The organism is Rhizobium sp. BK619, from assembly GCF_014195245.1.
In the GTDB taxonomy this organism is placed as follows: Bacteria; Pseudomonadota; Alphaproteobacteria; order Rhizobiales; family Rhizobiaceae; genus Rhizobium; species Rhizobium acidisoli.
Genome location: NZ_JACIBH010000001.1, coordinates 169979 through 226303, shown reverse-complemented (window position 1 = coordinate 226303; position 56325 = coordinate 169979). Strand labels below are relative to the sequence as shown.

General features: G+C 62.8%; 54 protein-coding genes and 1 pseudogene (2 of these 55 only partly in view). 18 read left to right on the top strand and 37 right to left on the bottom strand.

Going from position 1 to position 56325, the window contains the following annotated elements; translation table 11 throughout:
• The 6 genes and pseudogenes from FHX14_RS01035 to FHX14_RS01015 all read left to right on the top strand — a co-directional run.
• Positions 1-205 carry the 3' portion of a nuclear transport factor 2 family protein gene (locus FHX14_RS01035; protein ID WP_184375529.1) on the top strand. Its footprint begins 203 nt before the window's first position, so 205 of the gene's 408 nt are visible here — the last part of the coding sequence; the start codon falls outside the window, past its left edge; it ends in the stop codon at positions 203-205.
• A 224-nt stretch (positions 206-429) separates the two neighbouring features.
• Entirely contained in the window at positions 430-2199 is a 1770-nt protein-coding gene (locus FHX14_RS01030; RefSeq protein ID WP_184375528.1) for an adenylate/guanylate cyclase domain-containing protein, read from the top strand.
• Positions 2199-2408, top strand: a pseudogene (locus FHX14_RS33425) (tautomerase family protein); the annotation flags it as partial. The gene FHX14_RS01030 and the pseudogene FHX14_RS33425, both read left to right, overlap by 1 nt.
• A gap of 72 nt (positions 2409-2480) precedes the next feature.
• A complete protein-coding gene (locus FHX14_RS01025) occupies positions 2481-2795 on the top strand; it encodes a metalloregulator ArsR/SmtB family transcription factor (RefSeq protein ID WP_012555415.1) in 315 nt (104 codons plus the stop codon).
• Positions 2792-3151 carry an SRPBCC domain-containing protein gene (locus FHX14_RS01020; protein ID WP_184375527.1) on the top strand — a complete coding sequence of 120 codons (360 nt, stop codon included), beginning with the start codon at positions 2792-2794 and terminating at the stop codon, positions 3149-3151. Before FHX14_RS01025 ends, FHX14_RS01020 begins: the two co-directional genes overlap by 4 nt.
• Positions 3152-3196: 45 nt before the next feature.
• The gene (locus tag FHX14_RS01015) at positions 3197-3808 is read left to right on the top strand and encodes an ATP-dependent Clp protease proteolytic subunit (RefSeq protein ID WP_184375526.1); all 612 of its coding nucleotides are present in this window, start codon (positions 3197-3199) and stop codon (positions 3806-3808) included.
• 19 nt (positions 3809-3827) lie between these two features.
• Here FHX14_RS01015 and FHX14_RS01010 read toward each other — a convergent pair whose 3' ends face one another.
• Complete coding sequence (locus FHX14_RS01010; RefSeq protein ID WP_184375525.1) at positions 3828-4361, bottom strand: alpha/beta hydrolase; 534 nt, start codon at positions 4359-4361, stop codon at positions 3828-3830.
• A gap of 104 nt (positions 4362-4465) precedes the next feature.
• On the opposite strand from FHX14_RS01010, the gene FHX14_RS01005 reads away from it, so the two are divergent.
• Positions 4466-4942, top strand: coding sequence for an Lrp/AsnC family transcriptional regulator (locus FHX14_RS01005; RefSeq protein ID WP_184375523.1), 477 nt, complete (start codon positions 4466-4468; stop codon positions 4940-4942).
• Positions 4943-4995: 53 nt separating this feature from the next.
• Here FHX14_RS01005 and FHX14_RS32855 read toward each other — a convergent pair whose 3' ends face one another.
• The 10 genes from FHX14_RS32855 to FHX14_RS00960 form a co-directional block, all read right to left on the bottom strand.
• The gene (locus FHX14_RS32855) at positions 4996-5193 is read right to left on the bottom strand and encodes a pentapeptide repeat-containing protein (RefSeq protein ID WP_348649225.1); all 198 of its coding nucleotides are present in this window, start codon (positions 5191-5193) and stop codon (positions 4996-4998) included.
• 20 nt (positions 5194-5213) lie between these two features.
• Positions 5214-5372, bottom strand: a complete 159-nt coding sequence (locus FHX14_RS32850; protein WP_246713333.1) for a pentapeptide repeat-containing protein — start codon at positions 5370-5372, stop codon at positions 5214-5216.
• 71 nt (positions 5373-5443) lie between these two features.
• Positions 5444-5755 carry a DUF982 domain-containing protein gene (locus FHX14_RS00995; RefSeq protein ID WP_184375521.1) on the bottom strand — a complete coding sequence of 104 codons (312 nt, stop codon included), beginning with the start codon at positions 5753-5755 and terminating at the stop codon, positions 5444-5446.
• A 225-nt stretch (positions 5756-5980) separates the two neighbouring features.
• Positions 5981-8386 carry a serine/threonine protein kinase gene (locus tag FHX14_RS00990; RefSeq protein WP_184375520.1) on the bottom strand — a complete coding sequence of 802 codons (2406 nt, stop codon included), beginning with the start codon at positions 8384-8386 and terminating at the stop codon, positions 5981-5983.
• 44 nt (positions 8387-8430) lie between these two features.
• On the bottom strand, positions 8431-9612 hold the full coding sequence (locus FHX14_RS00985; RefSeq protein ID WP_003594939.1) for a serpin family protein: 1182 nt from the start codon (positions 9610-9612) through the stop codon (positions 8431-8433).
• Positions 9613-9626: 14 nt separating this feature from the next.
• Complete coding sequence (locus FHX14_RS00980; RefSeq protein WP_184375518.1) at positions 9627-12158, bottom strand: trypsin-like serine protease; 2532 nt, start codon at positions 12156-12158, stop codon at positions 9627-9629.
• Positions 12155-13771, bottom strand: coding sequence for a caspase family protein (locus FHX14_RS00975; protein ID WP_184375516.1), 1617 nt, complete (start codon positions 13769-13771; stop codon positions 12155-12157). Before FHX14_RS00975 ends, FHX14_RS00980 begins: the two co-directional genes overlap by 4 nt.
• 22 nt (positions 13772-13793) lie before the next feature.
• On the bottom strand, positions 13794-15725 hold the full coding sequence (locus FHX14_RS00970) for a DUF4384 domain-containing protein (RefSeq protein WP_184375514.1): 1932 nt from the start codon (positions 15723-15725) through the stop codon (positions 13794-13796).
• A gap of 211 nt (positions 15726-15936) precedes the next feature.
• The gene (locus tag FHX14_RS00965; RefSeq protein ID WP_184375512.1) at positions 15937-16314 is read right to left on the bottom strand and encodes a hypothetical protein; all 378 of its coding nucleotides are present in this window, start codon (positions 16312-16314) and stop codon (positions 15937-15939) included.
• A gap of 177 nt (positions 16315-16491) precedes the next feature.
• Positions 16492-17082 carry a hypothetical protein gene (locus FHX14_RS00960; protein ID WP_184375510.1) on the bottom strand — a complete coding sequence of 197 codons (591 nt, stop codon included), beginning with the start codon at positions 17080-17082 and terminating at the stop codon, positions 16492-16494.
• Between the two features lie 180 nt (positions 17083-17262).
• On the opposite strand from FHX14_RS00960, the gene FHX14_RS00955 reads away from it, so the two are divergent.
• Entirely contained in the window at positions 17263-18867 is a 1605-nt protein-coding gene (locus FHX14_RS00955; protein ID WP_184375508.1) for a hypothetical protein, read from the top strand.
• A gap of 270 nt (positions 18868-19137) precedes the next feature.
• On the opposite strand, the gene FHX14_RS00950 is transcribed toward FHX14_RS00955, so the two are convergent.
• The 5 genes from FHX14_RS00950 to FHX14_RS00930 form a co-directional block, all read right to left on the bottom strand.
• A complete protein-coding gene (locus FHX14_RS00950) occupies positions 19138-20355 on the bottom strand; it encodes an isoprenylcysteine carboxylmethyltransferase family protein (protein WP_184375506.1) in 1218 nt (405 codons plus the stop codon).
• 14 nt (positions 20356-20369) lie between these two features.
• Positions 20370-20711 carry a hypothetical protein gene (locus FHX14_RS00945; protein ID WP_184375505.1) on the bottom strand — a complete coding sequence of 114 codons (342 nt, stop codon included), beginning with the start codon at positions 20709-20711 and terminating at the stop codon, positions 20370-20372.
• Between the two features lie 24 nt (positions 20712-20735).
• Positions 20736-23318 (bottom strand): caspase family protein, encoded by a 2583-nt coding sequence (locus FHX14_RS00940; RefSeq protein ID WP_184375503.1) that lies wholly within the window; start codon positions 23316-23318, stop codon positions 20736-20738.
• Between the two features lie 246 nt (positions 23319-23564).
• On the bottom strand, positions 23565-24842 hold the full coding sequence (locus FHX14_RS00935; protein WP_184375500.1) for an L-fuconate dehydratase: 1278 nt from the start codon (positions 24840-24842) through the stop codon (positions 23565-23567).
• An 86-nt stretch (positions 24843-24928) separates the two neighbouring features.
• Positions 24929-25663, bottom strand: a complete 735-nt coding sequence (locus tag FHX14_RS00930) for an SDR family oxidoreductase (RefSeq protein WP_184375498.1) — start codon at positions 25661-25663, stop codon at positions 24929-24931.
• 304 nt (positions 25664-25967) lie between these two features.
• On the opposite strand from FHX14_RS00930, the gene FHX14_RS00925 reads away from it, so the two are divergent.
• Entirely contained in the window at positions 25968-26753 is a 786-nt protein-coding gene (locus tag FHX14_RS00925) for an IclR family transcriptional regulator (RefSeq protein ID WP_184375495.1), read from the top strand.
• A gap of 76 nt (positions 26754-26829) precedes the next feature.
• A complete protein-coding gene (locus tag FHX14_RS00920) occupies positions 26830-27666 on the top strand; it encodes an amidohydrolase (protein WP_184375493.1) in 837 nt (278 codons plus the stop codon).
• A gap of 47 nt (positions 27667-27713) precedes the next feature.
• Here the strand turns inward: FHX14_RS00920 and FHX14_RS00915 are convergent, their stop codons facing one another.
• Positions 27714-29267, bottom strand: a complete 1554-nt coding sequence (locus FHX14_RS00915; RefSeq protein WP_184375491.1) for a winged helix-turn-helix domain-containing protein — start codon at positions 29265-29267, stop codon at positions 27714-27716.
• A gap of 126 nt (positions 29268-29393) precedes the next feature.
• Here FHX14_RS00915 and FHX14_RS00910 point away from each other — a divergent pair, with 126 nt between their 5' ends.
• Both FHX14_RS00910 and FHX14_RS00905 read left to right on the top strand, forming a co-directional pair.
• The gene (locus FHX14_RS00910) at positions 29394-29855 is read left to right on the top strand and encodes a cupin domain-containing protein (RefSeq protein ID WP_184375484.1); all 462 of its coding nucleotides are present in this window, start codon (positions 29394-29396) and stop codon (positions 29853-29855) included.
• A gap of 420 nt (positions 29856-30275) precedes the next feature.
• Positions 30276-30680 carry a helix-turn-helix transcriptional regulator gene (locus tag FHX14_RS00905; protein ID WP_184375481.1) on the top strand — a complete coding sequence of 135 codons (405 nt, stop codon included), beginning with the start codon at positions 30276-30278 and terminating at the stop codon, positions 30678-30680.
• A gap of 31 nt (positions 30681-30711) precedes the next feature.
• Here FHX14_RS00905 and FHX14_RS00900 read toward each other — a convergent pair whose 3' ends face one another.
• From FHX14_RS00900 to FHX14_RS00840, 13 genes are all read right to left on the bottom strand, one after another.
• Positions 30712-30978: a hypothetical protein gene (locus FHX14_RS00900; RefSeq protein WP_003594963.1), complete on the bottom strand. Its 267-nt coding sequence runs from the start codon at positions 30976-30978 to the stop codon at positions 30712-30714.
• A 65-nt stretch (positions 30979-31043) separates the two neighbouring features.
• Positions 31044-31787 (bottom strand): TfuA-like protein, encoded by a 744-nt coding sequence (locus FHX14_RS00895; protein ID WP_184375479.1) that lies wholly within the window; start codon positions 31785-31787, stop codon positions 31044-31046.
• Positions 31784-33046, bottom strand: coding sequence for a YcaO-like family protein (locus FHX14_RS00890; protein WP_184375477.1), 1263 nt, complete (start codon positions 33044-33046; stop codon positions 31784-31786). The genes FHX14_RS00895 and FHX14_RS00890 overlap by 4 nt, the downstream gene beginning before the upstream one ends.
• 13 nt (positions 33047-33059) lie before the next feature.
• Complete coding sequence (locus tag FHX14_RS00885) at positions 33060-33203, bottom strand: hypothetical protein (RefSeq protein ID WP_164918697.1); 144 nt, start codon at positions 33201-33203, stop codon at positions 33060-33062.
• 104 nt (positions 33204-33307) lie between these two features.
• Positions 33308-35260 (bottom strand): BTAD domain-containing putative transcriptional regulator, encoded by a 1953-nt coding sequence (locus FHX14_RS00880; protein ID WP_184375475.1) that lies wholly within the window; start codon positions 35258-35260, stop codon positions 33308-33310.
• A 246-nt stretch (positions 35261-35506) separates the two neighbouring features.
• Positions 35507-36403: a carboxylating nicotinate-nucleotide diphosphorylase gene (gene nadC, locus FHX14_RS00875; protein WP_184375473.1), complete on the bottom strand. Its 897-nt coding sequence runs from the start codon at positions 36401-36403 to the stop codon at positions 35507-35509.
• A gap of 1 nt (position 36404) precedes the next feature.
• Positions 36405-37964 carry an L-aspartate oxidase gene (locus FHX14_RS00870; protein ID WP_184375471.1) on the bottom strand — a complete coding sequence of 520 codons (1560 nt, stop codon included), beginning with the start codon at positions 37962-37964 and terminating at the stop codon, positions 36405-36407.
• The gene (nadA, locus tag FHX14_RS00865; RefSeq protein ID WP_184375469.1) at positions 37961-38932 is read right to left on the bottom strand and encodes a quinolinate synthase NadA; all 972 of its coding nucleotides are present in this window, start codon (positions 38930-38932) and stop codon (positions 37961-37963) included. Before nadA ends, FHX14_RS00870 begins: the two co-directional genes overlap by 4 nt.
• Before the next feature lie 69 nt (positions 38933-39001).
• A complete protein-coding gene (locus FHX14_RS00860) occupies positions 39002-39898 on the bottom strand; it encodes a hypothetical protein (protein ID WP_184375467.1) in 897 nt (298 codons plus the stop codon).
• Between the two features lie 401 nt (positions 39899-40299).
• Positions 40300-41112, bottom strand: a complete 813-nt coding sequence (locus FHX14_RS00855) for a 3-methyl-2-oxobutanoate hydroxymethyltransferase (protein ID WP_184375465.1) — start codon at positions 41110-41112, stop codon at positions 40300-40302.
• A 42-nt stretch (positions 41113-41154) separates the two neighbouring features.
• On the bottom strand, positions 41155-42381 hold the full coding sequence (locus tag FHX14_RS00850) for an FAD-dependent oxidoreductase (protein WP_184375463.1): 1227 nt from the start codon (positions 42379-42381) through the stop codon (positions 41155-41157).
• A gap of 11 nt (positions 42382-42392) precedes the next feature.
• The gene (locus FHX14_RS00845) at positions 42393-42707 is read right to left on the bottom strand and encodes a MocE family 2Fe-2S type ferredoxin (protein WP_003594985.1); all 315 of its coding nucleotides are present in this window, start codon (positions 42705-42707) and stop codon (positions 42393-42395) included.
• 21 nt (positions 42708-42728) lie between these two features.
• On the bottom strand, positions 42729-43817 hold the full coding sequence (locus tag FHX14_RS00840; RefSeq protein ID WP_184375461.1) for a fatty acid desaturase family protein: 1089 nt from the start codon (positions 43815-43817) through the stop codon (positions 42729-42731).
• 131 nt (positions 43818-43948) lie between these two features.
• Here FHX14_RS00840 and FHX14_RS00835 point away from each other — a divergent pair, with 131 nt between their 5' ends.
• Positions 43949-44977 (top strand): LacI family DNA-binding transcriptional regulator, encoded by a 1029-nt coding sequence (locus FHX14_RS00835; protein WP_184376224.1) that lies wholly within the window; start codon positions 43949-43951, stop codon positions 44975-44977.
• Positions 44978-45140: 163 nt separating this feature from the next.
• Positions 45141-45953, top strand: a complete 813-nt coding sequence (locus FHX14_RS00830; protein WP_184375459.1) for a TIM barrel protein — start codon at positions 45141-45143, stop codon at positions 45951-45953.
• A gap of 47 nt (positions 45954-46000) precedes the next feature.
• Here the strand turns inward: FHX14_RS00830 and cobM are convergent, their stop codons facing one another.
• Complete coding sequence (cobM, locus tag FHX14_RS00825; RefSeq protein WP_184375457.1) at positions 46001-46759, bottom strand: precorrin-4 C(11)-methyltransferase; 759 nt, start codon at positions 46757-46759, stop codon at positions 46001-46003.
• Positions 46760-46763: 4 nt separating this feature from the next.
• Complete coding sequence (gene cbiE, locus FHX14_RS00820; RefSeq protein WP_184375455.1) at positions 46764-47996, bottom strand: precorrin-6y C5,15-methyltransferase (decarboxylating) subunit CbiE; 1233 nt, start codon at positions 47994-47996, stop codon at positions 46764-46766.
• Here cbiE and FHX14_RS00815 point away from each other — a divergent pair.
• Positions 47995-48765 (top strand): cobalt-precorrin-6A reductase, encoded by a 771-nt coding sequence (locus tag FHX14_RS00815; RefSeq protein WP_184375454.1) that lies wholly within the window; start codon positions 47995-47997, stop codon positions 48763-48765. The genes cbiE and FHX14_RS00815 overlap by 2 nt on opposite strands.
• Here the strand turns inward: FHX14_RS00815 and FHX14_RS00810 are convergent.
• The 5 genes from FHX14_RS00810 to cobF form a co-directional block, all read right to left on the bottom strand.
• Positions 48729-49493: a precorrin-3B C(17)-methyltransferase gene (locus FHX14_RS00810; RefSeq protein ID WP_054184011.1), complete on the bottom strand. Its 765-nt coding sequence runs from the start codon at positions 49491-49493 to the stop codon at positions 48729-48731. The genes FHX14_RS00815 and FHX14_RS00810 overlap by 37 nt on opposite strands.
• Positions 49490-50221, bottom strand: a complete 732-nt coding sequence (locus FHX14_RS00805; RefSeq protein WP_054184012.1) for a precorrin-2 C(20)-methyltransferase — start codon at positions 50219-50221, stop codon at positions 49490-49492. Before FHX14_RS00805 ends, FHX14_RS00810 begins: the two co-directional genes overlap by 4 nt.
• Positions 50218-50850, bottom strand: a complete 633-nt coding sequence (locus FHX14_RS00800) for a precorrin-8X methylmutase (protein ID WP_012555378.1) — start codon at positions 50848-50850, stop codon at positions 50218-50220. The genes FHX14_RS00805 and FHX14_RS00800 overlap by 4 nt, the downstream gene beginning before the upstream one ends.
• A gap of 2 nt (positions 50851-50852) precedes the next feature.
• Complete coding sequence (gene cobG, locus FHX14_RS00795) at positions 50853-52235, bottom strand: precorrin-3B synthase (RefSeq protein ID WP_184375452.1); 1383 nt, start codon at positions 52233-52235, stop codon at positions 50853-50855.
• A gap of 70 nt (positions 52236-52305) precedes the next feature.
• Complete coding sequence (cobF, locus tag FHX14_RS00790) at positions 52306-53070, bottom strand: precorrin-6A synthase (deacetylating) (protein ID WP_184375450.1); 765 nt, start codon at positions 53068-53070, stop codon at positions 52306-52308.
• Between the two features lie 201 nt (positions 53071-53271).
• Between cobF and repA the strand changes: the two genes are divergently transcribed.
• From repA to repC, 3 genes are all read left to right on the top strand, one after another.
• Positions 53272-54468, top strand: a complete 1197-nt coding sequence (repA, locus tag FHX14_RS00785; RefSeq protein WP_003594998.1) for a plasmid partitioning protein RepA — start codon at positions 53272-53274, stop codon at positions 54466-54468.
• Positions 54465-55460, top strand: coding sequence for a plasmid partitioning protein RepB (repB, locus tag FHX14_RS00780; RefSeq protein WP_184375448.1), 996 nt, complete (start codon positions 54465-54467; stop codon positions 55458-55460). The genes repA and repB overlap by 4 nt, the downstream gene beginning before the upstream one ends.
• Positions 55461-55614: 154 nt before the next feature.
• Positions 55615-56325: the 5' portion of a plasmid replication protein RepC gene (repC, locus tag FHX14_RS00775; protein WP_184375446.1), read on the top strand. 504 nt of this gene lie beyond the right edge of the window; the window shows 711 of its 1215 coding nt (coding positions 1-711); it begins with the start codon at positions 55615-55617; its stop codon lies off the right edge, out of view.

The following is a 56325-nucleotide window of genomic DNA, read 5'->3' as shown; positions in this document are numbered from 1 at the left end:
GGAGCCCGGCGAAATCGCTGTCCGGCTTTATGGTTGTGCGGCAGTGATTCGTTACCGAGCTCGTCTCGAAGTCATCTTCAACGGGCATCCCGTGCCGCCGGCACAGTATTGGCACACTGATGCATACGAGCGCCGGGACGGCCGCTGGCTCGTTGTCTGGTCGCAGGCAACAGCCATAGGCATGCAATCACCGAAAGATTATTGAGCGCAACGCAACGCGCGGCAGCCGGACGACGGCGGCTCCGCGTTGCAAATGTCTCTTTCTGTCAGACGGGATGGCACGTCCGCAATGGGCCGAAAGCAGACATCGTCGACAAACACGCTGTAGGTCGCAAATGCACCAGAGAACTTGATCTTAGCCGAGATCGCTCTGGGCAGAAGTTCCCCTGTCTCTGTCTTCCTGCTATCGTAGAGACGGGGGACGGCTCTATGAGCGAGAATCGCAAGCTGGCCGCAATTCTGGCCGCGGACGTAGTCGGATACAGCCGGCTCGCCAGCGAGGACGAAGATCGCACCCTGGCAAGGTTGCGGGCACTGCGCAGCGACCTGATCGATCCAACCATCGCAGTGCACAACGGCCGTGTCATCAAGCGCACTGGTGACGGAGCGCTGGTCGAATTCCGCAGCGTTGTCGATGCCGTGCGCTGCGCCATCGAGGTGCAGAACGGTATGGTCGAGCGCAATGCCGGCGTTCAGCTGGATCGGCGCATCGAGTTCCGGATCGGCATCCATCTGGGGGACGTAGTAGAGGAATTCGATGGCGACCTGATGGGCGACGGCGTCAACATCGCCTCGCGTCTCGAGGGTATCGCGGCCCCCGGCGCTATTTGCCTGTCCGAGGACGCCTATCGCCAGGTCAGGGCGAGACTCGATCTCTCCGTCAGCGATCTCGGCAACACGCAACTCAAGAACATTGCCGAGCCGATCCGGATCTATTCGCTCCAGGTCGGCACCGCCGCGGAGTTAAAGCCAGGAGTGACCGCCGCCGTTGCTCGTGCGCCGGCCGCATTGCCGTTGGACCTCTCGATTGCCGTGCTGCCATTCGTCAATATGAGCGGCGATGCCGAGCAGGAGTACTTCGCTGACGGCATCTCCGAAGATATCATCACAGCTCTATCGAAGCTGTCGCAGCTGTTTGTCATCGCTCGCAACTCGTCGTTTACCTTCAAGGGCCGGAACGTGAACGTGCAGGAAGTGGGCGACAGCCTCAAAGTGCGCTACGTGCTGGAAGGAAGCGTTCGCAAATCAGGCAACAAGGTGAGGATCACCGCGCAGCTAATTGATGCAACCACCGGCGGGCATCAATGGGCGGAGCGTTTCGATCGCGACCTGACCGATATCTTCGCAGTGCAGGATGACGTCACGCAGCAGATCGTCGGCGCTCTGGAACTCAAGCTGACGGCCGGGGACCAGCAGCGGCTCGCGACGGAGCAGACTCAAAATCTGGAAGCCTATGACTGCTTCCTGCGAGGCCGTGAACACATGTGGCAGCTGACGAAAGAGCAAAACATTCAGGGCCGGCAATTGCTGCAGCGCGCCATCGATCTGGACCCAAAATTCGCGCCGGCGCACGCGTTCCTCGCCGTCACGCACGGGCTGGCCTACGTTAACCAGTGGAGCCGATCACCGTCGAAATCGCTGGAACAGGCGACCGAGGCTGCGACGCTGGCGGTGGCGCTCGACGATCGGTATCCGTACGCACATTGGGCGCTTGCCGTCGTCAACCTGTACCTGCGACGACTTGACGTGGCCATCCGCGAGGCTGAACGCGCGATCGCGCTTGCTCCCAATCTTGTCGAGGGCCACGAAAGCCTCGGAAACGCGCTGCACTATGCGGGCAGGTCCGACGAGGCCCTCGTCTGCTTCGAGCGGGCGATGGCCCTGAATCCATATTATCCAGACATTTTTCTGCACTTCCACGCGCAGGCGATGTTCCAGTTGGGCAGGTACAAGGAGGCCGTTGTACTTCTGAAGCGACGAATAGTCCGCAATCCAGCCACCGACATCTCACGTGTGTTGCTGGCGGCGAGCTATGGTCACTTGGGCTGCGTGGCGGAGGCGCGCGGGCAGTGGGAGGAAGTGTTCCGGATCAATCCCGATTATTCCCTGGAGCACAGGCGCAAAGTGCTGCCCTACAAGAACCCTGCCGATTTCGGGCGCATTGTGGACGGACTGCGCAACGCTGGCCTCATCGAGTGATGCGATTCCATCGCCGGCGTCGTCCCACTGCTTCCGTACGGCCTCACAAAAGCACGCCGCCTTGTATCTGGTTCGCCTCAGATTGTGCGAACGAACATCGAGAAACCATGCCTATTCTTCACCTGCAGATGCATCCCGGCCGAACCGGCGATCAGAAACGCGCCTTCGCCCGCGAAGCGACCAAGGCCGCCGCCGAAACGCTGGCATGCCCGCCAGCGACAGCAGAAAATCGGCTCGAAAACAGGCTTGCGAAAGAGATAAGTCTGTGCTTATGTGTTGGCATGATCGAGAATGATTTTTTCCGGGCTTTGGCAGATCCGACCCGCCGTGCGATCTTTGAGAAGCTGGCGGCGGGGAGCATGAACGCCAGCGCCTTGCGCAACGGCATGGAGATCAGCCAGCCGGCAATGTCGCAACACCTTGCGGTTCTGCGAAGTGCAAAGCTCGTGAGGGAACAACGGCAGGGGCGTTTCGTGAACTACGAAGTCGATCCGGAGGGGCTGGCTCTCATCGCTCAATGGCTGGCGAAGTATCGCGCCTATTGGCCCGACCGCATCGCAGCTCTCAAGGTCTTGCTGAAGGACATGGATCAATGAACGAACAAAAGATCGAGGAGCAGGATAGCGGCGTCGAGCTGGAATATGATTTGGACGATCCGCCGCAAAAGGTCTGGCGCGCTATCAGTATGCCCGAATTTCGGGAAAGGTGGTTGCCAAAGGAGGCATTGGCCGATCCCGATGCGATCGCCGTCACTCCCGGCCAGGAACTCCGCTACAGGCTGCGCGACGACAGCCCACCATTCCTTGAAAGTACCGTGACGTTCAGGATCACACCGAACGCGACGGGCGGCACCTGCCTTCGGATCGTCCACGAACTGACGGACGTAAGGCTCGACCGGATGGCGAGGGCGGCCGCAAACAGCAACAGCCCGCTCCTCATGCTCGCCGCCTGACGCGGCGAGCCTCACCCTAAAACTCTGGAAGTTTGGAGGTCGCCGATGCGCGAAGCGATGCAACTCGTCCCTATGGTCGTAGAACAGTCCAGCCGGGGAGAACGATCATTCGATATTTATTCCCGGCTTCTGCGAGAGCGGATTGTCTTCCTCAATGGCGAGGTGAACGACACCGTTTCGGCCCTCGTCTGCGCACAGCTCCTGTTTCTGGAAGCAGAAAACCCCAAAAAGCCCATCCACCTTTATATCAATTCGCCGGGCGGCGTCGTGACCAGCGGCCTCGCCATGTATGACACGATGCGCTACATCCGCGCGCCGGTTCACACGCTCTGCATGGGCACGGCCCGCTCTATGGGATCGTTTCTGCTGATGGCGGGCGAGCCGGGCGAGCGGGCCGCCCTGCCAAATGCAAGCATCCTGATCCACCAGCCGTCAGGCGGCTTTCAGGGGCAGGCAACCGATATGCAAATCCACGCCGAGGAAATCCTGAAAACAAAGCAGCGTATGACCCGGCTCTACGCGGAACATTGCGGGCGCTCCTATGAGGATTTTGAACGCGCCATGGACCGCGACCGCTTCATGACGTCGCAAGAAGCACTGGAATGGGGCTTGATCGACAAGATCATGCAACTCCGCGACGTCCCGGCCGATCAGTAAGGGATGGCCGCCGCACGGCCTACACGCGGCTCGCGAAGTCCCTCAGATGCGCCAGACCCTCTGACCAATCACCCAGTTTGCTTTGACCGTTGATGTGGCCGGCCGCGCCGATCGTTTTTAACTCGCTGCCCCATTGCTCCGCTCGCATTTGGGCATACGGCAACGAACCATAGGGATCATCGGTACTTGCCACGATGAGAGAAGGAAATCGGAATTTCTTCTCGGGTGGACGTGCAAAACTTGATGCCTGAGCGGGGAAAGCCGGAGCCGCCGGATCAGGAACAGCGACCAACATTGCACCCTTGATCGGCAAGTCGGACATCTGGTGCCAATGCGCCACGAGCAGGCAGGCCAGGCTATGAGCCACCAGAACCGGTGGCGTTTGCGTGGATTGCACGGCCTGCTCCAGCGCTGCGATCCAGTCGGATAGGTCTGGCTCGTCCCAACTCGCAGGAGCAAAACGGCGTATCGACGGATCGGCATCCTCCCAACGGCTGTGCCAATGGAGATCGCCGGAATTGCCGATACCCGGCAGATGAATAATTTCAGTCACGCTTCACCTCTTGGTCGTTCTCCGCCAAGGATGATCGTTTACCCAGGCCGAATAAATTGGCATTCATCGGAAAAGGCGCCCCTATTCCGATGGATTTAAAGTCAATGGCGAAACAATTCGATACTCATGCTGCGTTCGATCCGACCGACATCTCCATGATCGAAATCTTGCAGGATGATGGTCGCATCAGCGTTTCCGAACTGGGGAGAAGAATCGGCCTCTCTCAACCCGCAACGTCAGAACGTCTGAAGCGGCTCGAAGAACGTGGGGTCATCAGCGGTTACCGGGCTCTTATCGCTCCTGCTGCGGTGGGGCTCGGAATGATGGCGATTGTTCGACTGCGCACCACGCACGAATACATCAAAACTTGCCTCAAGCAGTTTTCAGAGATGCCGCAGGTTATCGAGGTCCTCAGGCTGACGGGAGAAGACTGCTTCCATCTGAAAGTGATCGTGCCGTCGCCGGCAGAGCTGGAAAGCATCGTGGATGCAGTTGCGCGCTACGGCTCGGTCACCACGGCGATCGTGTTACGCAGCGAGCCCACCAAACGTATCGGACGTGAGCTCATGATGAAGGGATAGTTTTTGCGACGGGTTCTTCCAATGCTTTTACAAAGGCGGGAGTGCTGCACAAGTCAGATTTTCGCCTTTTCACAGGCCATGAGTAGATCGGTTACGAGAACGCCATTGATCCGCATCCCAGTCAAATCGGCATCTTTGATGTCTGAATCTGCTAACGTGACGCCGCTTATGGTCAATCGCGATAGATTTGCATTGGTGATGGCGGCTCCAGACAGATTGACGTTATTAAAGCGCGCATCCGCAAGGCTGATATCGTCAAAAACCGCTTCAGTTAAATTGCTGTTGTTTTTGCCTTAGTCAAAAAAGCGTAAAACTGGGCGTCTGCGAGGTTTACGCCATCGAAATTAGCACCTGACATATCGGCCCGCTCGTAATGCATTCCCTGCATCTGAGCGCCATCAAATGGGTTGTGTTCCTGGTGATCGCTCATTGTCGTTTCCTCCGCGATGCCGGCAATGATCGCTTGTGGCGCAAACCCGCGTTGGCTTCTCGAAATTGGGACTATCTTTGCGCCTTCGACGGCAGGTCCGGTCGTCGCGCTGCCACGCCCTGCGGGACGAGACAGAGAGCGGCGATGCCCGCCTCTTCGGCCGCACGCAGAAGTGCTTCCCGGAATTGTTCCGGGGCAATTTTCCCGCTGATTGCGTCGACGCAGGCTTTCACGGCCGCCACATATTCCTCGCCGTCATCGCAAGGCCAATCGCTCATCAGGAGACGCGCCGCATCTCCAAGCGTCCATACGATCTTGCGAGACGCCGGACCTCGCAAAGCAAAACCGACCGGCGTGAATGCTGCTGATGTGTTCCAGCACATTATCCTCGACCCCTCAAGGCGGGAATACTGCAATCCCCACTTTTAATATACGCGCATTTTATGAAAGTTGGAATTGAAATTTCGTGAAGCGTACCGCTTGAGCGCGAGGCTGCCAAATGAAGAAAAAAGGCGGTCTGCGCCCTCATTTTCAAGCGCTGCGTCGACAAATGTTGCGCTTGAGGCATGCAGGATTTCTTCCTTTTCGATCTCAACCCTTCTGTTCATTCACCGCAATTCCGCAGTCACCCGGAAAATACCGCCGGCCGAAGCATCCGAGCAGACGACGAAGGTCGAGCCTTCCTGCGCCATGAAGGCGACGTTGCCGCCGGCTTCACAGGGGGTGGCGCTCCATTGCAGGAGGATGTCGCCATTGTCGGGCAGTTTTTCCGTCGCGATCTTGGTGGCACTTGCCATCCATTCGGTTGCTGACGGCAGGTGGACGGGGGCGTTCAGCTGTTTCGACAGCCAGGCGGTATAGTTCTGCGCCACAGCGAGCGGCACATCGTCGGCCGGCTGCTGTGGGTTGTCGCTGTAGGCCTGGGCGCTAGCGGGGTCGGAGTTGGCGGTGTAATAGGCCGCCATCTCGGCGCGAGTGACGGCTTTTGCCTGCATGCAGAAGGATTTCTCGACCTTCACCGCGCCATTGGCAACGCCGAGCATGCCGCCGAGCTCCTTCATCGAGGCGGTCATCAGCCGGACATTCTCCAGCGAATAACTGCCCGCCGGCACTTGCTCGAAGGCAAGGGTCGGCGAAACCGGGCAGAAGCCGCGCGCCGACAGCGCCTCGAGATCGGTAAGGATCGGCTTGTAGGCTGCGAGCGCGAGTTTATAGGCCTCGGCGCTGTAACGGCCGTCGGCCTCGCCGATCTTCGGCGCGAGTGCGGCAAGCGTCGGATCGGCCGCGCCGGCGCGCGTCGTGATCGAGGCGTTGAGATCGGCGACCTTCTGCTTCAGCGCCGTCGCCTCGTCCTTTGCCGCCATGACGTCGGCGATGAGGGCGTCGAAAAGTTTGGCGGCGTCGCCATAGGCCGATGTCGCCGCCGGCATCTGCCATTGCTCGGCCTTGGCCTTGGCATCGGTCATCAGGCTACTCGCCTTGGCAACGTCGGGGCTATCGCCGGCGCCGATACGGTTGACGGTCTCGCGCTTTGCCATTGCATTCTTTTCGGCCGCCGCCAGCGCGGTCAGCGCCTTGGCGAGATCATCGAAAGCGGTTTTCGACGCGTCGTAATTGTCGATGGCGCCGTGCATCTGTTTGGCGGCGGCGCTGTCGGCGGCGGTCTTCATCTTGGCGTCGGCCTCGGCAAAAGCCGGCGCCTTGTCGCCGCCGGCGGCAGAAGCGGCGGCTTTCGCCTTTTCGGCATTCTCCTTTGATATGGCGATCAGCGCATTGCCCAGATTGATGGCAGCAGACTGGTAGCCCGGAAGGGCCTTGTCGTAGTCTTCGTCCTTCAGCAGTGCATCGGCAGAGGTCAGCGCCGCTGCACCGGTGTCATAGGCGAGTTTCGCCTGGTCACCGGAGGGGCGCTCTGGCGCCTTGGCGGCGATCGCCTTCTGTTTGCGGCTTTCGGCCTCCTTCTTCCAGGTGCCGACATCGGCGACGAGCTTCGGATCCGGACGCAGCAGTTTCGGGATGGTGATGGCGCCGACACCGATGCAGATCAACAGCAGGGCTGCGATCATGGAGATTTTGATTGGCGTCCACTTTTTCGGTTTCGGCGCCTCCTGTTGCTGCGGAATGCCGCCGCGCGGATCCCAGGACATCGGCTGGATGCCTGTCGTCACCCTTATGTATTCGCCGAGCGCATCGGCGCCGGTGCGCGGGCGCTGAGCCGGGTCGCGGCTCAGCATCCTTTCGATCAGGCTTGCAAGACCTTCGGGAAAGCCGGGGATCAGCACGTCGAGGCGGGGAAAGATGTTGGAGGGATCGAGATGGATGTTCTTCCAGCTCTGCTCGCGCTGGTGCTCGTCTTCCCAGACCATGACGCTGTCGAAGACGCTGTTATAGGTCTGGCGCGGCAGGAAGAGCTTGTAGGCGATCATGCCCATTGCGTAGATGTCGAGGGCTGATGAGGCCGAGAAGGTGCCGCTCGCATAGATCTCCGGCGCCCCGAACTCCGGCACATAGGGCGGGATGATGTGTTCGCCGATCTTCGAGATCAGGTGCAGGTTGCCGATTCGGACCGACAGGCCGGAATAATCCTCGGAGACATAGATGCACTGGTCCGTCAGGGCGTTATGGGCGTAACCGGCGCCGTGCAGCGTCGCCAGGCCCTCGAGGATGTGGCGGCCGATTTCGGCGGCGCGCTCATAGGCCACCATTTCGGTTTCGTCGAGATACTGATGCAGCGTCTTCGACGGCCGCTTCTCGACGATGTAGAAATTGTCGTCTTCAGGCGATGGCGGGATCAGGTCCTCGATTTCGACGAAGCGCCGTGCGGTCAGCGATTTCGCCTCGTTGATCGAGGTCCAGACCCGCTCGAAACGCGCCTTGTCCAGTTTCAACGCCACATCGGGGGCGACGATGAAGACCGCATGGTCCATCCGCTTGTCCTGAGCGGGATAGACGATGAACTCGTTCTCATAGACCGGCTCGCCGATCGTATAGCGGGCGATCAGATCACTTCTCATGCACGTGTCCCCCTGCAATCATTGGCATTCCATGAAACCGCATTCTATTCGCCTGCCAGAAGTGGATCGCCGATCAGCCCTGCGGCGAGCAGCAGGCCTGTCCTGGTATCCCTCAGCGCAAAGGCAAAACGGGCATCGGCGACGACGCGAACGAGCTTCGGATCGATGCTACGTTCGGTGATCGCTGCTGTGGCTGCCGCTGCCTCCGTGCCGTTTTCGTCGAGCTTGATCATCGTCTTCTGAAGAACGCGCGACAAGCGAATGTTTTCCTTGGTGAAACCCGGGAAAGCCGCATCCTTGGCCTTCTCCGCCGCCAAGCCCATCTGATTGAGCACCGGCATCAAATCACGCCCGTCGCTCAGGGAAAAGCGGGGCAGGAAGATTTCACCCTTGGCAGGCTCGAATTTTTCCCCCTGCAGCCAGGAGGTCAAGGCCTTCAGGTCGGCGCCGCCGACACCCTTGCCGGAGCGCGCCGCCACCACGACCATGCTGTAGCTTTCGCCGGCATAGGCAAGATCGACGGCGGTGAATTTCTCGTCGAAGCGGAATTTCTGCCCATCGCCGGTGAGATGCATCATCGGCACCGAAATCGTCGAACCATCAGGCCGCTGAAAGGCGGCCGAAGGGCTTTCTTTCTCGAAGGAGGTCTTCCAGCGCGCCTTGAAGGAGAGCGCGCCCAGGCTGACGAAGCCGCCGCCGGGCGGCGCGTCGAGCATGACGGGAATGGCGCCCCGCGTCGTCTGCTTGACCCAGCCGTTGATATGCTCGACCGAGGCCGGTCCATCGAGATCTTCGATCGATGGTTTGATCCGGTGGGTGGCGAGCATGGACAGCGCGTCGGGGGCGAGCACCAGCTTGTCGTCGAAGACGATGGCAACCGCCGTCGCCAGAGGCGCATCCGCGGCTGCCGGCTTCTCCGGGGTCATCGCACCAAGCACCGTCTCCGGCCCCTTCACCTCGCTGGCGAAGCCGAGGCTCTTGGCGATCGCGGCCTTGCCTTCGGCGGAGGCGCCGAGGCTGGCAAGGCCGAGGGCTGCGGCAAGGCTTGCTGGCGACACCATGATATTGGAAGCCCCCTCCTTTGCCAGCGTGCGCTCGATGAGCTCGGCGGCAAGCCCGGCCTGGGCGGCGAGCATCGCCTTGCCGTCGCCGGAACTGTCGGCATGGGCTGGGGCAAGCGTCAGCAGCGAAGCGGCAAGACCCGCCAGCAGAGTGGATTTCGGCATGGGTTCCCTCCTCTTCAGCGGATGCGATAGAATTTGGAATCGAACGACCATTTGCCCTGGGCGCCGGTCTCGTCGTCGCCGACGATCCTCAAAGTTCGGGCGAGATCGTAGACATAGTTGAAGGCGGCGCGCTGGCCGACCAGCGGCGTCGGCACATCCGGCAGGTCGAGCACCTCGATCGGCTTGTCACTGAGGATAGCGACGACCATGCCGACGCCTGAGGGTCCCTCCACCACATATTCGAAGCCGGTATAGGGATTGCGCGCATCCGGCACGACGACAGGACGGGCCGGATCGAGACGGTTGTCGCCGCTCTTGGCGGTCGGCTTCAGGCCCATCGAGCGCTTGTTCGGGTAAAGCTGCGTCAGCTTGCCGGAGGCGTCGATATCGACGAGGATTAGGTAGCCGGACTTCTTGGTCGAAACCCGCATCGCCACCTTGTCGCCGATGCCGACCGAGGTGCCGGGCAGCACATCGACGGCAACACCCGCCTCATTGTCCGTCTTCAGCGTATTCTCGACGGCGGCGACTGGGGTTTTCGCCTCCTCGCCGGTGATGACGTCGCGGCCGAGCGCATCCGGCTGGCCATAAAATTGCGGCACCGGGGTGAAGCGGCAATCCTCGGCATGCGTCCGGCAATATTCGTCGGATTTGCGCCGGACATAATCGAGCAGGGCGGCGTTGCTGACATTCGGCTTGTCGGCGGCGCGCGCCACGCCATCTTCGACACCTTCGATGAAGCGGCGGGTAAAGACGCCGACCGGCGGCTTGGCCTCGCGGTCGACCAGCGCCCATTGGCCTGAATTGACCGCCGACCAGACCATGGCGTTTTCACCGCCGAAGGAGAATTTCGCTTCCTTGCCCGATTTGTTCGGCGGTTCGAGCTCTGCCAGCGCCGGGCCGAGGCAGCGCACCGAGCCGGCGGGGGCGGCCACCGCGCTGCGGCTGCCGGGCCCGACATGGCAGGCGTCGATCAGCAGCGTGACGCGGCGGTCCTTGAGGCTGTTCAGCCGGGCGGCGATTTCCGTTTCGCGGATCTGGTTGGTGACCGTTACCTTGCCGGCCTCGCGGACCAGCTTGGCATCGGCTGCAACGAGTGTCGGGCTGGTCGTCGCTTCGGCGCCCATTTCCTCCGATCCCTGACCGCTGAAATAGAGGAAGACCCGGCTTCCAGGCGTCGACTGGCGCACCAGCCAGTCGTCGATTTCGGCAAGGATCGCCTCGCGGGTGGCCTTGCGGTTGGTCAGCGTGTGGATCTGTTCCGGGCGGTAGGCGAGCGTCTTCACCAGGAAGAGCTGCATTGCCTTCACGTCGGTGGCGGAGCCGGTCAGTTTCGCCTCGCGCATCTCGTAATCGTCGATGCCGATCAGCAGCACGCGGTCGCCGGGAGAGCCTTGGATCCCGGGTGTTTGGAGAGCAGGCGTCTCGGCAACCGGTGGCTGGACGGCGGGTTCCTCGGCGGCAGGCTTGGCAGCGGGCGCGGTATTGTCGGCAGGCGTTTCGGTCGTGGCGGCAGGGGCGGTGTCGCCGGCGGGCGGGGTGGTGATGGCGAGGTTGGCCAGTTTCTGGCCGGACTGCCTTGGCTTGGTCCCGGTTCCGGTGGTGGTCGAGGCGACCTGATCGCCTGAACTGGGCGCTTCGACATCGGGCACGTCGCCCTCGGTCTTGGCGGCGATCCAGCCGCGGAAGGCGGCGACGCGGGTATAGACGCCGTAGTGCTCGGCCTCGGCGCAGCCAGCGCCCCAGCTGACGATGCCGAGCTGGATCCAGCTCTTGTCCGGGCGCTGGGCCACCAGCGGCCCGCCGCTGTCGCCCTGGCAGGCGTCCTTGCCGCCTTCGGCATAACCGGCGCAGACATTGCGCTCATCGATCGGGTTCATCCGCATCGAGCTGTCGCGATAGGCGGCGCGGCAATCCTCGCGCGGGACGATCGGTAGTTCGACTTCCTGCAGCTCGGTCGGCAGGTATTTGTCGTCCCAGCCGTGATCGGCCTTGGTGTAGCCCCAGCCGGTGACGACGGCCTTGTGGCCGGCCGCCTCCACCGCGTCATCCCCCGCCGAGGCGAGGACAGCCGGCTTCGAGACGGCGGGTTCGGCAAGTTTGATCAGGGCGATATCGTTGGCGAAGACCTTGCGGTCGAAATCCTCGTGGATGACGACGTCTTCGACGGCAAGGCCGGGTTTATCCGGCCCGTCGACGGAAATGACCTTGTCGATCTTCGACTTGCCCTCGACGATCAACAGGTCACGGGCGAAGAGATCCTGCTTGCCGGAGCGGCCGCTGGTGACGCAATGGGCGGCGGTCAGGATCCATCGCGGCGCAATCAGCGAGCCGCCGCAATGGCCCCCGAAGCGGCCGCGCTGTTCGGGATCGGGCGCCAGGATTTTTACCTGCCAGGGCCATTGGCCCTTCTTCGCCGCCTGGCCGCCGATGACACGGCCGCCATCCTCGCCGGCAAAATCCGTATCCTGCTGCGCAAGGACCGGTGAGGCCAGGAGAAGCATGACGGCCGCAACGTTGAGGATGCTGCTGATCGACGCGCTCATAGCTTGGCTCCGGCGGAGGTATAGAGGACGGTAAATCCGACGCGGGCGCCCTCGGGCAGGACGTCGCCGAGCCGCCTGGCGATATTGCCGGCGGTGCGGCGCCTATCATTCTGCTTCAGGAACTCGACGAGTTCGGGCATCGGGGTTTCGGAGGTGACGGCGACGAGCAGATCGGTGCCGAAGGGGGCGACGACGGAAAGATCGAGGTCGAAATTCGCAGGCATCTCAGCCTCGGCATCTTTCTCGCCGGGATAGAGGAACTGCACGGTGCCATCGCCGGTGACGTCGAAGAGCACGAGCTTGCGGCCGGGTAGATCCGAGACCGTGACGCCGACGCGCTCGCCCTCGCGATGGACGGTATCGGAGGGCGTCACCCGCACGGTCTGCGGATTAACCTCCGACAGCCGCTTCAGCGTGTCGAGCGCGGCCATCCGGTCGACGACGAAGGGCATGTCGCCGGCGCCGATGTCGGAGGCGACGACATCACCGCCGGCAATCGCCTCGTGCTTTTCGGGATCGAAGACCAGCTCGGCATTGGCACCATCCGTCAGCTTGAACGGCGTGACGGCCGGCTCGATGCCCTGCAGCACCGGCTCGGCGCCGAGCGCGGCAACGCTGATCGGCGCGGGCTCGGCCGGCGGCGGAGCGTTTGATTTCTCCGCCGCCGCCTGCGCCCCTGCCCCCTGATAATCATAGACGACGGCGCGATCGAGATCGGTCCCGGGCGGGCTTTGGGTGAAGATATTCTGCCGCTGGTCGGTGAACTGATAGACCGCCTGGCGCACATATTCGAAGAGTTCGCGGCGGCTGACGGCGCCGTCGCCGTTGCGGTCGGCCGCCCCTTCGAAGGCGCGGGCCGTCGCATAACTCAGCGCGCCGCGCTTCTGCGGAATGCCGGGAATGGAGATTTCGGGCGATTTGGTATTGTCGTCGACGGCGGCAAGAAAGGTCAGCCGCTTGAAATCGAAGCCGGTGGAGAGCGCATCCGCCGTCGTCGAGATCGGCGCGAGATCATCCTCCTCGATCGTATAAGACGGCGCCTGGCGCCAGGTGATCTCGGCCCCGCGCGGATCGACGTCGCGGGTCATGCCGCCGGCATGGCAGGTATCGGCGATGAAGACGACATCGGCGCCCTTGGCCTCCAGCTTGTGGATCAGCACCTTGAACTCGTCGCCGAAAATGCGCTCGCGCGATCCGGGCAGACGGGTATCGAAGCCGGCCAGCACATAGACCTCGTCGCGGCCGCTCGGTTTGGAGCCCTTGACGCGCTCCGGCTCGCTCGAGCCGTGGCCGGCGATGCCGAGCACGACGAGATCGCCGGTCCCCGCCCGTTCCGTCACGGCTTCGATCGCATGGAAGATGCTTTCACGGTCGGCCTCGCCGTTCTTCAACAGCGTCATGTCCTCGACGCCGACCGAACGCAGGGAAAGGGAAAGGTCCTCGGCATCGGCGACGGCGCCATGCAGCGGCGGAACATTGCGGTAAAGATCGATGCCGATCAGCACTGCCCTGACGGCGCCGCGCTCCGGCGCCTCGATCGTCCTTGCCAGGCTGTCTGTAGCCGCCAAAGCGAGGAGGGCGAATGCGGCGGCCATGGAAACGGATGCGGACATGGCCAAACTCCCCTCGCCCCGGCTATTCGCGACGCCATTCGACGCGGCGGTTCAGCGCATCGACATCGTCTTCGGTGAGGTTTGCTGTTGCCGTCACATCCACCGGCTCGGAAGCGCCGCGGCCTTCGGCGTCGATCGTTGCGTCGATGCCGTTGCTCTTCAGGAAATCGGCAACGGCCTGGGCGCGGCGCTCTGACAGTTTCTGATTATAGTCGTCAGCGCCGCGGCGGTCGGTGTGGCCGATGAGGATGATGCGGCCGGGCTTCTGCTCCTTCAATGCCTCCAGCAGTTCCTGGGCGGCCTCGGTGCCGATCGAGGTGAAGCTCGACTTGTTGAAGTCGAAGGTGATCGGCACCGGAATGGAGACCGGCACGATGCCGCGGACATTTTCGGAATAGATGCCGCCGAGCACGCCGCTGCGGTGATCCTTCTCGGCCGGCACGAAGCTGCCTTGCGGGTTATCGCTCGTCGGGTTGGCGGCAAGGATACGGGCCTGGGCGGCGCGCTGGATGAGGTCGGAGATCGTGTCGGCCGGCGGCGCCTTCGGCGTGCGGGTCTCGTTCTTGATGATTTCGATCGCCTGCTGGTAATCGGCGGCGGCATCGGCGAAGCGGCGTGCGGAGAAATAGATCTCGCCGAGCGTGGCGGAGGCCTGCCAGAGCACCTGCGGGCTGTCGGCTGCGACAAGCAGCGGCTCGTAATCGGCGACCGGCTGGTTGGCGGCCATCATCTCCTGGGCGGCGGAAAGCCTGAGGGCCGCAACGCGGCGCTGGGCATTCACCTGGAACTGGCCGCACTCGGCGCTGACGGCGATCGCATCGGCCTCGGAGGCGGCGGCATTGATATCCTTGGCGGCGACGGCGGTGTTCAGCTTGTCGAGAAGGGCGGTGCAGGCTGGTGTATCGGCATTGGCCACCTCGATTTCCTCGCCGGCCTGGCCAGGCTCGGCCGAGCGGCCGAGGTTGAGCTGCGGCATCTTGATGCTGAAACCGCCGGGCAGTTTGAATTGCGGCATCTTGAGCTGCGGCATCGGCAGCTTCGGCATCTTGCTCTGGGACGACTGGGCCGGCTGTTTATACTGCGTCGGCCGGGTGGACGAGGTGGTGTCGGCGGGGCCGATCAATTGCAGTTCGTCGGCGGCAAGCTCCTGGCCGGGCGCCAGATTGGTGACGATCTTGTATTTCTTCGGCGGCTGTTGTGCGGCCTGTTCCACCGGCTTCGGGGCCGCCGGCTTTGGGGCTGCCTTCGGTTTGTCGACCGTTTCCGGCTTCTTGGCAGCTTCCTGTTTGATCACCGGTTTCGGCTTCGGAGCGGCTGCCGGTTTCGGCGGCTTTGCTGCCTGTTCGACCGGTTTTACCGCGGGTGCTGCTGCGACGGGCGGGGCGGCCACGGGCGGCAGGGCCGCGGGGCTGTCGACCGTCGTCAGCATCAGCGTCTTGCTGCTGATCTTGGTGCCGAGGCTGCGGGCCTCTTCCAGGCTGCGGGACACGGCATCCATGCCGCCGTCGACCGAGCGGAACATGCCGCTGCCGCTGCCGCCGAGATCGGCGAAGATGGTCAGCGGCTTGGAGGAATAAAAGACCTTGATCTGCTCCTGGCCCACAGGGCCGGAGACCTGCAGCCGGGCGCCGCTCGCCGGATCCGGCACCTGCACGCGCTTGCCGGGCCCGACAAGGGCATCGGTCTGATACTTGTTCGGGAAAAGTTTGATGACGGAACCGTTCGGCGAAACATTCAGCACCGTGACATAGCTGTTCTCGGTCGACTGGATGAACAGGCCGACGACTTCGCCGATGGCGTATTTGGCATCGGCGCGATCGAAGGTGATGCTGACGGGGCCGGTCTGCGCCGGGGCTTCGGTCAGTGTGCGCTCATTCTGCGCCAAGACGGCGGGAACCACCGCAAAGAACGAAAGAAGGGTGGCTGCTGCCAGGATGGCTTTGCGGTGTGGCATGGAAAAACCTCCTCTTCGAACAATCTCACACTGTGTTGAAGATGAGAATAGCACCGACCGGCGAAATTGGGATGGCTTTGCCTGTCTTGCTTGAGGGAGGGTTACAAATTATTTGGAGCCGGGAAGAAACCGTCCCGGAAAAGACGTGGTCAAGACTCTGGATCGGCAATATCCGCCGCCAGATCTAGTCTTTTTGACTTTGGAGAGCCGCTTAGTTCTTGGGTTTCTGCCCGGCCGATTTCAAAATCGAGATCAGGTCGCTCATGCCTTCGGGCGAGGAATTGTAGAGCCAGAGAATATCCGGATTATCGACCGTGAATTCCTTGCCGGCGCCTGAGCCCATGTCGCGGCCGGGCGAGGTCGCATCCGGGAGTTTGCCCGCGCCGGGTGTCAGCCCCTTGGCGCTTTCGTGTTCTGTGATGATCGCAGTCGCTGCGGCAAAGGCCTTTTCGTCATGCTGGCGGAGTGCCGCAAGCGCGGGGTTGCGCGCCGCAAGCGCATCCTCGGCCGGGCCGGCATGGCCAAGCTGAGGCATCTGCAACGCCAGCAGGAGGCCGATCGACAGGGGTATGAGCCGGGATTTCGTCATCGTCGTCACATCCGTCTTATGGGCGCTACCGCGCGCGACCACTGCTTGAATAATAGGCTTCCGGACAATAGGCAGAGGCCGGAAAGATGGCAACGGCGCTCAGTGCCAATCGGTTGGGAGGGTTGAAATCGGGTTGCCGTGAGCGCATCGCCCGGAAAATCGGGTCGCGGCGCCGGGTCAGAGGATCTTCAATTGCTGGAGGCTGAGGCGCAGATCCCGCAGCATTTCGCCGAAGATCTCCTCGATCGTTCCCATCGACCAGACCACCATGGTGCCATAGGGCGAGCGCTTGCGCTGCATGAAGCCGGCGGTCTCGAAATCGATCAGCGTCTTGCGGCAGGTCTCGCTCGACATCACAGCCACCAGGAAACGGGCGAGATTGGACTGGTCGATGGCGCCGGCTTTCTCTGCCCAGTTCTGGATCAGCCGCGGCTTGGTGTCGGCGGTGAACATCGAGGCGAGCGCCCGATCCTGCGACAGCCCCAGGCGCTGCAGCTTGGCCGGATCGCGGGTGAGCGAAACCACGTAATCATTGTGCAGATCGGCGAAGCGCTCGATATCCTCGGCCGTATTGATGCCGAAGACCTTCATCGAGTAGAGGAACTCGGCCATCAGATAGGTCGGCTCGGAGCGCAGCTGCGCCAGATGCTTGTCATCGGTGCTTTGCGAGGCGGCGCAGACGCGATCGGAGAAGCCTATCCTTGCGGCACGCACCTGCTCCAGCAGGCTGATGTCGAGCGCCAGTTCGTCACCGTTCCATTCCAGCATAGGCATTTCCCGCCAGCAAATCTTCGAGACGATGTTCTTGTACTATCGCCGGCGCCAATCTCCAAATCGTTTGGAAAGCAACGGCTTGCTGACAAGCCGCATCTATCTTACCATTTCCAAGACTTGACGGTCAGAGAAGGCCGAGCCGGCCTGACATCGTCCTGTTCGGGGGTCGAGGACATGCGTAGTTTTGGGTCGCATATTCTGATTGCCGCGGCACTTGCGGTCGCTTCGCCGGTTTTTGCCAAAGATACGACAATCATCGAGCTTCGCAGCGGCGATGGCGGCCGCTCGGTCGGCATTATTTCCGCCAGCGAGGAAGTCGAGGCATCGGGACCGGCGGCGATCACCGTCGGCGACGACGGCACCATCTATATTCTCGACCAGAACAATGGCCGCGTGCTCGCCATCGACGCCGAGCGCTCGCAGGCCGAGCCTGAAATCCTGCCGCTGCCGGAAAATGCCACCCCGGAAGATCTCGCCGTCGTCCACAACGAACTCTACCTCTGGTCGGACGGCGTCGTCCCGCTCGAGCGCTCCACCGAAGCCGACGGGAGGTCGCAGACGCTGCGCGCCGTCGATGGCGGCGATGCTGACGATTATACCCGCTCGGTTTTTGCCTCGATGGGCTCGGTGCCGCCGGGGCCGCTGAACAGCATCGTCGACGAGATCGGCCGCAGCACCAGCCGGCCGGCGCCCCGCCCGCCGGTTATTCAATATGTGCCGAGCCGCGGGCTCGGCGATATCGTCGCTGAAGTCTCGGCCGCAAACGACAAAGCGGAGATCCTGCTGCGGCGCAGCAGCTCGGAGGAGAATTTCCTGTCGCTGCCGCTGACTGCCGAGGGCCGCATCGGCACCGTCGAACTTCTCGACATCGACACGACGGGCAGACCCTATGCGCTGGTCGAACTCGTGCCCGCCGATCAGCCGGAGCGGACCGGTATGCTGGTGGTGCGCTTTACGCCGAACGGGGCGATCGACCGGGTCTACGATCTGCCGATCGACCCCGGCACGGTCTTTTCCAGACGTTTCGTGGCGATCGGCCCGCGCGGCGACGTACTCTATCTAAAATCGCAGGAAAGCCGGGCGCAGGTGCTGCGGCTCGACGGCCGCGACCCTGGCCGAAAGCTGGCCGTCGCGCGGCCCGCCAAGCCGCTCGTTGCCGGCAAGCCGGGCAAGGCGCCGAAGGTGGCGATCGTGCCGAAGTCGCGTAGCGACGTCATCGAGCGGGCGATCGGCTTCGAGACGCTGAACTGGCTGGTGACATCAACCGCCTATGGCAAGGACCCGGGTCCCGGCTGCATCAACATGAACCGGCTGCGCCGGCCGATCTACCTGATCGGCAAGCGCGGCCAGACGGTCAAGGGCGTTCCCTATTGCTGGGGCTGCAAGACGCGGCTCGAGGATTTCATGGACGGCGTCGAAAAGGGCCAGACCGCCGGCAATGTCTGCACCAAGAGCGCGCCGCAAACCAACATCCTCGGCGTCGACTGCTCCGGTTTCGTCAGCGACGCCTGGGGCCTGAAGATGCATGTCTCGACGCGCGCCATCCCGGGGATCACCAATCGCGTCCCGGACCCCTGGTCGATGCGGCCGGGGGATGCGCTGAACAAACCCGGCTCGCATGTGCTGTTGTTCATGCGCTTCACCGACGACCGCAAGGTCGAAGTGATGGAGGCTTCGCCAAACGCCTGCAAGGGCCGCGTCTGCCGCAACACCTATTCGCTCGGCAGCCTGTTGATGCGCGGCTACCAGCCGGTGCGCTTCAAGGGGCTGGATGGGTGAAGGGCGGGGGCGTCGCGCCGGCTGTCTGCTGCATAATTCAAAGTATTACAGCGGCCGCCGCAGCCGTCTGAGGCATGCGGACAACATTCCTGACGCGGGTGTCCACGCTCGTCCTCCGTCATACCAGGCCTTGAGCCGAGCATCCACACGGCACCCACCAGCAGCCGCGGCATGGGTCCTCGGGTCAAGCCCTGGGTCAAGCCCGAGGACGACGGAGATGTGGGGATGCGTTTCGGCAAACTCACCCTCGCCTACATCTTGCGGGTCTTTTCAGACGCGCGGCACAGTCGGCGCCAGCCGCCGCTTTGCCATGGCCAGAAGTCCATGCGCGGCGACAGTCTCCGCATATTGCCGATAGGCGGGATCTCGGCTCAGCATGCGCTCTTCGGCGCGGGCGCGCAGCAGATATATGAGACTGACGATCGCCAGCATGCCTGCCCGCGCCAGTCCTTCGGCAAGGCCGCTGGCGATGAAGCTTGGGGTCGCAAACAGCCACCAGGAAATGTTCTTCGAGACATAGGCCGGATGTTTGAGGAAACGGTAGGGGCCTGACGTGATGATGCCGCGATGGGTCAGGTTGGAAAAGCGCGGCCCGAAGGCAATGGTCGCCCAGACGTAGATTATCGCGCAGGACAGGGTCGCAACGCTCCAGACGAAGTAGACCACCGATCCCTCCTGGATAACGCTCTCCCAACCCGGCCCGGCACCATAGGGCACGAAGGCGCTGGAAATCGCCGGGAAGAACGGCTCGTAGCAGATGAGGCAGACGAGCCAGCCGAGCGCCGTCGTCTCCGTCGCCCTGACATGCCATCCGAACAGCTTGAAGGTGGCGATGTAGCCGCCGGCCGCCAGGATGACGTCGAGAAGGAAGACAAGCCGCAGCAAGCCTTCGAACCATGCGGCTGAAAAGGGAGGTAACAGCCAGGCTGGTTTGTCGGCAATATCGGAAAGCGCCGCTATGCCGCTTGAAAACATCAGCACGAGGAAGAAGCATTTGATCGTCAGCAGGCGCAATGCGAACAGCACGTCCTCTTCGCGAAAATCCTGCATCAGCACCGCACGCCCGACCTGATGGAGATAATCGTCGGGCTCCTCGGCGACGAGATCGGTGACCGCGACGTAGAGAATGGTGGCGCCGGCAAGGACGATGGAAATGGGGATGGTCGTGTGGCCGGTCCCGATGAACCATTGGACCGCCGACGACTGCGTGAAAAACGGAAAGACCGAGCAGGCGATGACGACGGCACCCAAAAGCGCAGCGAGGCCGACAAGCTTGGTCCCGATGCGCCGCCAGAAGAGGGTCGAAGCTTCGTTCCGCCTCTGTCTCGACACCCAAACCCCTCGGGTGGCCGGCATGCCATCAACGACGATCCAAACGAGGAGAAGGAAAAACAGCGCAAGCGCCATCGCCTGGCCGGGCTCAAGCAGCAGATAGTTTGAGAGCGCAATGCCGGCGACGCCTCCGATAAGGGTCGCAGCTTGAATCATGAAGGATCCTGCCCCTACCAGGACGGGCCGCCGCTCGAAGAGTTGCCGGAGCTAGAAGAACCACCCGAACTCGATGAGCCGCCACCCATGCCACCGGAACCGGAGCCGGAGCCGGAATTCGAACCGGAGTCATTGCCGGAACGGCCAAAAGCCGTCTCATTGCTCTTTGCTACCACCTTTTTGACAGTGGGTGTTGTTTTCCTGGTCGGCGTGGCGTTCGGGGTGTTCCTATTCGGCTCTTCGCTGGCGAACAGCGTCTTGGCGCCTGGGTCGAACACACAACTCTGTAGGATAGCGGCTGAGCCCGCGATGAAGGTAGAGCACAATAGCACGCGGATGATGAGTTTGCTGTTCATGTAGGGCGCCCCCGGTTCGCCATTTCAGAAGAGATCGTACCTCGGATTTCGCTTTACCCATGTCGCTTTGGCGAGCTTAACGAGCCTGTCATCGATCGACTTAGATTTTGGAATTGCTTTTTGCTCCTGAGCAGTCAGGTCGGCGACAAAGGCGGCCTCTGCGTTCTTCTTCGCAGCATTGGGCAGCCTCTTGAGTTCTGCCAAAGCCTGGTTCTTCGGATCGCCGCTGCCCGGCATGTTGATGGCGGTCGCCAGCGCGAAATAATGCGCCGCCGTCGCCAGGCCGTCACTATCGCCGCCTTCTTCCTTCGCCATTACGGCACGGTCGAGAGCACCCCAATAGTCGCCGCGTTCGGCGCCCATCTCTAGCCACTTCACCGCTTCCGTCTTGTCTGCGGCAACGCCAACGCCGTCGCGATACATGCGCCCGAGGTTTGTCGGGGCATGAGGCTGTCCGCCTTCTGCAGCCCGAGTGAAAAGGTCAAGTGCCTTGGTAAGATCCTGGGGGGCACCTTTTCCAAAGCGATAGACCAGGGCAAGATTGTTCAAGGAGTAGATGTCGTTGCGTTCGACGCCGGCCTCATAGAAACGAATACCGCGCTCGGGATCAGCTGGGACGTTGACACCATTCAGGAAGATATATCCGAGCTCGTTCATCGCATAAGTATGGCCAAGGTCGGCGGCCTGCAGCATCATCCGCAATCCCTCTTGCTGATTGGCCTTGGTACCACGGCCGTAGTAGAGAGCTTTGCCGTAGCTGTGCAGGGCGAAGGGATCGCCCTTGGCGGCGCCCCCTTTAGCGATCTCGCTGGCCTTGGCGGCATCACGTGGAACGGAAGCGCCAAACTCATAAAGGCTCGACAATTCCTGAATCGCCCGGACATGCCCGGCATCCATTGCCTTCTTGATCGTGGCGAAAGCCGTCTTGGTGTCGCGGTTGGCGAGCGCGGCGCGGCCGAGCTGGTACACGAAGCGGGCCACCTCGGGATAGGCCTTCACCGCTTCCGTGCAGGCAGGCAGGGCCACATTCGGGTCGATCTCGTTCGGCAGCTTGCCTGCGGTTACGCCCTGCAGGTCGAGGGGTGCGGCGGCTGATGTATCGCAGGCGTCGAGCACCGGCTTGAAGGTGACGGTTGCCGCCGGCAGGTTGTCATTGGCCGCCTGCAGCGTCAGGGCGAAAGGCTGGTTTTCCGTGCCGATCTGCGGCTCGTAGGAAAGGCCCGGAATATCGGCTGCCTCAAGCACATGGCCGAGCCCGATCACCCGGTCTCCGGCCCGCAGCGTGCCCTTGTCGGGCAAGGCTGCGACCTTGAAAGTCATTTCGGCGGCCGATGCCGGAACGACCGGCAAGGTTATCTTGACCGGGCCTACGCCGATCGGCGTGTCGACGTCGCGTGGCAGCGTTTTCAGATAGGCGTCGGCATCGGCGAGCCGCACCTGCTTTTGCTGCTCGAGCTGGGCGAGCTTGGCGCCGGCATCGGCCGAGACGGTGATCGCGACCACGCCCTGCGTCGCCTGGCCGTAGGGATCGCTGACGGTATAGCCGATCAGGCCGACGGTTCCGGCGTTAACGCCCGAGGAATCATAGGTGAGTGCCGTCAGCGCAGCAGCCGGCATCTTGGCGCCCTGCTCGACCGGCTTGCCGTCGAAGCTGAGCTTGCCGGTCTGCGGAAGCTGGTTAAGGGTGACGAGCAGCGCCGAGCCGGTCTCGTCATGCGGCGGAGCGATCGGCAGCTTCGTGGCGGAAGCCCCTTCCGGCACGCTCACCTGCTGCATCGGCTCGACACTCGGCGGCGGCGGCGCCGGAATGAAATAGAAGCTGTCCATCAGCGAGGAGTTTTCCCAGGGGACCTGCTTGCCGCCGGTCATGGCGATCACGTCGCGGCGCACATCGGTCAGTACCTGGCGGATTTCCTTGTTGGGTTCGCTGGCGCGTTTGATGAAGGATTCGGAATAGGGGCTGAGCGCGCCCTCGCCGTCGAGCGCCACCTGGCCCGGTTCGGTGGAGAAGGCGATCAGGCTGCCGAGATCGCTGTCGATGCGCGCAAGGCCGCGGGTGGCGCCGACCGGCTCCAGTTTTTCCGCCATCCAGAATTTCTGGGCGTTGAAGGGATTGTTGCGGCAGGCATCGAGGAAGATCAGCTGCACCCGCGAATTCTGCTTGAGATGGTTGAGGATGAGGTCGAGCGGCATGGTCTGCGTCTCGACGTCATAGGGTGTCTCCAGCGTCGCATCGACCGGCACGAGGAAATTCTGCCCGCCGACCTGGATGCCGTGGCCGGAATAATAGATCAGGCCGGCCTCGGCATTGCTGGTCGAGCGCAGGAATCGGCGCACCGTATCCTCGAGCCCGATGCGATCGACATTGACGCCGATCGTCACGTCGAAACCGGCCGCCCGCAGCGTGGCCGCGACCTCTTCGACATCATTGGCAGGATTGGGAAGCGAGGGCAGCGTCTTATAGACCGAGTTGCCGATGACCAAGGCGACGCGGCGTCCGTTCTCACCTTCGGTGATGGCGGCACGTGCCGTGCCGATCGACAGCAGCATTGCCGAAGCAATCAGCAGATAGGCGCACAGTCTCTTGACGTGGTAAAACTTGGGCATGGCTCGATCGCAAACATTCTATTGTTTAAGTTCAATAAAATTTGCTGGCCTGCTGGTGCTGGGCCCCCTCCGCATTCACCGTTTGAAAATATTCCTCACTGCTAAAAAAAGCAAGCTTCGCCCGCCTCCAAGTGAATTGGAGCAGTCCCGTCAGATTGGAAGCCCCATCGGCGTCAGGAAAGACTGTCGAAAACAGGAAATTATCCTGCGGCCGGCAGCGGATACGTCGGAGCTGGCGAAGTTTTCTTATCTTCGAAACGTATAGTTGCTGATCGAGGCCGGTTTCATCTCGATCGAGAAGCCCGGCTGAGTGGGCGGCATATAGGCGGCGTTCTCGATCCGGCAGGGATCGAGGAAGTGTTCGTGCAGGTGATCGACATATTCGATGACGCGGCCTTCCTTGGTGCCGGAGACGGCGACATAGTCGATCATCGACAGATGCTGGACATATTCGCAAAGACCGACACCGCCGGCATGCGGCCAGACCGGCAGGCCGAATTTGGCGGCAATCAGCAGGACGGAGAGAACCTCGTTCAACCCGCCCATACGGCAGGAATCGATCTGGACGATGTCGATCGCGCCCTCGGCGATGAACTGCTTGAACATGATGCGGTTCTGGCACATCTCGCCGGTCGCGACCTTCACCGGCGCGATCGCCTGGCGGATCTTGCGGTGGCCGGCGACATCGTCGGGGCTGGTCGGTTCCTCGATGAAGAAGGGCTTGGCCGGGGCAAGCGCCTTGACCCAGTCGATCGCCTGGCCGACATCCCAGACCTGGTTGGCGTCGATCATCAGGTAACGATCGGGACCGATCACTTCGCGGGCGATCCTCAGGCGGCGGATATCGTCGTCCAGGTCGCGGCCGACCTTCATCTTGATATGGTTGAAGCCGGCGTCGATCGCCTCCCGGCAAAGGCGGCGCAGTTTCTCGTCTTCATAACCGAGCCAGCCGGCCGAGGTGGTGTAGCAGGCATAACCCTCTTTTTCGAGGATGGCGATGCGTTCGGCCTTGCCGGTTTCGGCGCGCTTGAGGATCTCGACTGCCTCCTCACGCGTCAGCACGTCGGTGAGATAGCGATAGTCGACGATATCGGCGATTTGCTCAGGCGACATCCCGGCGACCAGCCGCCAGACCGGTTTTCCCGCCTGTTTGGCAAGCAGATCCCAGACGGCGTTGACGACGGCGCCGGTCGCCAGATGAATGGCGCCCTTTTCCGGGCCGATCCAGCGCAGCTGGCTGTCACTGGTCAGATGCCGCCAGAATTTGCCGGGATGGCCGAGCACCTCGGCAAGCTCGGCACCGACGACGAGATGGCGCATCGCTTCGATCGCCATGCAGCAGATGTCGTTGCCGCGGCCGATGGTGAAGGTCAGGCCGTGGCCGGCAAGATCGGGCGTATCCGTATCGAGAACGACATAGGCGGCCGAATAATCCGGATCGGGGTTCATCGCATCCGACCCATCCAGGCTTTGCGACGTGGGAAAGCGGAGATCGAAGACACGAAGGTCGGTGATGCGGGTCATGGTGTATTCTCCGTTAACGGGGTCGGTTGCAGGCGGGGCGCGGCCGGGATCGGCCGGCTGCGTGCCGGCCACATCGCTGAATCGGCTCAGATCGTCCAGCCGCCGTCGATGGCGATTGCCTGGCCCGAGGTGTAGGTGGCGCCGGCGAGATAGACGGCGAGATCGGCGATCTCTTCGGGCGAACCGAGCCGGCCCATCGGCTGGCGGGCGATGAAGGCGGCGCGGGCCGCGTCATAATCGCCCTGCGCGCGCATGCGGTCCTGCAGCGACGGGCTTTCCACCGTGCCGGGGCAGATGGCGTTGCAGCGGATGCCGTCGGCGACATAATCGGCGGCGACGGATTTGGTCAGCCCGATGACGGCGGCCTTGGTGACGCCATAGGCGAAGCGGTTCGGCACGCCCTTGATGCTGGAAGCGACCGAGGCCATGTTGATGATCGAGCCGTCCTTGCGCTCCAGCATGCCGGGCAGCACGGCGCGGATGGTGCGGATCATCGCCTTGACGTTGAGGTCGAGGGCAAATTCGAAATCGGAATCCTTCATCTCCAGGATCGAGCCGGCATGCACGAAGCCGGCGCAGTTGAACAGCACGTCGACCGCGCCGATCTCGGCGACGAGAGCCTTGACCGCATCCTCTTCGAGCACGTTCAGCTGATGGGTGGAAACGCCGGTTTCCGCTGCCAAGGTCGCCAGCGCCTCGGTATTGATGTCGGTCGCGTGGACCTTGGCGCCGGCCGCGGCAAAGGCTGTCGCCGTCGCCCGGCCGATACCCTGGCCGGCGGCGGTGATGAGAACGATCTTGCCGGAAAGTCTGTTTGTCATGTCACGGGGCCTTTTCTGGAATTGTCTGCGCGGAACGATGGGATGCGTTTTGTCTGACGAAGGCGGGGCTCACCCTTTCCCATTTTGCGCGCTGTGACCGCTCTGCGGCAAGAGAATGCTGGCAGCCTGCCGCCTGGTTTCGTTTCGGAAGCGCGCTAGATCTCACCGGATCCCAAGCGACGTCTTCAGTTATGATTTGTCTGTTTATAGACAAACAGACGATTAGCCAAGGGTCAAGCGCAAACTTTTCCTTTTCCGGCTGCTGTTCTGCGTATATGCAGAATGATATTCACAGGAGGAAGGAATGGAGACCGAGGAGTCAGACCGCTATCGCGCTCCGGCGCTCGACAAGGGCCTCGATATCCTGGAATTGCTCGCCGGCGTCGACAGCGGCCTCACCCAGGCCGATATCGCCAAGCGGCTCGATCGCAGCCCCAACGAATTCTACCGCATGCTCGACCGCCTGGTGCGCCGCGGTTATGTCACCCGGCTGGACGGCGACCGTTATTCGCTGACGCTGAAGCTCTTCGGCCTGGCGCAATTGCATACGCCGGTCCGCCGGCTTGCTTCCTATGCGACGCCGCTGATGCGCGATCTCGCCCTGCGCACGCGCCAGGCCAATCACCTCGCCGTCTTCGACCGCGGCGCGGCTGTCGTTATTGCCCAGCAGGAGGCGCCGGACTATTGGGGCTTCTCGATCCGCATCGGCGCCCATATCAGCCTGTTCGACACCGGTTCGGGGCATGTGCTGCTCGCCTTCCGCAGCGCGGAGGAGCGGGAGATGATGATCTCGGAACATGTGCGCAGCCGCGCGGAGATCGAACTCAGGTCCGATTTCTACGATCGTCTCGACCAGATCCGCGAGCGCGGCTACGAGATGATGGCAAGCGCCCAGACATCGGGCGTCTACAATCTTTCCGCGCCCGTTCTCGGGCCGGACGGGCGCTGTATCGCCGCCCTTACTTGCCCCTTCATCGCGCTTGTCAACGCACCAACCGCCCCCGATATCAGCCAGGCGACCATGCTAGTGCAAAAGGCGGCCAAGCAGCTTTCGCTGCTTGCCGGCGCCGACGTCGCAAGCCCAGACTGAGGGGCGGCAATTTCTATTTGAACAATCCATTCACCAGGGATAGCGTGCGGCAAAGCCTGTCCTGGAGGAGAAAAGCGTGCTCATCGACACCCATCTGCACATTATCGATCGCTCGGCGCTGCCCTATCCCTGGCTTTCCAAGGTGGCCGATCTCGATCATGATTTTCTCTATGAGACCTACGCGGCCGAGGCGCGGCGCTGCGGCATCACCACGGTGCTGCACATGGAGGTCGACGTCGATCCCGCCGCCATGCAGGCCGAGACCGACCATATCGCCGGCATTGCCAAAAAGACAGGCAGCCTGATTGCCGGCGCCATCGTTTCCTGCCGGCCGGAGGAAGAAGGCTTTGCCGTCTACCTGGAGCGGCAGCAGGCCGATCCCTTCGTCAAGGGATTCCGCCGCGTGCTGCATGTCGTGCCCGACGACGTGTCGGAAGGCGCCCTGTTTCGCGAAAACATCCGCCGCATCGGCGGCAGCGGCCTGACCTTCGACCTCTGCACATTGCCGCACCAGGCGGGCCGCGTTACGGCCCTCGTCGATCTCGCCCCGGATGTGCAGTTCGTGCTCGACCATTGCGGCGTGCCCGATATCCGCTCCGATGCCTACGAGCCGTGGAAGGCCGGCATCTCGGAGATCGCGAGGCGGCCGAATGTCGTCTGCAAAGTCTCCGGCGTCGTTGCCTATGCCGATGCCGAGACATGGACGGCGCAGACGCTCCGGCCCTATATCGAGCATGTCATCGCAAGCTTCGGCTGGGATCGCGTCGTCTGGGGCAGCGACTGGCCGGTGTGCACGCTCGGCGGCGGCCTTTCCACCTGGGTCGCTGCGACCCATGCCGTGCTGTCCGGCAGCAGTGAGGCGGAGCGCTCCAGGCTGCTTTTCGCCAATGCGCAGCGCCTCTGGTCGCTTTGACGGCGATCATTTATCCAGGCGGCCAGAGCGTAGCTTCCCTATGTGCGCTACTCCGGCAGGCCTGCGGCGCGTAACGCGTCGCCAAGGCATTTCGCGAGCGCCGGTGCGCAGTCGACGCCGGCGAACTGGCGGCCGAAGCGAAACGTCGGATGCAGCTCAAGGACCTGCGTTGCGGCTGCTCTCGCTTCTTCCAGCCGGCCGAGCTTGGCCAGGGCGGCAGTTAATTGCACATGAGTGATGCTGTGTGCGGGATTGGCCTGAACGGACTTGTAGGCGGCGCGGCAGGCTTCATCATAGCGGCCGCGCAACAAATGGCTCATCGCCTGTGCGTCGAATGCGGCGAAAGCCCATGGGTCGAACGGGCTTAGCCGCATGCCCTGCTCGCTCCATTCGATAGCCCGCTCCGCTTCTCCGCTCCATCCGAGAATGACGCTTCCCAAGATATAGGTCAGGGCTGATGAGGGGCTAATGGCGAGCGCTGCTTCCAATGCGGTGTAGGCCGCCTTGCGGTCATGCCCATCCATGCCGATGGAGAACCCCGCAAGGGTCAGGGCGGAGGCATCATCCTGCCCGTGGAGGATGGCCGCGCGGGCATGGCGTATCGAAGCGGCGCGGTCGGCTTCCTGCAAGCCGGCCCGGAGGAAGAGGCAATGACGGGACATCGCGGCATTGCCATGCGCCAGAGCATAAGCCGGATCGAGCTCGATGGCGCGTTCAAGCAGCACGAGCGCTTGCGCAACCCGCTCAGGCATGCCGGAATCCACGTCGGGTTGCGCCCGCAGCACGAGGTCATAAGCATCGAGGTTGTCGGGGCGCTTGCGCTTTACCCTATCGATTTCGGCACGCCGCAGGCTGGGGGCGATGGCGCCGACAGCCGACAAGGCGATCTCATCCTGCAGCGCAAAAATATCGGTGAAGCTGCGATCGTACCGCTGAGCCCATAGGTGAGCGCCGGTCGATGCGTCGACCATCTGGCCGATCACGCGCACGCTGTCGCCGGCTTTGCGCACGCTGCCTTCGAGCACATAGCGGACGCCGAGTTCGCGGCCGACCTGCTTCACGTCAACGGCGCGACCCTTATAGATGAAGCTCGAGTTGCGCGCGATGACGAGCAGCCAATTGATGCGCGCCAGGCCGGTAATGATGTCGTCAACCATGCCGTCGGCGAAATAATCCTGTTCAGGATCGCCGCTGAGGTTCGAGAACGGCAAGACGGCGATTGAAGGCTTGTCGGGCAATGTCAGCGCTGCCCTCGTCAAGGCTTCCGTCGCTGGGGCGGATCCGTCAACTGCGACCGCTGGTCCGACATAGCGATAGCCGTGTCGCGGCAGCGTCTCGATCCAGCAGGCGCCGCCGCTCAGCTTTTCGAGAACCCGCCGAAGGGCTGCGATCTGAACTGTTAGGTTGCTGTCCTCTATCGCTTGGCCGGGCCATGCGGTTTCGATTAACGTTTCCTTCGAAACGGGTGTGCCCGCCCGCTGCAGGAGCAGCACAAGCAGCGCGACCGCCCGCTGACCGAGCGGCATCGGCTCGGCGCCGTGGAAGAGAATCCCGGCACTGGCGTCAAGGCGAAACGGGCCGAAGCTGAGGCTTGTTACCATTTTCGAAGAAGATACCGTTTGCAATCTTTTCGCAACAATTTCGCAACGGCTTCACGACTGACCGACACGGCGGTGGCATTCTGTGCCGGCGTCCGCGCAAGCAGTACCCAGCCAATGGAGGATCAGATGAGCGCCGCCCCTGTCATCCGCATGCCCGACGAGAACAAGGGGGTCATGCTGCGTGACCATCCCATGGTTTTTCTTGTCACCGGTGAGGATACGAAACACACGAGCATGTTCGACTGGACGATCCCGGCCGGATTCGTGACCGGCCTTCATATCCATCGCGTGCAGGAGGAAACCTTCTTCGTGCTTGATGGAGAATGCGTGTGGCACGTCGGCGAAAAGACGATCCGCGCGACGCCAGGCACTTATCTGTTCATTCCACCGGGCGTGCCGCACAACATCACCAATGTCAGCGAAAAGCCGGCACGTGTGCTGATGACGGTCTCCCCGCCCGGACACGAGCATTATTTCGAAGAGCTTGCCAAGCTCGCCGAACGCGGCACTCCAGACCCCGCGGCTCTTGCTGACCTGCGGAACCGCTACGATACCGATCAGATCTCCACGCTGACGACCGGAGCGTAGGCTTCCATTTTCCGAGCCGACGCGCTGAATATAGATCCGATTGATCTGGCCCGTATCACGCCCTGAAAGCGCGCGACCACCTTTAACAACGTGGTGACGTCGGAGACCGGCGCTCCAGGGGCGCGAGTCCTGGTCTCAACCGCCTCGCTGCCCTCACTTTCCTAGGGCAGATGACGGCCGCCACCAAGGTACACTATCGCCCTCCCCGCAGGACGCCGCGTCACAAAATCACATGATGTGCTGTGCCTTACAAAAGTGCTACTCTGGCATGTCTTTTGCTTCTGTAAGGATGAAGCGACGCAGTGTATCGGTTTGGGACGACTTACCGCCGAGCAATTGCTAGCTTTAGCCATCTCAGGTAAAAGTTGTCTGACACGGATTTGGCGAATAACTTCAGTCCGTGTCCTCAGGAGGGAAAAAATGAAAGAAGAACCGCATTCCGTCGACGTTCACGTCGGAAAGACTATCCGTATCCAGCGTCTATTGAGGAAAGTATCTCAGACGGAACTGGGCGACCGTGTCGGCGTAACGTTCCAGCAGATCCAGAAATACGAAAAGGGTTCCAACCGCGTTTCCGCCAGCATGCTGGTTGAAATCGCAGGCGCGCTGAAGGTCGACGTCAGAACATTTTTCGACGATCTGTCGGACCCCGATACGGCCAACGACAATCCGGCTCCCAGCGAGGAGTTCATTATCTCGCGCGAAGGCGTGCTTCTCAATGCGGCGTTCTTTTCGATCAAGAACGAAGCTCTTCGCAAGAAGATCCTGAAGCTCGTCCAGGCGATTGCCCATACCGAACAGCTGGACGGCGAAGCGGCCGAATAGGCCGGTTATCCCCCAGCGATCCGCATGAGGGTCAGTGGCGATCGATCAGGATCAGATTCTCGCTGGCGTCCTTCATTGCGATCTTGGCTTTGCTGCCGAGCAGTTTCTCGAGATTGACGTCTAGTTCCCGGTCGGGATCTATGCCGTCCCAATCGATCACGACCTGCAGCAGCGCCATGTTCGTCAGGTGCATCAGATTCCGCAGCTGAAGCTTTTCAGCCTCCTCCTTGGCTGCCGACAGCAGCCGGAAGATCCTTGCGTATTCGCTGCCTGTACCTTCGTTGCGTTGTTCAAACATCGTTCCCGCCTCTTTGGCCGTGAAACCGTACGATTCCATTACCAATGCATATTCCGCGGTGACCGTTATTCGAGCGTTACAGGAACCGCATTGCGCGTGACTTCGGCGTGCAGCAGCTCCCAATGCGAGGTCGCGGCAAAACGCCAGTCACGGTTGACAGCCATGAATTCGTCCCGGCGCAGCCAATCCAGCACCAGCCGGGCGTCGTTGCGCTTGCGCTCGACACGATGCAGGCGGACAGCGACGAGGATCTGGTCGCGGCGCGGCTTGCGGAAATGGCACTCGTCGACGACCTTGGCATAGGTGCGCTCGGAAAAATGCAGGAAACGGCCGGCAAGCAGCAGTTTCTTGCGCTCGCTGGACGAGATCTCACCACTGGTCAGAAGCGCCTCGATCGTCGGCTCGAAATCGACCCAAGGCACGGAGAGCGGCAGCCAGCCAAGCGCCTGCGGCGCATGCACCAGCGCGACGGCCTCGTCGTCGAGCAGCCGCCCGGTCTCGTAATCCTCGAAGATCGAGCCGAGCCCGACCATGCCAAAAGGCGCGCATTCGGCCGCCCGCAACGCGCCCATGCTGGCACCGCCGGCAACGGCGACATCGTGCTCGAGCGCGAACAGAATTTCCTTGTGCCAGACTGAAGGCAGATCGCCGAAATATCCGTCGACGAGACCGATGGCGGTGGCGCCGTCGTGAACGGCCTTCAGGATGTCGCCGCAGGCAGCCGGCGGCCGGAAATCGATGCGAGGGGATGTGGCTCTTACCGCGGCGAGATCGCTGCCAAGGCTCGGACCGACGAACAGCACCTTCATGACTGGGCTCCCCTCATGGTGTTGACCGCCCGCATGCCGAGCTGGATGTACTGGCCGGAGATATCGACCTCCAGGCCCGGCACGATGACCCTGACGACGGAGACCGGCAGAGCCCGGTGCGCAAACGGCACGACGACGATCTGCTCGATGCCGGTCGCCGCCAGCCGGCCGGCGATATGGCCGATGGTTTCCTGGATCGTCGCCGGGCGGCTCTGACGCGGCTGGAAGGCGCGCATGCGGCCGCCGCCCTCGCAAAGTTCGACCACCTGCTGCATCGCCGCGCTCTGGTCGAGCCGCTGATAGACGCGCGGCGAAAAATCGTCGCGGCTGCCGGCAATTGCGGTCAGCCGGCTCTGCGCCGCTTCGGTGATGGCGCGCAGCGCGGCGCGCACGGGATCGGGATGGCAGCCGCAGCCGCCGCAAACATGGGCCCAGCGTGCATCGACGCGGTCGGAAAGATTGCCGGGCATGATGACGGCGAGAAAGGCGGGAACGCCGATATCGGTGGTCATGTCAAGGAGCAGCAGCCGCATGCCGGCGCGCGCGATCCGGTCGGTCATGACATCGATGACTGCGTCGCCGAAGGAGGCGGGATCGATGCGGCTCTCCTTCAGCCGCTCGGGCGATTTCAGCTGGGTCAGGGCCCAGGCGTCGCGCTCCACCAGTTCGCAGAGCCCGTGCAGGACGGCTTCGGACGGCGTGTTGCCGGAGGCCAGCCCATCGCTCGACTGTTCAAAACCCGGCGGTCTTTCGCCGCGGTGGTCGAGGCCGACCAGCCACCAGGGCACGAAGACGCTGCTGCCGGAAAGGATGTCGAGCCCGGAGCACCAGGGAATGGGTCCGCTGCCGATCTCGTCGGGCGCGCAGCGGGCGACATTGTCGAGATCGATCATGGCCGCATTTTCCGCCCGCATGCCGGCGACGGTCGCCTCCGTCAGGTCGGCGGGCGGGATTTCGGCGATCCGTGTCTCGATCGCTTCCATGGCGGCCGAGGTCATGGCGGCATCATTGTCGATGCCCTTGCCCTGGAAAACCGAGAGCGAATGGCTGTTCGGCCGCGTCGCGAAGGCGACGGGGATGTTCAAGACGTCGAGCGCGGTCAGCAGGCCGACGCGCGTGATGCCGAATTCGCGCAGATGCGGCCGGATGGCCGCCAAGGTCTGAGCCGGCGTGACGGCACGGTCGTGATAATCGCTGACGCCGGCCGATGATCGTTTGAGGTCACCGGCAAGCGTTTCAAGATCGGTGAAAACAGACATCCGTTTCTGTTCCTTAGCGGAACCTCAGCGCATGCGTCAGGCTCTCGAGCGCATTGGCGGAAACGCTGAGTTCATCTTGTTTCATCGCTGCTCTGGCAGCTGCAGAGAAGCGCAGGGACTGTGTCTGAACTGCGGTGGTTTCAGCATTCGTCTTCATGTTCCATCTCCGATTGGTTGGGCAGCGCTTGCTGCCGTTAACCATCGGAGGGAAACATTGCCTGCGTCATTTAAGCGTTACAGGCTTCGTTAAAAGGCGATGCATCAGGGAAGACCGGCGAGTTGCAGGCCTTTTATCAGCGGTTCTGTGAAGGCGGGATCGCGATCGGGGACGAAATGACGAATGTCCTCGCTGCGGAAATCGGGGAAGTTTTCCAGCACCGTTCGGGCATAGTTCTGAGCCTTGCCGGTATCACCTGCCATCGCATGCGAGGCGGAAAGCAGACGCGCCGTCGCCTGTTTGGTCTTCACCGGTTCCAGCGCGTCGATCGCCTTTTCATACTCTTCGCGCATGAAGTGGATGCCGCCGAGGTTCCAGTAATAATAATCCGGCGGCAGTGGATTGAGTTTGAAGGCTGCGCGGCTGAGCTCCAGCGCCCGGTCGAAATCGCCGTCATGGGAAAGCGCGTCGGCGAAATCGGCGAGGATGTCGGCATCGTTGGGATTGAGATCCTGGGCCTGCTGGAAATATTCCAGGCTTTCGTCGAAGCGGCGGCGATAAAGCGCCACAAAACCGAGTTCGCGATAGGCCCGGCCGCTGTTCGGGTCGGACTGCTGCGCAAGGCGGGCAGCACCATTCGCCTCGTCGAGCAGTTCCTTGTCGCGCATGCCGCGGATCAGCCATTCCATGCCGAGCGCCCGCGACACGCCGGCATGGGCGGCCGAGAAATGCTCGTAACGATTGAGCGAAGATTTGAACCATTTGCGCGCCTGGCGCAGGTGCTGCAGGTCGGTTTGGGCGATCAGCCGCTTGCCTTCGAGATAAAGGCGATAGGCGGAAGCCGGCGCATCGCCGATCGGCATTGCCAGTTCGTGGCGCTCGATCGTGTCGGCGAGCGAGGAGACGATCCGCCGCGTCAGATGCGCGAAGGACTCGCTGATCTTCTGCATCACGAGCGGCAGTTCCAGCGCCCAGATCACCTCCGACGTCGTCGTCCGCGTCAGCCGGCAGGTGGCAAAGACATCCTCGTCGCGGCCTTGGATGGTGACGTAGACCGCATAGTCGAAGCTGAGGTCGAGCGGGCCGGGCACGGCCCGCGCCGGATCGATCGAGCGGCTGAGGATTTCGAGGCTCGTATGCGCCGCGATCACCTTGAAGCCGCGCTGTTGGCTGAGGCCGATGGTGACGTCTTCGAGAAGCGCCCGGCCGACACGCTCCATCAGCGGATCGGTGAAGATGCTTTCCGGCGGCAGGATGATGATGCGAGGCTGGCCGAGCAGATTGGCGAACATGCCCGATGCAGACGGGCGCTCCGGCGCAGCTGCCTGTGCCGCCGGGATCAGGCCGAGTTCGCGGGCAAGCGCGGTGGTGCTTTCCTCCGGCTCGGTATCGAAGTCGTCCTTCAGCTGGCTCTTGCACTTCAGATAGGCCTGACGGGCCGCGGCCGCATCGTTCAGCCTGACATAGGTGCGCATCAGGGCCCGATAGGCCGTCTCGCTGGCAGGGTCGAGTTCCAGCAGGCGCCGGGCAAACGCCACCTGCTCGTCATCCGATCCGTCTTCCGATGTTTCGATCAGCCGGGTGAGATGGGCCGAGCGCAATTCGTCGACACGCTGGCGCTCAAAGGTCAGCCAGTCCTCGGCGCCCTGCGTCGGCGATTTGGCGCCTTCCAGCAGTTCGCCGTTCAGCATATCGCTGTCTTCGGGGGCGAGCGGCCCTTTCTGCTTCAGGATATGAACGTCGACCTCCCAGCCGTCCGCCAGCCCGATATGGGTGCGGGTCGCGGCAAGCAGCGGTGGAAGATCGGCGGGAATGCTCTGCTCGATACGCGACAGCAGCTGGCGCAGGCTGCCCGCGCGCTTTTCCGGCAGTTCAGATTGCCAGAGCTGCCGCCTGACGGTTTCGCGATCGAGTTCGAGATTGGCTTCGGCGGTCAGCATGGCGAGGAGAAAATAAGACTTCTCCGGCAAGGGGAGTTCCCTCCCCGCTGCCAGCAGCCGCGGTCTTCCGAGCAGGCACAGCCTGTTCTTCGACATCTGTCCGGATGTCCGTTGCATCCCGGTCTTACCCCTGAAAGCCAAGGCGCGCAAACGCAGCCGCCGCTTAAATCATCGTAGTGCTATAAGGGCGCCGCGCATAGCGGTTTTGCTATAAAAAGAAGAAATTTCAGCGAATATTTGCATTTTCGCCTGCCGCTCGCCAAGAAGATGCTTCGTCAACACTTGCTGATGGCATGCTGTGGGCCTTCTGTAGCGGGAGTTGTTTGAACAATCGCCAGCTTCAAGACCCAGCTGTCAAGCCGATTACAGCACCTGTGCAACCCGTTTCGGGCTCGTTTCCGTGGCGGCGGCTTCGATGAAATCGAGCCCGATATCCAGTACCGGCGCGCTATGCGTCAGCCAGCCGACGGAAATGAGGTCGACGCCGGAGGCGGCGATTGCTCCAGCCGTTGCCGGTGTGACGCGGCCGGAGGCCTCGGTGATCGCCCGGCCGGCGACGATGGCGACGGCATCGCGCAGTTGCGCGGGCGTCATATTGTCGAGCAGAACGGCGTCGACGCCGGTCTCCATCGCGTCGCGCAGCTGATCGAGGGTATCGACTTCGACCTCGATCTTCACCAGATGGCCGACGCCGGCCCGCGCCCGGCGGATCGCCTCGGCGACGCCGCCGGCAATGGCGACGTGATTGTCCTTGATCAGCACCGCGTCATAAAGCGCGAAGCGGTGGTTCATGCCACCACCGGCCCGCACCGCATATTTTTCCAGCGCCCGCAGCCCCGGCGTCGTCTTGCGCGTGCAGGCGACGGAGGCTTTGGTGCCGCGGATGGCGGCGGCAATCTCGGCCGTCACGGTGGCGATGCCGGAGAGATGGCCGACGAAATTCAGCGCGGTGCGCTCGGCTGTCAGCAGGCCGCGTGAGGGACCTTCGATGGTGACGATCACGTCGCCGGGTTTGACCGCATCGCCGTCCTGGAGATGGCGGCGCACGGCGATACCAGGATCGACGAGGGTGAAGGCGAGTTCGGCTGCATCGAGGCCGGCGATCACGCCCTGCTGACGGGCGGCCATCACCACCGTCGAGCGATGATCGTGGGGGATGACCGACGCCGAGGTAATGTCGCCGGCAAGACCGAGATCTTCGAGCAGGGCTGCCCGGACCAGCGGTTCGACAATCAGGCGCGGAAGCGGAACGAGGCTCATCTCAGGCACTCCTTGCAAGAGTATAGAGCGGGGCAAGGGCATAGGGCGGCTTGGCGCGGGCGATTTCCAGCGCTTGGGAAAGGCGCATCTGGCGCCGGTCGGTAGCGCCGAGCTTCAGCGGAAAATCGGTGCGGGCATGGGCGCCGCGCGATTCCGTCCGCAGGCTGGCAAAGACGGCAATCAGCAGCGCGACGATAGCAGGATCGGCGGCGGGGCCGTCGCCTTCGGCCAGCGGTAGCAGCGCGGCGATCGCGCCCTCAACGGCGCCGGCATTGCGCAAGACGCCGAGATGGCGTGAGACAATCGGCCGGACGAGCGATGCATCGGCTGGCGCCGGCAGTCTCTCGGCGAAGCGGGTGCCGGGACGGCTCGCCGGCATGGAAGAGAGGTCGCGCGCCGCCCGCATGCCCATCACCGCCGCCTCCAGCAGCGAATTGCTGGCGAGCCGGTTGGCGCCGTGCAGGCCGGTCGAGCCCGCCTCGCCTACGACCCAGAGTCCTGCAACCGAGCTGCGGCCGTTGGCATCCGTCGCAACGCCGCCCATGTGATAGTGAACGGCCGGGCGTACCGGAATGAGGTCTTTCGCCGGATCGATGCCGGCCTCGCCGCAAAGGGCTGAGATGACCGGAAAGCGGGTGGAAAACCGGCTGCCCAGCGCATCGCGGGCATCGAGGAAGACCCGGCCGCTGCGGGCGATTTCGGCGCTGATGGCGCGCGCCACCACGTCGCGCGGCGCAAGCTCGGCGCCCGGGGTGCGGGCCATGAAGCGTTCGCCGCGTTCGTTGACGAGCAGAGCCCCCTCGCCGCGCACCGCCTCGCTGACGAGCGCCAACGGCCTGCGACGGGAATCGAGCGCCGTCGGATGGAACTGGACGAATTCCATATCAGTGAGATCGGCACCCGCCCTTGCCGCGAGCGCGATGCCCTGGCCGAAATTGCCCATCGGATTGGTGGTCGCATCGTAAAGCCCGCCGATGCCGCCGGTGGCGAGCACGACTTTCGAACTCGGCAGGATGGCGGCGCCGTTGGCGGTCGCGCAGAGCAGGCCGGCGACACGCTCGCCATCCATTATGATCCGCCGCGCCTCAAAACCTTCGAGCACGGTGATGGACGGTGTCTGCTTCACCGCCCGCACCAACGCGGCGACGATCGCCGCCCCCGAACCATCGCCTTCGACGTGGACGATACGGCGGCGGCTATGGGCAGCCTCCAGCCCGAAAGAGAGTTCACCGGCGGTATTTCTGTCGAAACGGACGCCGGCCCGCTCCAGCGCTGAGATCGCCGCGGATGCTTCGGTGATGATGCCGGCGGCGACCGTAGGATCGCAGAGGCCGTCGCCGGCAACGAGCGTATCGGCAAGATGCAGCGCCGCGCTGTCGTCGGCGCCCATGGCGGCGGCGATGCCGCCCTGCGCCCAGGCGCTCGACGTCTCGGTGCCGAGGGCGGCGCGCGTGACGATGACGCAAGGTTCGGGCGCCAGTGTCAGGGCGGTCATCAGCCCGGCAAGGCCGCTGCCGACGATCACCGTCTGTCCGGCGAGATTGTGGAGAATCTCGGTCATATCGCCAGCATCCTTTCGACGGCGCGGCGCGCCGCCACGGCAATTGCCGGGTCGACGGTCACCTCGTGGCGGTTTTCCTCGAGCGCCGCACGGATATTGGCCAGGGTGATCCGCTTCATATGCGGGCAGAGATTGCAGGGGCGAATGAACTCGACCTCGGGATGATGCACGGCGACATTGTCGCTCATCGAACATTCGGTGAGCAGCACGACGCGCGCCGGTTTCTGCCGGCCGACATAATCCGACATGACAGCGGTGGAGCCGGCAAAATCGGCCTCGGCCACCACCTCGGGCGGGCATTCGGGATGGGCGAGCACCGTCACGCCTGGATGGTTTTCGCGCAGCTGGCGCACGTCCTCTGCGGTGAAGAGTTCATGCACTTCGCAATGCCCGTGCCAGGCGATGATCTCGACATCGGTCTCGCGGGCGACGTTGCGCGCCAGATATTCGTCCGGGATCATCAGCACCTTGGGCACGCCGAGCGATTCCACTACCTGTTTGGCATTGCCCGAGGTGCAGCAGATATCCGAGGCGGCCTTCACCGCCGCCGAAGTGTTGACATAGGTGATGATCGGCACGCCGGGATGAGCCTGGCGCAACAGCGCGATATCTTCAGGCGTGATCGAATCCGCCAGCGAGCAGCCGGCGCCGAGATCGGGGATCAGCACGGTTTTCTCGGGGTTCAGAAGCTTGGCGGTCTCGGCCATGAAATGCACGCCGGCCAGCACGATCATATCGGCATCGACCTCGATCGCCTTGCGGGCGAGCGCCAGGCTGTCGCCGACGATATCGGCCACACCGTGAAAGATCTCGGGCGTCTGATAGTTGTGCGCGAGAATGACGGCGTTGCGGCGGCGCTTGAGCTCGAGAATGGCGTCGACGTCGTTTTCGAACGTCATCCATTCGGCTTTGGGAATGACGCGGCTGACGCGCTCGTAGAGCGAGGATGCGGAAACAGAATGATTCATAACCGGCTCCTTATTATGCTCTATTTGAGCATATCACGGGCAAATAGATATTCTCACGGTGAGCATATGTCAATTGCGGGAGAGCGGTAATTTCGTTCCGGCCAGCGCCCTTTCTTCGAGCACCGTGTGGCGGAAGCGGAAGAGTTTGGCCGGCCGGCCGCCGGTTTCGCTTTCCGTGCCGCCGGTTTCCTCGACCAGTTCCTGCTGTTCGATCAGGCGGCGGAAATTCTGCTTATGCAGCGTCAGCCCCGCGAGCGCCTCGATGGTGCGCTGCAGCCGCAGGAGCGTAAAGCTCTCCGGCATCAGTTCGAAGACGACCGGGCGGTATTTGATCTTGGCGCGCAGCCTTGCGATCCCGGTCGCAAGAATTCGGCGGTGATCGGCAAACATCGCCCGGCCGAGATTCGCTTCACCAGCGCATCCGGCTTCGGCGACGAGCCCCGCTTCATAGAGCAGTTCGTAGCGCTGCAGCGCCAGATCCTCGTTCCAGCCGCCGCCGTCGAGGCCGAAGGCGAAATCCGCCCGGCGATGGCGGTGGTCGCGCCTGAAAGAATCGGCATCGGCCCAGTGGCTGAGCCGCGTCATGATCTCATCCAGCACGGCCGGCCGGCCCTTCCGGTGGTCTTCCCAGGGAAAATATTCATACCAGCCGTGCCAACCCGGCCGGCCGGCGCCCGACTGCTCGTTGACGAGGCCGAGATAGCTGATCGAGATCGTCCGCCCGCCGGGGATATCGTTGTTCCGGTCGCGGTCGGCGAAGGTATAAAGCTGCTCGAGATAGCCGACGGGATGCTCCGTCTGCTCCTGCACCCATTCGCGCAGGCCTGATTGCAGGGTGCGATGGCCCATTTCGAACGGGCCCGACGGCAGCGCATTGCCGGAACGGATCGTCATCACACGCGGCTCATCCCCCGTCACCGCGACGAGCACCGCAATCAATTCTGCATGCGCAAAGCCAATCGTCACAGGGGACCGAATACTCCGTTCCGAAAGGGTCATTCCTGACACAGGCGGGGGCGGAAGCCAATGGCGGGTTCCCCCTTCTCCCCAACGGGAAGACGGTGCCGGAGGCGGTTGAGGGGGCGCCTCGGTATGCAGCGTTTGCCTTTCGCTTGCCGCTCAAGGCGTTCGTTGCTGGCGCTCCTCACCCCCCCCCGCATCTGCCTTACGGGCATCTTCTCCCCGCTGGGGAGAAGGGGGAGCAAGCCGCGCGGTGGCCATTCCTATAGCAAAGGTCTCAAGAGGAGTGGGACGTTGCCACACCCCCTTCTCCCCAGCGGGGAGAAGATGCCGGCAGGCAGATGAGGGGGTGAGCGAAGCGAATGCGCTGAGCGTAAGCGAAGGCAACGTCAGGCGGGCACTTATCCTCAACGATTTCCCGTCCCGCCGGCCAGCCCATCCAGGAAAATCTTCAATTCCGCTTCGTCGATGCCGACGAGATGGCGGTTTTCCGGGTAGGCGCCGGTGCGGACATCCTCGGCGAATTCGGTGAAGGCGGCGATGCGTTCGCGCTGCAGCCGGTCGTGTTCGGCGGCGAAGTTGCGGTAGACCTTGGCATGGCGCGGATAATGGTCGCGATTGGCGCCGAGCACGTCGTCGGCGAAGAGATATTGGGCGTCGCAGCCGCTGCCGGCGCCCATGGAGATCATCAGCATCGCGGTGTTGCTGCTGATGGCGGCGGCGACCTCGCCCGGCACGACTTCGATTTCGGCGGCGAAGGCACCGGCCTCTTCCAGCGCCTTGGTCTGTCGCCAGATCTCGGCAGCACTTGCCGCCGTCTTGCCGACGGCGCGGAAACCGCCGGTCCAGGTCGCCTTCGACGGGATCAGCCCGAGATGGCCGCAGACGGGAATGCCCTCATCGCGCATTCGCCGGATCGTCTGCAGGCTGGCAGCGCAATAGACCGCATCGCCGCCGGCCTTCAGCGCGGCGAAGGCGGCGCGCAGATAGTCCTCGGCCGAGACGTGGTCGCCATATTCAAGGCCCGGAATGGCAAAGGGCGTCGGGGCGATCTCGCGAAAGACCGGGCCGAGCAGCGAGGGCGGCACCGAGACGATGTCGATCCCCGCCTTTTCGGCAGCATCCGCCTCCTCCAGCGAGGTGACGCGCAGCATGGTGAGCTGGCGCTTGCCCTTTTCCGCCAGCAGATCGGCGACGGTCGCGCGCTTATGTTTCTTCATCGTCAATTCCTTTGAAAATATAGGGTGAATATATCGGGCGGCTCAGGCGGCCAGCAGGGATTTCAGTTTGACGTCATTGGCTGCGAGCGCCGTGGGATCCGGATGGGCGCGGGCTGCGATCAGCATTTCGGCAAGGCGGATGTCGCGCGCCACCGAATTGCCCGGCCCGATGCCGCTTGCGGCGATCAATCGTCCGTCGGCGTCGAGATGGAACAGAATGAAGGCGCCTGCGCTGAGATCGCGGCGCTGATGCGTGACAGCGCCTTCGGCAAGGCCGGCAATTTGCAGCGTCATGTCATATTGATCCGACCAGAACCACGGCACCGCTGAAACGGCTTCATCGAGGCCGAGCATGTTGGCCGCGGCCAATGTGCCCTGCTCCTGGGCGTTGCGCCAGGATTCGAGCCGCACCCGGCGCCCGCCATAGATCGACAGCGGAAAGGAGCAGCAGTCGCCGGCGGCAAAGACATCCGGTGCCGAGGTCTTGAGATTGACATCGACGGCAATGCCGTTTTCGACCGTCAGCCCGGCTTTTTCGGCGATCTCGACGTTCGGCCGCGCGCCGATGCCGACAAGGGCGAGATCGGATTCGATCACTTCGCCGCCCGACAATCGGATCAGGGCCTTCCCGCCTTCCTCGGTCAGCCTTTCGATCGAGACGCCGCAGCGGATATCGACGCCCTCGGCGCGGTGGCGCTCGGTCAGGAGATCGGCGATTTCTTCCGGCACGCCGCGCTTCAGCACACGTTCCAGTCCCTCGATGACGGTGACCTCGGCGCCGAGGATGCGCGCCGTCGCCGCAAGTTCTAGCCCGATGAAGCCGCCACCGATGATGGCGATATGCTTGCCCGGCTTCATCACATCGCGCAGTGCCGCCGCATCGCGATGTGTCCGCAGCGAGCGAATATGGGCGCTGCCCTCCGGCGTGCCGGGGAACGAACGTGCGGCTGCGCCCGTCGACAGCAGAAGCTTGTCATAGGAAAGCGTCGTCCCGTCGGAAAGCGTGATTGTCCTGGATGCGATATCCAGATCCCTGGCTTCGAGGCCGGTCAGCAGCCGAATGCCGCTATCGGCGTATTTTTCCAGTGCAGCGATGAATTTCGGATCGCTGGCATCGGCGGAACCCGCCTTTGAAAGCGGCGGCCGTTCATAGGGATGAAGGGGTTCGGCGCCGACAAGCGTTATTTCGCCGTCAAAACCCTTTTCCCGCAGCGCGAAGGCGGCACGCGCACCGCATTCGCCTGCCCCCAGAATGACGAAATGAGCCACACCAGCCTCCGTCAGAGCGAGATGAAGACGGCGCCGCCTTCGATCTTGACAGGATAGGTCTTGAGATTGACGCAGACCGGCGCACCCTTGGCTTCGCCCGTCTTGTAGTTGAAGCGGCCATTATGCTTCGGACATTCGATGATCTCATCCATGACGAGCCCGTCGGCGAGATGGATTTGTTCATGGGTGCAGAGCCCGTCGGTCGCGAAGAATTCGTCGTCGGGGCTGCGATAGACCGCAAAGGTGCGCCCGCCATGATCGAAGCGGATGACATCCTCTTCGTCGATCTCGTCCTTGCCGCAGACCTCGATCCAATTTCCGCTCATCTTATCCTCCCTTAATTGTGATTATTGCGCGGCCGGGGCCAGCTCATTGTGGAATTCCTCGCGATAGGGCCGCGCGGTGGCCGGCAGTTCGCGCTTGAGGAAATAATCCTCGTTGCGCAGCTGGCGCAGGAAGGCCGGGATCATCTCGCGGTAGCCTGACAGGATTGAAGCGTTCGGCGCCGGCAGGTCGTGCTTGATCATCGCGTGCAGCCTGGGCAGCGCGTGGTAGGGCACCATCGGGAACATGTGATGTTCGACGTGGTAATTCATGTTCCAGTAGATGAAGCGGCTGATCGGGTTCATGTAGACCGTGCGGCTGTTCAGCCGATGGTCGATGACATTGTCGGCCAGGCCGCCATGCTGCAGCAGTCCGGTCAGCACATGGTGCCAGGCGCCGTAGAGGCGCGGCAGGCCGATCAGCATCAGCGGCAGGATCGAGCCCATGGCGACCGCGGCGACGATCGTGGCAAGATAGATCGCCAGCCAGATGCGGGCGATGCGGATCGCTTTCGGCTGCTCCATCTCGGGAATGAAGGTCTTCTCCGCCGCGCCGATAAAACCGGCGGCGTTGCGCAGCATGTCGACGATCGCATGCCAGACATCGAGAATGCCGAAGAAATTGAGCACCAGCCGGAAGAGATCCGGCGGCCGCATGACGGCGATCTCGGGATCGCGGCCGACGATGACGGTATCGGTGTGATGGCGCGCATGGCTCCAGCGCCAGGTCACCGGATTGCGCATGATCAAGAAGCAGGCGATCTGATAGACGGCATCGTTCATCCAGCGCGTCTTGAAGGCGGTGCCGTGACCGCATTCGTGCCAGCGGCTGTCGGAGGCCGAGCCGTAGAGCACGCCATAGGCGAGGAAGAAGGGGACAGCGATCCAGGAGCCCCAGAAATAGATGCCGAGCCCGGCAAGGACCAGCATGCTGCCAAGCCAGATGACGGTGTCACGGATCGCCGGCGCATCGGAGCGCTGCATCAGCGCCTTCATCTCCTTGCGCGGAATATCGGTGTGATACCATTCGGCTGCCGCCAGCCCCGTCTCGACGGCGGTGCGGCCGCTTTCGCCGAGCAGGTCGTAGTCCCGTTTCTGTGCCTCGATCGCCATCGTCCGCCTCCCGTTCTGCCGTTGCCGAGAGAATAGGTTGACTTCGGAAGAGGCTCAATGCAGGTTTGATGCAATCTATCAAAACCTATCATGAATGGCTCGCATTCGTGATCGAATCCATCAGGAACGTCATGCGCCGCCCCACCATATCCGATCTCGCTCGCGCCTCCGGCGTAAGCGTCGCCACTGTCGACCGGGTTCTCAATGCCCGCCACCGCGTGCGGGAGGAGACGGCGCGGCGGGTCTATGATGCGGCCCAGCAGATCGGCTACCACGCCGTTGGCCTGATCCGGCAGCGGGTCTTCGAGGACCTGCCGCAATATAAGCTGGCTTTCCTGCTGCAAAAACCGACGCAGTCCTTCTACCAGAGCTTCGTGCGCGAGATCGAAACCGCAGCGCGTGCGGTGACGACTGCGCGCATCCAGACGCAGATCGACTTTCCCTCCGCCGCAACACCGGCGGCGATCGTCGAAAAGATCAGGACGCTCGCCGCCCGCAATCAGGCCGTTGCTCTCGTCGGCCCGGATTATCCGGCGGTGACGACGGCGGTCGAGGAATTGAAGGAGCGCGGCATTCCCGTCTTCTCGCTGCTCTCCGATCTCGCCACCGGCGTGCGCGATGCCTATGTCGGCGTCAACAACCGCAAGGTCGGGCGCACCGCCGCCTGGACGATTGCGCGAACGGCGCGCAAGCCCGGCAAGGTCGCCTGTTTCGTCGGCAGCCACCGCTTCCACGGCCATGAATTGCGGGAGATCGGTTTTCGCTCCTATTTCCGCGAGAATGCGCCGGAATTCGACGTCTTGGATACGCTGATCAACCTCGAGACCGCCGAGATCACCCATGAGGCGACGCTGACGCTGCTGCAGAAACATCCCGATCTCGTCGGCCTTTATGTCTGCGGCGGCGGCATGGAGGGGGCAATTTCCGCGTTTCGCGAAGAGAACGTCGATGGCCGGATCGTGCTTGTTGTCAACGAGTTGACACCGGAGAGCAAGGCCGGCCTTGCCGACGATATCGTCACCATGGTGGTCGCGACGCCGCTGCCTGCTCTCTGCAAAGAGCTTTTGTCGCTGATGGTCGGCGCGATCGAGCATGGCGAGGCCGCCGTTCCCGGCCAATCCTTCCTGCCTTTCGACATCTACATCACGGAGAATATCTGAGGAATGATGGAATTCTATCATTGCGGCTGAAATTCTTTCAGCAATGAGGGCCGTCGCCGGCGATGGCGGATGGATTGCCCTCCGAATTCCGATAGAGATTCGTTCGCCCATTCACGAGGAACTGCTCCGCCTGTGTCGCGGAGACGAGGAGGATATATCCGTCATGACTTCGATCCGCTTTGCGCTCAACCATATGGCAGCGCCGTCGCTTGCCATCGATGATTTCTTCGCGCTGGCAAAGTCGCTCGGCATCGGTTCGGTCGAGATCCGCAACGACCTTTCCGGCAATGCCATTCTCGACGGCACCAAACCCGAAGCGATCAAGCAAGCCGCTGCCCGCCATGGGCTGACGATCATCTCGATCAATGCCCTGCAGCGCTTCAACGAGTGGAATGAAGCCCGCGCGAACGAAGCGCAGGCGCTGATCGATTATGCCAGCGCCTGCGGCGCCAAGGCGCTGGTCCTCGTTCCGAAGAACGACGGCACCGGCTGCGCCGACGGGGAACGCCAGACCAATCTGCGCCAGTCTCTGACGGCGCTGAAGCCGATGCTTGAAAAAGCCGGCATTATCGGCCTCGTCGAGCCGCTCGGCTTCGAGATCTGCTCGCTGCGCTCGAAGACAGAGGCGGCCGAGGCGATCAAGGAACTCGGCGCGCAATCGACCTTCAAGCTGGTCCACGACACCTTCCACCATCACCTTGCCGGCGAAGCCGCAACCTTCCCGGAGCTTTCCGGCCTCGTGCATATCTCTGGTGTCAGCGACCCCTCTGTTTCCGTTTCCGATATGCGCGATTCCCATCGCGTGCTCGTCGATGGCGACGACCGGCTCGACAATGCCGGACAGATCAAGGCGCTGCTGCAGGCAGGCTATAACGGCCCCTTCTCCTTCGAGCCCTTCGCAGCCGAAGTGCATGCGGTCAAGGATCCGGCCGCAGCACTTCGCGCCAGCATGGACTATCTCACCGCGCGGGTTTGAGGCTAGCGAATTCATGATCGGCCGCCGGTGCGGCCGATCATGGCAAGCTATTCGCGACCTCGGAACCGGCGCTGATAGGCCGAATCGTAGAGTGAACTCTCACGGAAATCTTCTGCCGCGAGCGAGGGGCCGACGAAGATGATCGCCGTGCGTTCGATCGGCTCGGCCGCAACCTTGGCTTCGATATCGGACAGTGTGCCGCGCAGCACGCGCTCGTCCGGCCAGGAGGCTTTGACGACGATCGCGACCGGGCAGTCGCTGCCATAAAGCGGCGTCAATTCCTCCACCACCTGCTTCAGTGCATGGATTGCCAGATGGATCGCCAGTGTGGCGCCCGTCGCGCCGAACCTGGCGAGCGTCTCGTCGTTCGGCATCGGCGAAGCGCGGCCGGACACGCGGGTGAGCACCAGGCTTTGGGCGACGGCCGGGATGGTCAGCTCGCGCCCGAGCGCCGAGGCTGCGGCGGCAAAGGCCGGCACACCGGGCGTCATCGTATAGGCGATGCCGTGTTTTTCCAGCCGGCGTACCTGCTCGGCGACCGCACTCCAGACCGATAGATCGCCGGAATGCAGCCGGGCGACATCCTGGCCGGCTGCAGCGGCGCTGAGATATTCCGCCTCGATTTCGTCGAGCGACATCGGCGCGGTATCGACGATGCGCGCATTCGCCGGGCAATATTGCAGCAGTTCCGGCGAGACGATCGAGCCGGCATAGAGGCAGACCGGGCATTGGCCGATGAGATCGCGGCCACGCACGGTGATCAGATCCGCAGCCCCAGGCCCCGCGCCGATGAAATGCACCGTCATCTCGTCATCCTTTCGTCCAGCGCCACTGGGTCACCGGCATGGCCGGCCGCCAGCCGCTCATGCTGCCGACAGGTCCCGCGCGCGATATTTCGATCCGTATCAGCGAGCCGCCGCGTTTTGCCTGTTCGGAAAGCAGCATTGCTTCCATCTCCAGGGTCACGGCATTGGCAACCAGCCGCCCTCCCCGCTTCAGTGGAGCAATCGCGGCATCGATGACGCCGGGCTCGCTGCCGCCGCCGCCGAGGAAGATCGCGTCCGGTTCCGGCAGGCCCGCCAGCGCGCCGGGCGCCCTACCTTCGATGACGGCAAGATGCGGCACGCCGAAGGCGGATGCGTTGCGGGCGACGCGCGCGGCCCGCTCCGGCGACTGCTCGATGGCGATCGTCTTCAGCGAGGGATCGGCCAGCATCCATTCGATGCCGATCGATCCGGAACCCGCGCCGATATCCCAGAGCAGCTGACCGTGACACGGCGCCAGCGCCGACAGCGTCACCGCCCGGATTTCGCGTTTGGTGATCTGCCCGTCATGCTCGAACAACTCGTCCTCGAGCCCCGCGGCGAAAGGCAGAATGCGCGCCCCCTCCCCTGCCGCGATTTCGAGTGCGCAGACGTTCAGGGAATCGATGTCGGCGAGATCGAAATCGGCGGCAGTGGCGCTTCTCCGCCGTTCCCGCACTCCGCCAAGCGTCTCGAGCACTGTAAGCCGCGACTGACCGAAGCCGGTGGCGGCAAGCAGCGTTGTCAGCTCGCCGGGCCCCTTTTCGTCGGAGGTCAGCGCGAGGATGCGCCGCCCGGGGTGCAGATGCGGCCGGATCAGGTCGATCGGCCTGCCATGCAGCGAAATCGTCGTGACATCCTGCAGCGGCCAGCCAAGGCGCGACGCGGCAAGGCTGAAGGCCGAGGGCGCCGGGATGGTGTGCATCTCCTCGGCCGCCACATGGCGGGAAAGCGTTGCGCCGACGCCGTAGAGGAACGGGTCGCCGGAGGCGAGCACGACAACGGGCGTGCCGCGCCTTTGAAGGAGGGCATCGACCGAGCGTTCGAACGGGTTCTGCCAGTAAAGCCTTTCGCCTGTGATAAGTGACGCGGCAAGCGCATGGTGCCGCGCCCCTCCGAAGACGGCCGGTGCGGTAGCGATTAGCCGCCTCGCCTCTTCGCCGAGCCCTTCTGGACCATCTTCGCCGATGCCGATAATAGTCAGCCAGCGCGGGCCTGGAGCAGGAGAGACATCAGACATGGGAAGACCTCGCATTCTGATCCTCGGCGGCACCGGCGAAGCGCGGCTGCTCGCCGAGGCGCTGGCGGCACGGGGAAATTGCGATGTTCTTTTGTCGCTGGCCGGGCGTACCGAAAAACCAGCCGCGCAGCCGGTTCCGGTCCGCATTGGTGGTTTCGGCGGTGCCGCGGCGCTTGCCGATTACCTGAAGGTCGGGGGATATGACCTGCTGATCGACGCCACGCATCCCTTCGCCGAGCGTATTTCCGCCAATGCCGCCTTTGCGGCCGAGGCCAGCGGCATCGCTGCGATCGCTCTCCGCCGTCCCGAATGGCAACGCCTGCCGGGCGATCGCTGGCAGGAGGTGCGAAGCATTCCGGCGGCGATCGAAGCGCTCGGCTCTTCCCCTCGCCGGGTCCTCCTGGCGGCGGGCCGGCAGGGCGCGCATTTTGCCGAAGCGGCGCCGCAGCATTTCTATCTCATCCGCAGCGTCGATCCCGTCGCGCCGCCGCTGGCGCTTGCCAATGTCGACTATCTCCTCGACCGCGGTCCGTTCACGCTGGAAGGCGAGTGCGCTTTGCTGAAGCAGCACGACATCGACGCAATCATTGCCAAGAACAGCGGCGGTGCCGCCACCTATGCGAAGATCGAAGCGGCTCGCCTGCTCGGCATCGAGGTGATGATGGTGGCGCGCGCAACGGCATCCACAGTCAAAACGGTCGAAACTATCGAGGCGGCGCTGGCGGCGGTCGATCACCTCGTCGCCCCCGCCATGAAGCGCGGCGTGTAGACAAGGTCCAGCCGGCCGGGCCGCGCGACGATGCGGGTCTCGGCCGAGCCGATGATGACGCAGGTCGCCATATCGGCCATCGAGGCATCGGCCTGTGACAGCTGCTCTACGGCGATGCGCTCGTCCGGCCGGCCGGCCGCTCGCCCGAAAATGACCGGCGTCGTTGCCGGCAGATGCTCGCGCAACAGCTTGAAGGCTTCGCCAAGCTGCCAGGGCCGCGCCCGGCTGATCGGATTGTAAAGGGCGATGACGAAGCCGGCCTTGGCCGCCAATTCGAGACGGTTTTCTATTATATTCCAAGGCTTTAGATTGTCTGACAGCGAAATGGCGCAGAAATCGTGGCCAAGCGGCGCCCCGGCTCTCGCCGCTACCGCCAGCATGGCGGTGATGCCGGGCAGGATGGTGAGATCGACGGCGCGCCAGGCTGCCGGCCCATTCTCGATCGCTTCGCAGACGGCGGCAGCCATGGCGAAGACACCGGGATCGCCGCCGGAGACGACGCAGACCTTGGCGCCATCGGCCGCCATCGAAAGTGCGGCCCCTGCCCTGTCGAGCTCTTCGCGATTGTCCGAAGCATGCCGTAGCTGATCGTCGCGGAGCTGCAGCCTGTCGAGATAGGGTCCGTAACCGAAGAAATCCGTCGCCGCCTCGACAGCAGCCAACGCTTCCGGCGTCATCTGCTCGGGATTGCCGGGGCCGGTGCCGATCACGAAAAGAGCTCCGCTCATCGGCTGCCCTCCCAGCCCGGCACCAGCACGAGCGAAAAATACGGCGCCTCGCCATCAGATCTGTCGGCAAGCTTTTCCATCGCGGCATTCGCCATGGTGCCGCGTTCGACATAGACGGCTTCCGTCAGCCGGCCGGCGGCTTCCAAGGCCCGGCGGATTTTCGGCAGATTGCGGCCGACCTTCATGATGACGGCGGCTTGCGTATCGGCCAGCCGGCGCGTCAGCTCGGTCTCAGTCATCGTACCGGGCAGTACGGAAAGCACATCATCCCCCTGGACGATCGGCATGCCGGCCAAGGACCAGCAGCCCGACATGGCGCTGATGCCGGGGATCACTTCCGTCGGGTAGCGCTGGGAAAGTCTGACATGCAGGTGCATGTAGGAGCCATAAAACAGCGGATCGCCTTCGCTGAGCACGGCGACGGTCAGTCCGGCATCGAGATGGCCGGCGATGGTTTTGGCGGACCGGTCGTAGAATTCTGTGATCAGGCTCTGGTAGCGTTCGTCGTTCTTGTCGATCTCTGTGGTGACGGGATAATAGAGCGGCAGCAGCGTCACGCCGGATTTCAAGAGCGGCTCGACAATCGCCTTGCCGTTGCCGCCCCTCCCCTGCTTGGCAAAATAGGCAATGACGTCTGCGCCTTCGATGGCGCGGACAGCTTTAAGGGTCAGAAGCTCCGGGTCGCCGGGACCGGTGCCGACGCCGATGAGACGGCTGCTTGTCGTCATAGGCCTGGCCTCGCCAGCGCATTGAGCGCTGCAGCCGTCATGGCGCTGCCGCCGAGCCGGCCGCGGACGATGGCAAAGGGTACGCCGTAGGAATTCTCCGCCAGCGCATCCTTCGATTCCGCCGCGCCGACAAAGCCCACCGGCATGCCGAGGATCGCTGCGGGTTTCGGGGCGCCGTCGCGCAGGAGTTCGAGCAGGTGGAAGAGCGCGGTCGGCGCATTGCCGATCGCAACGACGCTGCCGCCGAGCCGGTCGAGCCACAGATGCATGGCGGCAGCCGATCGCGTATTGCCGGTCTTAAGCGCCAGTTCCGGCGTGGCTGGGTCGCGCAGCGTGCAGATCACCTCGTTCAGCGCCGGCAGCCGCGCCCGGGTCACGCCCTGGGAGACCATTTCCGCGTCGCAGAAGATCGGCGCCCCGCCCTTCAGCGCTGCGCGCGCAGCGCCGACGAAATCGGCCGAGAACAGGAAATGCTCGGCCGCCTCGACCAGTCCGCAGGCATGAATCATGCGTACGGCGATGTCGGCTTGATCTTCGGTGAAGCGCGAAAGATCGGCCTCGGCGCGGATGATCGCAAAAGAACGCTCGTAGATCGCGTCGCCGCTGCGGATGTAATCGTAGTCTGGCATTCTTATTCCTGTCGCAGCGCCTTCGAAACGCCGATTGCGCCAAGCCGTGTAAGGCAGGCGGCGGCCGATTCGCCAGCGCCTCTCTTGTCTTCGATGGACCGGGCGAGCCTCTCTATAGCGAAATCGATCCGACCGCCAGCGATCCGTTCGTCCGGCTGATCCGCCGCTAACCCGTCGAGGATGAGGTCGTAACCTGTCGCTGTGCCCGTCAGCGTCAGTGCCGGCCGCGCATGTGCGCAGCCCTTGGCACAGCCGGAGAGATGCAGCGTAAGCGAACCGTCGAAGAGGGCAGGTGCTGCGGCGGTGATGCGGCGAGCCAGGGTTCGGGTCTCGTAGAAGGCGGAACCGCAGGCGCCGGCTCCGGCGCAGGCGGCGATATGTTCGCTGGTCTCGCCGGGCTGCGCGCTGAAGCCATATTTGGCTGAGGCGATCTGCATAGCCGGCACTCTATCAGCCTGTAGGCCAAGGAAGAAGAAACCGCGACCGGGCGCCAGCCGAATGGCCGTCGCGCTGTGGGCTTCGGCGAGATCGAGCAGAGCGATCAGATCGGACGCCCGCATCTGTCCGAATTCGGGCCTGACGCCGAGTACAGTTTTGCTGTCTGCCAGCCGATGGAGGCCGGAAAGCGGTATGCTTGCTGCGCGAGACGAAATGCAGCGAATGTTATCCACAGCCGGAAAATACGCCCGCAGACGCGCCGGATCGATATCTCGTGTCCGGCTGCCCTGGCCGAGGGCTGCCAGCAGGCTCAGAATGTTGCCGACGGCTGATACCGCGGCCTCCATTGGCCCGACGGCCACCGGCATTGCAGTTTCACCGTCGCCATTGATCGCGACGAGCCAATCTGCGGGCGATTGCGCGACGATGCGGATATCTGCGGAAAGTGCCGACAGCCCGAATGCTCCACCGCCGTCGACAACGATCGACAGTTTTGGCGCGAGCCGCTGCGAGGCGATGAGGTCGTGAAGCGTGCGGCGCAAGGCCATTTCCATTACGGCCGGATCGCTCCGCTCTTGCGGGTCGATACCATGCAGCGGCGAAATCTCGATCCCCGGCCCGTCCGGCACGGTGATCCCGGCGGCATCGATATCGGCGGCAAGCTGTCCGACGGTCTCGGCCCGCAGTCCGCGAATCTGCAGATTGCCGCGGGCGGTGATTTCCAGAATACCGTTTCCATGCGCAGCGGCTGAGCGGGCAAGGGCTGCGAATTGCGGCAGCCTCAGCGCGCCGCCGGCCGGCCGCAGCCGCACCAGCAGGCCGTCACCGGTCGGCATCGGCGTGGCCAGAGCGGGGCAGGCGCCGCGCCTGCGCATCGCCACCGCCGGGCGGCCGTGCAGATCCGCCTCGCCTGTCCCGTCGATCGTCGTTGTGGCCTCATTGCTCATTCGTGATCCTCTGACCATTTCTTACATGATCGCAGCGGCGCGGCAAAACATGTGGAAAACGTCCGGCCGGCTATTCCTCGAAATCCCGTCCTTTTCGCAGCAGATAGATATCCATAATCCAGCCGTGCCGTTGCCGTGCCTCGGCGCGGAGCGCATGAATCTCGGTGGCGATATCCCCAAGCCGTCCCGCTCTGACGATCTCGTCCTTGGTGCCGAGATAGGCGCCCCAAAAGATTTCGGCGTCGGGATCGTCGATCTTCGCAAAAGCCTGTTCACCGTCGAGCATGACGACCGTCGTGGAGGCCTGGAGCCCGTCCCGCGCCAGCCGGCGCCCGGTGGTGATCTCGACCGGCTTTCCCACCAGGTTGACCGGGATCCTGTGGCTGGCCGCCAAGGCCTGAATGCTGGTGATGCCGGGAACGACGCTGTAATCGAAATCCAGCCCGGTGTCCTGCCGCACCCGTTCGATGATGCGGATGGTGCTGTCGTAGAGGCTCGGATCGCCCCAGACGAGAAAGGCGCCGCGGCCGTCATCGGGGAGGCCGGAGATCAGCTCTTTATAGATAAGGGCAATCTCGGCATGCCAGCTATCGACGCTTTGCGTGTAGCTTCTGTCAGCAGTCTGCCTTTGCGGCAGGGCGAATTCTGAAATCCGAATCCCCGGCCGGGTGGCATATCGTTCGCAAATGTCTCGCCGGACCTCGGCAAGCTCTTCCTTGGCTGCGCCCTTCAGCGGCAGGAATATCACGTCGGCGGCGATCATTGCGTTGATTGCCTGTATGGTGACGTGCTCCGGATTGCCCGTGCCGATACCGATGATATGGATGTGCTTCAAGCCGATAGTCCCCGTGAGTCCCGGCGGTCTTGCCGAAAAAGGCGGTGTTCTGCAAGGGCGATGGCAGAGAGTTGGCCGCGGCCAACCGGGCCGGAATGCGTCTCGGCCCCTATTGTTGCCGCAAATTGCGAATCGTGTCACCTTCAATACGCTTTTTGACGCTATGTTGACGAAAAAGCGCATCGAAAAGGATTGGGTGTTTTGGACAACATTAGCGTATCGACGACAGATGTGCGGATCGAGCGGCATGCGAACCAGCTTTCGCGGCAACTGAAGCTGTTGCGCGAGAAGCTGTTTCCGCCGCTGTCGCAAAAGACGCTGCGCACATTTTCCTCAGGCGAGGCCGCCCAGATGATCGGCGTCTCCGACGGCTATCTTCGCCAGCTTTCGCTGGATGGCAAGGGGCCGCAGCCGGAACTTTCCCAGAATGGCCGGCGCTCTTATACGCTCGGCCAGATCAATGAATTGCGCCATTATATGGCAAAGCTGAAGCCGAAGGATGCGCTGTCCTACCTTCCCTGGCGGCGCGCCGGCGAGAAGCTGCAGACGGTTGCCGTCACCAATTTCAAGGGCGGCTCGGCCAAGACCACGACGACACTTTATTTGGCGCAGTATCTGGCGCTGGCGGGTTATCGGGTACTCGCCATCGATCTCGATCCGCAGGCATCGCTCTCGTCCATGCTCGGCGTGCAGCCGGAATTCGATCTATCCGATGGTGATACGCTTTATGGCGCAATTCGCTATGATGCCGATCGCAAGCCGCTGAAGGACATTATCCGCAAGACTTATTTCGATGGTCTCGATCTAGTGCCGGGCAATCTTGAATTGATGGAATTCGAGCATGAGACGCCGCGGGCGCTCAGTGATCGCCAGCGGCCCGGCGAACTGTTCTTCCGCCGCGTCGGCATGGCGATTGCCGAGGTCGAGGCCGACTACGACGTCGTGGTGATCGACTGCCCGCCGCAGCTCGGTTACCTGACGCTCGGCGCCGTCTGTGCCGCCACGTCGCTGCTTATCACGATCCATCCGCAGATGGTCGATGTTGCCTCCATGTCGCAATTCCTGCTGATGACCTCGGATCTGCTTTCGGTCGTGCGCAAGGCCGGCGGCGATCTGCAGCACGATTTCATAAAATATGTCGTGACCCGTCACGAACCTTTCGATGCCCCGCAGTCGCAGATCGTCGCGCTGTTGCGCAGCCTGTTCAGCGATGACGTGTTGACGGCGACCATTCTCAAATCGACGGCGATCGCCGATGCCGGCCTGACCAAGCAGACGCTCTTCGAGATCGAGAAGGGGCAGGTGCGTCGCTCGACCTATGATCGGGCGCTGGAATCGGTCAATGCCGCCAACGGCGAAGTTCTCGCCGGTATTCACAAAGCCTGGGGCCGCACATGAGCAGACGCGATCGCCTGAAAGGTCTCTTCGACGACACGGCGCAGGAGTTGGCCGCGGCCAACTACGACGAGACCTCTTTGCGCGGATCGGCCGGGCCGGTTCGGACGATGGCGCTGACGCTTGGACGCATGGAGGAAGAGAGCAGGGCGATGCAGGAGGCTTTACTCTCCGGCGAACGCATCGTCGAGCTCGATCCCGACCTGATCGATTCTTCCTTCGTCCGCGATCGCCTTGCCGATCAGCCGCTCGATATCGAGGATGAACTAGTGCGGTCGATTGCCGAGAACGGCCAGGAAGTGCCGATTCTCGTTCGCCGCCATCCCCATGATGAGAGCCGCTACCAGATCGCTTACGGCCATCGCCGCCTGCAGGCCGTCAAGCTGCTCGGGCGCAAAGTGCAGGCGATCGTCCGCAAGCTCGACGATATCGATGTGGTCATCGCCCAGGGCATCGAAAATTCGGCGCGCCGGAACCTTTCCTATATCGAGCGGGCTGTCTTTGCCCTCAATCTCGAGCTCAAGGGTTTTGAGCGTCCCGTTATCATGAAGGCGCTGTCGACTGACAAGACCGAGCTTTCGAAGCTGATCACCGTCGCCAAGGCGATCCCGGCCGATATCGTCAAGGCGGTCGGCGCTGCACCCGGTATCGGGCGTCGTAAATGGATGGCGCTTGCCCAGGACTGGAACGGAATGACAGCGGCGCGGCTTGCCAAGCTCGTCGGTTCGCCACGGTTCACGGCTGAGGAAAGCGACCGCCGCTTCGAGCTTCTGGTTGCCGAGCTGGCCAGGAAAGAGGCGAAGCCGGAACCCACGGAATATGACTGGAAGCCGAAGAGCGGCGGCAAGATTGCCGGCCGAATCAAGAGCGCCGGCAATTCCTTTACGATCGCGTTGAAAACCGGCGACGCGCCGGATTTCGGCGCTTACATTTCACGTCGTCTCGATGAGCTTTACGAAGCCTATCGGGCCGGTAGGTTAGAAGCAGGAGAGTAGGCCGCAAAAGAAAAAAGCCTCCGAACGTTGCCGCCGCGGAAGCCTTTCTCATATCTGGACAATCTGAGAATCGCACTTCCTCGAATCGCTGTCAAGCATCTTCGGCATCCTTTTGGGTGGTAGACTTCTTTTGCCTTGAGAAAAGGTGAGGGACATGGAGCCTCAATATGTATCGACGCCCTTTGGGCGGCGATCGATGACGCTTGGCATGCTGGCAAGCCAGGAAAATGCCAGCAAGGTCGAATCCGACGCATCGGTCGACAAGTGGAAGATCTTTCGCGCGCTCTGCGAAGCAAAGGACATGGTCGGCGTATCGGACCGTGCGCTCGCTGTTCTCAACGCGCTGCTGACTTTTTATCCGAAGAACGAGATTGCCGAGGCCAACGGTTTCGTTGTCTTTCCGTCGAACGAGCAGTTGTCGCTGCGGACGCATGGCATGGCCGGCACGACGTTGCGGCGGAACCTGGCGGCGCTGGTGGAGGCCGGCCTGATTATCCGGCGGGATAGCCCGAACGGCAAACGTTTTGCCCGCCGTAACGGCGAGGGCGGGCTTGGAGAGGCGTTTGGCTTCAGCCTGGCGCCGCTGCTGGCGCGCGCCGGCGAGATCGAGGCGCAGGCGGCTCAGGTGCTTGCCGGCAAGCTCGAATGGAAGCGTTTGCGGGAGCGGCTGACACTGTGCCGGCGTGATATCACCAAACTCATCGAGATCGCCCTGGAAGAGGCAATTGCCGGCGAATGGCTCGAGATGCAGAGGCAATTCAATCTGCTTTCCGCAAGCCTGCCGCGACGCCCTTCGGCCGCCGAGATGAAAAGCCTGCTGACCGATCTCGAAGCGTTCCGCGAATTGATCGTCAAGACGCTGGAA

Excerpts from the sequence above, each read along its gene's own strand:
- FHX14_RS00845 (WP_003594985.1), bottom strand. The coding sequence starts at position 42,707 with ATGAGCGGAAATTGGATCGAGGTCTGCGGCAAGGACGAGATCGACGAA.
- cobG (WP_184375452.1), bottom strand. The coding sequence starts at position 52,235 with ATGAGCAATGAGGCCACAACGACGATCGACGGGACAGGCGAGGCGGAT.
- FHX14_RS00890 (WP_184375477.1), bottom strand. The coding sequence starts at position 33,046 with ATGTCTGTTTTCACCGATCTTGAAACGCTTGCCGGTGACCTCAAACGA.
- FHX14_RS00910 (WP_184375484.1), top strand. The coding sequence starts at position 29,394 with ATGAGCGCCGCCCCTGTCATCCGCATGCCCGACGAGAACAAGGGGGTC.
- FHX14_RS00915 (WP_184375491.1), bottom strand. The coding sequence starts at position 29,267 with ATGGTAACAAGCCTCAGCTTCGGCCCGTTTCGCCTTGACGCCAGTGCC.
- FHX14_RS00950 (WP_184375506.1), bottom strand. The coding sequence starts at position 20,355 with ATGATTCAAGCTGCGACCCTTATCGGAGGCGTCGCCGGCATTGCGCTC.
- FHX14_RS00990 (WP_184375520.1), bottom strand. The coding sequence starts at position 8,386 with ATGAGAAGTGATCTGATCGCCCGCTATACGATCGGCGAGCCGGTCTAT.
- FHX14_RS00855 (WP_184375465.1), bottom strand. The coding sequence starts at position 41,112 with ATGAAGAAACATAAGCGCGCGACCGTCGCCGATCTGCTGGCGGAAAAG.
- FHX14_RS00930 (WP_184375498.1), bottom strand. The coding sequence starts at position 25,663 with ATGACAAACAGACTTTCCGGCAAGATCGTTCTCATCACCGCCGCCGGC.
- FHX14_RS00880 (WP_184375475.1), bottom strand. The coding sequence starts at position 35,260 with ATGCAACGGACATCCGGACAGATGTCGAAGAACAGGCTGTGCCTGCTC.
- cbiE (WP_184375455.1), bottom strand. The coding sequence starts at position 47,996 with ATGTCTGATGTCTCTCCTGCTCCAGGCCCGCGCTGGCTGACTATTATC.
- FHX14_RS00945 (WP_184375505.1), bottom strand. The coding sequence starts at position 20,711 with ATGAACAGCAAACTCATCATCCGCGTGCTATTGTGCTCTACCTTCATC.
- FHX14_RS00905 (WP_184375481.1), top strand. The coding sequence starts at position 30,276 with ATGAAAGAAGAACCGCATTCCGTCGACGTTCACGTCGGAAAGACTATC.
- nadA (WP_184375469.1), bottom strand. The coding sequence starts at position 38,932 with ATGAATCATTCTGTTTCCGCATCCTCGCTCTACGAGCGCGTCAGCCGC.
- FHX14_RS01025 (WP_012555415.1), top strand. The coding sequence starts at position 2,481 with ATGATCGAGAATGATTTTTTCCGGGCTTTGGCAGATCCGACCCGCCGT.
- repB (WP_184375448.1), top strand. The coding sequence starts at position 54,465 with ATGAGCAGACGCGATCGCCTGAAAGGTCTCTTCGACGACACGGCGCAG.
- FHX14_RS00995 (WP_184375521.1), bottom strand. The coding sequence starts at position 5,755 with ATGTGCTGGAACACATCAGCAGCATTCACGCCGGTCGGTTTTGCTTTG.
- FHX14_RS01020 (WP_184375527.1), top strand. The coding sequence starts at position 2,792 with ATGAACGAACAAAAGATCGAGGAGCAGGATAGCGGCGTCGAGCTGGAA.
- FHX14_RS00970 (WP_184375514.1), bottom strand. The coding sequence starts at position 15,725 with ATGCCACACCGCAAAGCCATCCTGGCAGCAGCCACCCTTCTTTCGTTC.
- FHX14_RS00800 (WP_012555378.1), bottom strand. The coding sequence starts at position 50,850 with ATGCCAGACTACGATTACATCCGCAGCGGCGACGCGATCTACGAGCGT.
- FHX14_RS00885 (WP_164918697.1), bottom strand. The coding sequence starts at position 33,203 with ATGAAGACGAATGCTGAAACCACCGCAGTTCAGACACAGTCCCTGCGC.
- FHX14_RS00960 (WP_184375510.1), bottom strand. The coding sequence starts at position 17,082 with ATGCTGGAATGGAACGGTGACGAACTGGCGCTCGACATCAGCCTGCTG.
- FHX14_RS01005 (WP_184375523.1), top strand. The coding sequence starts at position 4,466 with ATGGCGAAACAATTCGATACTCATGCTGCGTTCGATCCGACCGACATC.
- FHX14_RS00835 (WP_184376224.1), top strand. The coding sequence starts at position 43,949 with ATGCGCCGCCCCACCATATCCGATCTCGCTCGCGCCTCCGGCGTAAGC.
- FHX14_RS00815 (WP_184375454.1), top strand. The coding sequence starts at position 47,995 with ATGGGAAGACCTCGCATTCTGATCCTCGGCGGCACCGGCGAAGCGCGG.
- FHX14_RS00985 (WP_003594939.1), bottom strand. The coding sequence starts at position 9,612 with ATGCCGAAATCCACTCTGCTGGCGGGTCTTGCCGCTTCGCTGCTGACG.
- cobM (WP_184375457.1), bottom strand. The coding sequence starts at position 46,759 with ATGACGGTGCATTTCATCGGCGCGGGGCCTGGGGCTGCGGATCTGATC.
- FHX14_RS01030 (WP_184375528.1), top strand. The coding sequence starts at position 430 with ATGAGCGAGAATCGCAAGCTGGCCGCAATTCTGGCCGCGGACGTAGTC.
- FHX14_RS00900 (WP_003594963.1), bottom strand. The coding sequence starts at position 30,978 with ATGTTTGAACAACGCAACGAAGGTACAGGCAGCGAATACGCAAGGATC.
- FHX14_RS32850 (WP_246713333.1), bottom strand. The coding sequence starts at position 5,372 with ATGAGCGATCACCAGGAACACAACCCATTTGATGGCGCTCAGATGCAG.
- FHX14_RS00980 (WP_184375518.1), bottom strand. The coding sequence starts at position 12,158 with ATGAGCGCGTCGATCAGCAGCATCCTCAACGTTGCGGCCGTCATGCTT.
- FHX14_RS00830 (WP_184375459.1), top strand. The coding sequence starts at position 45,141 with ATGACTTCGATCCGCTTTGCGCTCAACCATATGGCAGCGCCGTCGCTT.
- FHX14_RS00895 (WP_184375479.1), bottom strand. The coding sequence starts at position 31,787 with ATGAAGGTGCTGTTCGTCGGTCCGAGCCTTGGCAGCGATCTCGCCGCG.
- FHX14_RS00840 (WP_184375461.1), bottom strand. The coding sequence starts at position 43,817 with ATGGCGATCGAGGCACAGAAACGGGACTACGACCTGCTCGGCGAAAGC.
- FHX14_RS00870 (WP_184375471.1), bottom strand. The coding sequence starts at position 37,964 with ATGACCGAGATTCTCCACAATCTCGCCGGACAGACGGTGATCGTCGGC.
- FHX14_RS00940 (WP_184375503.1), bottom strand. The coding sequence starts at position 23,318 with ATGCCCAAGTTTTACCACGTCAAGAGACTGTGCGCCTATCTGCTGATT.
- FHX14_RS00975 (WP_184375516.1), bottom strand. The coding sequence starts at position 13,771 with ATGTCCGCATCCGTTTCCATGGCCGCCGCATTCGCCCTCCTCGCTTTG.
- FHX14_RS00965 (WP_184375512.1), bottom strand. The coding sequence starts at position 16,314 with ATGACGAAATCCCGGCTCATACCCCTGTCGATCGGCCTCCTGCTGGCG.
- FHX14_RS00805 (WP_054184012.1), bottom strand. The coding sequence starts at position 50,221 with ATGACGACAAGCAGCCGTCTCATCGGCGTCGGCACCGGTCCCGGCGAC.
- FHX14_RS00810 (WP_054184011.1), bottom strand. The coding sequence starts at position 49,493 with ATGAGCGGAGCTCTTTTCGTGATCGGCACCGGCCCCGGCAATCCCGAG.
- FHX14_RS00935 (WP_184375500.1), bottom strand. The coding sequence starts at position 24,842 with ATGACCCGCATCACCGACCTTCGTGTCTTCGATCTCCGCTTTCCCACG.
- FHX14_RS00925 (WP_184375495.1), top strand. The coding sequence starts at position 25,968 with ATGGAGACCGAGGAGTCAGACCGCTATCGCGCTCCGGCGCTCGACAAG.
- nadC (WP_184375473.1), bottom strand. The coding sequence starts at position 36,403 with ATGAGCCTCGTTCCGCTTCCGCGCCTGATTGTCGAACCGCTGGTCCGG.
- FHX14_RS00955 (WP_184375508.1), top strand. The coding sequence starts at position 17,263 with ATGCGTAGTTTTGGGTCGCATATTCTGATTGCCGCGGCACTTGCGGTC.
- FHX14_RS01015 (WP_184375526.1), top strand. The coding sequence starts at position 3,197 with ATGCGCGAAGCGATGCAACTCGTCCCTATGGTCGTAGAACAGTCCAGC.